The sequence below is a fragment of the Kitasatospora sp. NPDC051705 genome, from assembly GCF_044453265.1.
GTDB lineage: Bacteria > Actinomycetota > Actinomycetes > Streptomycetales > Streptomycetaceae > Kitasatospora.
Map to the genome: position 1 here is coordinate 171203 of NZ_JBITCO010000011.1, position 56411 is coordinate 227613.

Sequence of the window (56411 nt, forward strand, 5' to 3'; positions counted from 1 at the left end):
CTGGACCGGCCGCTGCTGTTCATCGCCGGGGGCGTCCCCGTGCGCCGCGACGGCCGGCTGATCGGCGCCCTCGGTGTCGGCGGCGGCGCCCCCGAGCAGGACCACGCCTTCGCCACCGCCGCCCTGGACGCGCTCACCCGGTGACCGCTCCCGCGGCCGCCCCGCCTCCGCGGGAGCCGCCCCCGCACCGCCGGCCCCGGGCATAGCGCCGGTCAAGGAAAGGTCTGCCGTCTCCAATGCCGGCGCCCTCGCCGGCCGACTCGGATTCGGCGCCGCCCCCGGCGCCGCCGGGATCCACCGGGACGACCCGGGGGTTCCGCACCGCATCCCGGCGGGTTGACGGCCCGGCGGTTCCGCACCGCATCCCGGCGGACCGACCGCCCGCGGCTCGTGAGCCCTACGGCGTGTCAGCGCCCTCGCCCGTGCCCGCCGCCCGACCCGGTCGGGTGGCGGGCACGGGTGCGTCCCCGGCGGCCGGCGCGGCGGCCGCGACGCCGTCGAGCAGGACGGCGAGGCCGGTGCGGAAGGTCTCCTGCTCGCGGTCCTGCGGGGGGCCGTCGGCACCGCTCTGCAGGGCGGTGAGCAGCGGGAAGCGGCTCGGGAAGTCCGGTGCCAGTTCGGCCAGTCGGGCGGATCTGGCGGTCCACCAGTCCTCGTCCGTGACGCCGGTCTCGGCGGCGGCCGCGCGGGACTCGGCAGTCGCGGCGGCGGTGCCGCGGACGAACTGCCAGAGCGCGGAGACCGCTCCGCGCAGCGGCCCGGGCGCCAGGCCGGCCGGCCCGAGGGCGCCCAACAGGGCTTCCATGGCGGTGAGTTCGGCCGGGCCGAGGACCGGCCGGGCCTGCGAGACCTGGAGCATCCAGGGGTGGCGCAGGTAGCGGTCGTACAGCGCGCCGGCCCAGGCGGTGACGGCGGCGCGCCAGTCGTCCGAGGGCGGGGGAGCCGCGGGGAGTCCGGCCAGGGCGCGGTCGTGCATCAGGTCGAGCAGTTCGGCCTTGCCCGGCACGTAGGTGTAGAGGGCCATCGCGGTGCGGCCGAGCCGTTCGCCGACGGCGCGCATGGAGAGCGCGGCCATCCCCTCGTCGTCGGCCACCGCGATTCCGGCGGACACGATCGCGTCCACACTGAGCCCCGGTTTGGGGCCGCTGCGCCCGGTGCGCGGTTCCGGTGCGGCGCCCCAGAGCAGGGCGAGGGACCGGTGGGCGTCGCCCTGTCCGGCGTAGACGACCATGCACAACTCCTTATGACGTAAAGTATCCTCGACCACGGCAACTCTTTATGTCGTAAGGTTATCAATCGGAGGGGTTCGCGATGACACTGCCCGTCACCTTCCTCGAGGTCGTCGAGGTCCGCCGGATCACGCCGCGCACCGCCCGGGTCGTCTTCGAGGCCGAGGCCCTGGACGACTCCGTGGGCGCGGCGCCCGACCAGCAGGTCAAGCTCTGCTTCCCGCGCCCCGGGCAGCGGGTGCCCGAGCTGCCGCCGCAGAGCGCCGACCCGATGGGCTGGTACCAGGCGTACCTGGCGATCCCCGAGGCCGCGCGCCCGCTGCTGCGCAGCTTCACCCTCCGGCGTCGGCGGCCCGGCACCCGGCAGGTCGAGATCGACTTCGTGCTGCACGGCGACGCCGGCCCGGCCGCCGCCTGGGCCGCGCGGGCCGCCGCCGGGCAGCGGCTCGGCATGGTCGGGCCCTCCGCGCTGTACGCCCCGGCCGTCCCGTTCCCCGACGCTGCCGCCGCGGCCGACTGGGTGCTGCTGGCCGGGGACGAGACGGCCCTCCCGGCCGTCGCGACCCTGGTCGGGGCGCTGCCCGCCGCGGTGCCGGCGGTGGTGTTCGTCGAGATCGCGGACGAGGCCGAGCGGCAGCCGCTGGAGAGCGGTGCCGAGCCGGTGGTGCACTGGCTGCCGCGGGGCGGGGCGTCCCCGGGCGCCGTGCTGACGGAGGCGGTGCGGGCCGCCGAACTGCCCGCCGGCCGTCCGTTCGTCTGGCTGGCGGGGGAGGCCGGCGCGGTCCGGGCGCTGCGCCGGCACCTGGTGGACGGGCGCGGCGTGCCGAAGGCGTCGATCGACTTCACCGGGTACTGGCGCCACCGGCTCACCCAGGACGACGCGCCCACCGCCGAGGACCTGGCGGACGCTCAGGAGCGGCTGGCCGGCACCTGATTCCGGCGGCGGTCCCCCGGACTCGCCGGTGCCCCGGGCCGCAGTCGGCCCGGGGCACCGGTTCTGTCATGTCCGGTTTCGGGGCCGGAGGGAGGGGAAGAGAGTCGGACGGCGCGTGCGGTGCGCCGCAGGTGGCGGTGTTTCGCCAGTGTCCAGAGTTCGCCACCGTTTTCCGGCCGCATCGGGCGGGTCCGGAGGGGGCCGGTCGGCGAATAGGGGCGGGATTGGCCCGATTTCCGCCGTGCATTTTACTTTCTGATGGTCATCTTTACTTGCTGATGGGGATTTCCCCCCTTGTCGTGGTCGTGTCGGATGCGCTGGAATTCGACCGCTGTCGGGACGCGCGGTCCGGAGCAACCACGCGACCGATCCGGATCCGCGTACGCTGGGCCGTGCAACCTGACGTCTCATCAGACGAAAGGATGTCCATTGATCGGCTGGCGGAAATCCCAGCTAGCAGCTGCCGTCACGGTCACCGCCGCGTCCATGGTCCTGACCTTCGGGTCCAGCGCCGACGCAGCCCCGATCCCGGAGCCGCAGACCGCCCCCGTGGCGTCCGCGGACGGGAGCCCGGTGCCGGTGATCGTGATCCTCAAGGACCAGATAACGGACGCCCCGGCCGACCACGGCCACCTGGGCACCCGTCAGCAGAAGGCCGCGCAGACGCAGGCCCCGCTGCTGGACAAGGTCAAGGCCGGCGGCGGGACCAACATCAAGACCTTCGTGGTCGGCAACGCCTTCTCGGCCACCGTCAGCCCGGCGCTGCGCGCCGCACTGGAGACCGACCCGGCCGTCGCCTCCGTGGTGGCGGACACCCAGATCGCCGTCGCCCCGCCGGCCGCCGGCAAGGCGAAGCAGGACACCGCGGCCACCACGGCCGCCGGAGCCAAGGCCCCCAAGGCCGCCGCCCCGCAGGCCGCTCCGGGCAGCAACGGCGCGCAGGGCACCGAGGAGAACGCGACCAACACGGTCTGCCCCTCCGACCCGGCCAAGCCCCTGCTGGAGCCCGAGGGCCTCTACTCCACCAAGGCGGTCGGCGGCAACGGCCAGCCCGGCGCCGACACCCTGGCCACCGGCAAGGGCGTCAAGGTCGCCTACATCGCCGACGGCCTGGACCCGAACAACCCGGACTTCATCCGGGCCGACGGCTCGCACGCCGTCGTCGACTACCAGGACTTCGCCGGCGACGGCTGGGACGCCCCGACCGGCGGCGCGGAGGCCTTCGGCGACGCCTCGGCGGTCATCGCCCAGGGCCGCCAGGTCTACGACGTCTCCAAGTTCGTCAACGCCTCGCACCCGCTCCCGGCCGGCTGCAACATCCGCGTCCGCGGCCTCGCACCGGACGCCTCGCTGGTGGCGCTGAAGGCCGGCGGCGAGGTGATGTCCAACTCCTCGATCCTGCAGGCGATCGACTACGCGGTGCGGGTCTCGCACGTCGACGTGCTCAACGAGTCCTTCGGCGGCAACGTCACCCCGGACAGCGGCGCGCACGACACCATCTCGCTCTTCAACGACCAGGCCGTCAAGGCCGGCGTCACCGTCGCCGTCTCCTCCGGCGACGCGGGCATCACCGGGACGATCGGCACCCCCGCCACCGACCCGAACGTGATCGCCGTCGGTGCCTCCACCGACAACCAGAACTACCAGCAGACCGGTTACGCGGGCGCCCAGTTCTCCAACCGGACCTGGAGCAACAACCGCATCTCCGCGCTCTCCTCGGGCGGCTTCACCCAGGCCGGCCGCACCGTCGACCTGGTCGCGCCGGGCGAGTCGGACTGGGCGCTCTGCTCGCCGGACACCGCCAAGTACACCGACTGCAAGGGCTTCAGCGGCAACGGCACGCCGATCCAGTCCTTCGGCGGCACCAGTCAGGCGGCCCCGTTCGTCACCGGCGCCGCGGCCCTGGTCATCCAGGCCTACCGCGACACCCACGGCGGCGACTCGCCCTCCCCGGCCCTGGTCAAGAAGCTCCTCACCGGCACCGCCAGCGACCTCGGCGTCCCGGCCGAGGAGCAGGGCGCCGGCCTGCTGAACGTCCGCGCCGCCGTCGAGGCCGCCCGCGGCATCCAGGACGGCGACGGCACGCCCGGCAACCGCACCGTCGTGGTGAACACCGGTCAGCTCGACATCGCGGGCAACCCCGGCTCGACCCACACCGCCGACGTGAGCGTCACCAACACCAGTGACGAGCCGCAGACGGTCAGCGCGGCGACCCGCGCCTTCGTGCCGCAGGGCAGCGACCAGCAGACCGTCCAGCTGGACTCCGCCTCCACCGACACCTTCAAGTACGCCACCAACGGCGTCACCTGGGTGAAGAAGGAGGTCAAGTTCACCGTCCCGGCCGGTGCCGACCGCCTCGCGGCGTCGATCGCCTGGCAGGGCGCGCCCAACCCGGTCAGCAACGGCCCGGTGGTCCGCATGACGCTGCTCGACCCGTCGGGCCGCTTCGAGACCAACACCCGCCCGCAGGGCGGCGCGACCCCGGCCGACTTCGGCCTGGTGGACGTCCCCCGCCCGGTCGCCGGCCAGTGGACCGCGATCCTCTACACCCCGGCGGGCCAGGCCGGCTACACCGGCGCCGTCCAGCTCGGCACCACGACCCAGCGGGCCGTCCCGGCCGGCGGCGTCAGCCCCTCCACCACCGAGCTGAAGCCGGGCCAGACCAAGACCCTCAAGGTCCAGGTCACCACCCCGGCGACCAGCGGCGACTCCAGCGAGGCGGTCACCGTCTCCGCCTCCAACGGCAACACCACCAGCGTGCCGGTCGTGCTGCGCAGCCTCGTCCCGGTCAAGAACGGCACCGGCACCTTCACCGGCACCATCACCGGCGGCAACGGCCGCGGCTCCTCCCCGACGCAGAGCTTCTCCTACGGCTTCGACGTCCCGAAGGGCCAGAAGGACCTGCGGGTCGGCCTCGCCGTCAAGGACCCGAAGCTGCTCATGCAGGGCGCGCTGATCAGCCCCAACGGCACCCCGATGGACATCGAGGGCAACGGCCTCTTCGACGCGCAGGGCAACCTGACCGGCACCACCGGCGGCGTCTCGGCCACCACCGTCAACCCGGCCGCCGGCCGCTGGCGGTTCGTCCTCAACGTGGTCGGCCCGGTCAGCGGGCAGCAGCTCGGTCAGGACTTCACCGGCACCGTCGCGTTCAACCAGAACAGCGCCACCGCCGCGGGCCTGCCCAACGACGGCCGGACCAAGCTCGCCGCCGGCAAGCCGGTCACCGTCCAGGTGAACTACACCAACAACACCGTCGCCACCCAGAAGATCTCGGCCGACGGCCGCCTGGACCGCCGGGTCGACCTGCCGCTGGTGCCGCAGGGCACCTCGGCCACGGTCAAGCTCCCGCTGAACCTGGAGTCCGCCGTCCCGTCCTTCCTGGTGCCGCCGGGCACCGACCAGCTGAAGGGCGTCGCGGCCTCCTCGACCCCGGCCCAGCTGGAGCTCAGCGCCACCACCGGCTCGCCGGACCTCTTCGGTGACCTGAAGAAGGCCCAGGACGGCTCGACCGTCTCGGTCGTCACCGACAAGGGCAGCGCCGAGCAGCCCGTCGTCCCCGGCAACTGGGGCGTCTTCGTCCAGCAGATCGGCCCGTTCGGCAACGGCGGCGCGCCGGCCGGCACCTCCACCATCACGGCCACCGCGCACACCCAGGCGTTCGACCCGGCGCTGACCTCCAGCACCGGTGACCCGTACGCCGCGGCGGTCGACGCCTCGGCCGCGGCCGCGAACCCGGTGACCGTCCAGCCGGGCGCCACCGGCTCGCTGCAGGTGACCCTCACCCCGACCGGGGCGAAGGGTAGCACCGTCAAGGGTGTCCTGTACCTGGTCTCCGCCCCGACCGGGGTGGCGACCGCCAACAACGTCCTGAACACCACCGGTGCGGTGCTCGCGGCGATCCCGTACAGCTACACGGTGAACTGACGAAGCATCAACTCGCCGAGGCCGTCCCGGAGTTACGGGGCGGCCTCGGTCGTGTTCGGTCCCCCGGAAGGGGATTCCCGGGGCGCGGCACTGGGCAGGGTCGAGAACGAACGGACGCCGCCGAGGCGTCCGACCGGACCCGGGGAGCGGGAGTTGAACGAGGCGATCAAGCACAGCCACATCGAGGTGAACGGCGTGCGGCTGCACCTCGCGGAACAGGGCGAGGGCCCGCTGGTCCTGCTGCTGCACGGCTTCCCGGAGAGCTGGTACTCCTGGCGCCACCAGTTCGCCCCGCTGGCCGCGGCCGGCTACCGGGTCGTCGCCCCCGACCAGCGCGGCTACGCCCGCAGCGAGCAGCCGTCCAGCGTCGACGCGTACACCCTGCTGCACCTGGTCGGCGACGTCACCGCGCTGATCGGCGCGCTCGGCGAGCAGCGGGCGGTCGTCGTCGGCCACGACTGGGGAGCGCCGGTCGCCTGGGCCGTCGCCGCCCTGCGGCCGGACCTCGTGCGCGGCGTCGCCGGGCTGAGCGTGCCGCCGCTGCCGGTCAGCGGGCCGCCGCCGCTGCACGCCGCCCGGGAGCACTTCGGCGAGGGCTTCTACCAGCTGTACTTCCAGGAGCCCGGCCGGGCCGACGCCGAGCTGGCGGCCGACGTGCGGTCCAGCCTGCGCCGCATCCTCTCCGGCACCCAGCCGGAGGGCGGCCCGCGGCCCTGGGTCGTCCCCGAGGGCCGGACCCTGCTGGACACCGTCCCCGAGCCGGAGCGCCTCCCGCACTGGCTCACCGAGGCGGACCTCGACGCCTTCGCCGCCGACTACGCCGAACACGGCGAGCGGGCCTTCACCGGCGGGCTCAACTGGTACCGCAACATCGACCGCAACGCCGAACTGCTCGCCGCCTTCGACGGGGTGACGATCGACGTGCCCGCCCTCTACGTGGCCGGCGAGCAGGACCTGGTGAACGCGCTGATCACCCCCGAGGTGCGCGCCCACCTGCTCGGCCGGGTCCCCCGGCTGCACCGCCACGTCCGCCTCCCGAAGACGGGCCACTGGACGCAGCAGGAACGCCCGGACGAGGTCAACGAGGCCCTGCTGGACTTCCTGAAGGCACTGGACTAGAGCTGGGCATGGGCCCGTCCGGTGGTCCCGTGCCCACGAGGATCCACGGGGCCGGCAGGCCTTAGCAGCCGCCACTGACACCAGGCGGATCCCGCCGTCCTGATCCAGCCGGATCCGGGCCCCGTAGTCTCCTGCCCCGCCCGCGCCGCGGGCGGGTTGCAGGCCGGTCGACGCCGTCGCCGCCGAGATTCCGGCCACCGCGCAGGTGACCGGATCCGGCCGGTGCCGGCCCGGACCTCCCGGTGGCATCCGGATGCTGGTCCCCCAGAGACCGTGCGGGGGAGAGGAGATCCGGGTGGGCAAGGATGGGGAAGGCGAGCTGGCCGCGGCCGTGGAGGCCCTGCTGGCGGACGCGGGGGCCGAGCCGGGCGTGGAGGCGCGGACGGAGGAGGAGGCGGCCTGGGCAGTCCGGCTCTTCGACGACCGGCTGCACGAAGGGCCTGAGCTCCTCCGGCAGGTGGCGGAGCGCGCGCAGCAGGGCGCCGAGACCATCTCCTCGGACCGGCTCCAGGTCCTGTCCGAGATGGTGCAGAACGCCGATGACGCCGGAGCACGCGAGGTCCGAATCCGCTGGCGTCCGACCGAGCTCCTCGTCGCGCACAACGGTGGGCGTCTGCGCCTGGCGGACCTCCCACGGCTCGGGCTGCCGTGGCTCAGCGGTAAGAGCCTGGACGCCGAGAGCACCGGCCGCTTCGGCATCGGCCTGGCGACGATCCGGCTGCTCTCGACCACCTGGGAGGTGCACGGACCCCCGTACCGCGTCCGGTTCGCGGACGTCACGATGACGCCGGCCGAGGCTCCTCACCTGCCGCAGGACATCGCGGGCCCGGAATGGACGGTCTTCCGCATCCCGCTCGAAACGGACGTCCTCTCCGCCGACGAGGTCCTGGAATGGTTCGAGGACTGGCAGGACGCCTCCCTGCTCTTCCTGCGGCACCTCGACCGGGTCACGGTGGACACCGACGACTCCGCCGGCGTGGTCCGGACCAGGGTGCTGCGGCTGACCTGGCAGGAAGTCACCACGTTGACCTTGCCGGTCGGCGGAGAGCGGCACGAGGTCCGGGTCCGGGAGGCCCGGACCACCGAGGACAAGTGCTGGCGCGTATACGACGTGCTGATCCCGTCCCGGCCGGGCTGGCACCGGATGCACAAACGGCTCGGCCCGACGGTACCGGTGGCCGTGGCGTTGCCGCTCTGCGAGGGCGAGCGGGGGAACATCCACGCGGGCCTTCCGGTCGCACCGCTGGCCGTCCCGGCCCGGGTGCACTCGCAGTTCGACCCGGTCGTCAGTCGGGAGGGCTTCGCGGCCAGCACGCTGAACGCGGCTCTGGTCCCGGTCGTCGCCGACCTGTGGCAGGCCGCGGTGCTCGACCTCCTCGGGCGAGTGGAGCCGTCGGCCTGGCACCTGCTGCCGCTGCCCGGGACGTCCGCCCCCGCCAGGGCCGGGCTGCCCGACCGCCTGTTCGGTGCGTTCCTCGAACGAGCCCGGAACCAGGTGGCCGCCGTACTCGCGCTGCCCGTCCCGGAAGGCCCGGCCGTGCCGCTCGCCGATCTCGCCGTCGAGGTCGAGGAACTGACCGGGGTGATCTCGCCACGGGACACCGCCCGTCTGGCAAGCCTGGAACACGACTTCCCCGATACCGCTCGGGACGTCGGCGGCCGATGGCGGGAGGTGCTCTCGGACTGGCGGACCGCCGGCACCGCAGGCCTCCCGGGAGAGGTCAGGGTCGTGGACGCGCTCGGACTGCTCCAGCAGCCCGCCTACGACATCGACCGGACGGTCCGGCTCACCGCCGTCGCTCTCAAGGCCGGGCTGGACTACCGACTGATCCACTTTCCCTGCCTCGCCACGGCCGACGGCCGGCGGCTCGCTCCGGCCGGCGCCGGGCACGCTTTCGCGCACCACCGGGGCACCGGACCGCTCGACCCGCTGGGCGTCCTGCTCGACCTGCATCCCGGCTACTGGAGCGGTGAGGACGCGGCCCGGCGGGTCACCACCTGGTTGGCGAAGCACAACTGTCTGATCCACCGTGACGACACGGCGGCGGTGCTCCGACACATCGCACGGCTCGGTGAGACGGGCAGCCGACTCCCAGCCACCGACCTCCCCGGAGCCGAACGGCTCGTCCTGCTCCAGCAGGCCGTCGGCGCGCTCACGAAGCCCGAGCGCGACCGGCTGGGGCGGGGAATCGGCCGTACCCTCCTGCTCGACGCCTTCGAGTACGGCGCGGACGGTGCGGAGACGGCACGTCAGGCCCGGCCGGAGGAGATCTACCTCCCCCAGGCGCTGGAGAGCACCGACGGCGATCGTTTCGCCGCCGCCGCGCGAAGGACCGCCGGTCTGCTCTGGGCCCACCGCGGCTATGCCAAGACCCTCCTGCCCGCCTCGCAGAGCGGTGGCCTCAGCCGGACGGCCTTCCTGCGGTTGCTGGGCGTGGCGGACACACCCCGGTTGAACCCGATCCTGGAGGGCCGGGCGGTCAAGCGGTACGAGGTGCGGGACAGCCGGGTGGGGCTCAGTCGCGATGCCGGGTACGCGCCCTCCGGCCGGCGGCGGGCCATGGTCCAGCTCGGTGCCAAGTACACCCTGGACGACCGGTCGGCGAGGGACCTCGACCGGGTCGTCAAGAACATCGGCGCAGAACGGGACGGAGTCGAACGGCGCCGACGCACGGTCGCCCTGCTCCAGACCCTCGGCAAACCGGGCATGGTCACCAGCCCGGAGCAGGCGACGGTCCGGGCGGCCACCGACATGCGCGGATGGATCGAGAAGGGATCGGTCCCGGCCCTGTGGGTCTGGCGCCTGCGTGACAGCGCATGGCTGGAGGATGCGAGCGGTGTCCTGCGCCGCCCCGACCAGCTCCAGTTGCGCACGCCCGACGCCGAGGCCCTCTACGGCCAGGACGAGCCGAACTACCTTCACCCCGAGATCCAGCGCGCCCTGGCCGGCCGCATCGACGTACTCACCGCCATCGGAGTGGCCGGCGACCCCGATGTTCCACAACTGGTCGAACGCGTCCGCCAGTTGCGAAAGCGCCCGGTCCCGGTGGGGGCCGCGCTGGAGGAACTCCGGGCCGAGGCGTACCTGGTCTACCGGGCGCTCGCCCGGCGCCTGGCGGAGCGACCGGCTGACATTCCCCGGGCGGACCTCGAACGAGGTATCAGGGCCGCGTTCCAGGGGGCCGACTCCCTGATCCTCACCGACACGGGTTGGCGACGTCCCGACGAATGCCTCCGGGGCACCACGATCCTGCGCGGCATGCGGGCCTTCGTGCCGCCCGGGCCGGAACTGCTCCCGCTCTGGCAGGTGCTGGACATCAAGGAGCCGCGCTCCGAGGACCTGGTGGACGTCCTCAAGGAACTCGCCGCTGCCGGGGAGCCGACGGAGGAGAACCAGCAGCGGCTGATGCTCGAGGCGTTGAGGTCGCTGAACAACCTTGTCGGCGGTGCGGGAACGACCGTCACACCGGGCCTGCGGGCCAAGCTGCGCTGGCTGCCATTGTGGACGACCAGCGGGTGGATCAAACCCGGACGGCTCAAGGACCAGCCGGTCTACGCCGTTTCCGCCCACCTGACGGTCGAGCGGGCTCTCTCCGGTCGCGTCCCGCTCTGGCAGCCGGGCGGGGACGCCGAGCAGTTCACCGACCTGGTAGGCCTCCTGGGCGTGCACGTGCTGGACACGGCGGCGGCCCAGGTGGTCGAGCCCGACGGGGCGCTACCGGACCCGGGCCTCACCGCGGACCTCGCCCGGGCCGTCATCGCCCTGCAGGACCGCCTGGTCCGGGACGAGCCGGCCGTCGCCGACTCCTTCACGGACTGGGACGGTCTCACCCGCCTGGAGGTGCGCATCCTGCCGGGACTGCGTGTCCGGCTGGACGTGGGGCACGACCGTGAGCCGCTGGAGGTTCCCGTCGGCGCCCACGTCGACCACGCGGCCAAGGCGCTGTTCCTGGCCGCCCCGGACGAGCTGCGGACCCGTCTGGGCACCGGCGCCGCCCTGGCTTGCCTCTTCACGGGTTCACGCGCCCAGGTGGCCCGCCACTGGCGGGACTTCTGGGAGGAGGACGACGTCACGACCGGCCATGCCGTGCCGATCACCTCGGCGGGTCAGCGCGACGTCGAGGAGCAGAGGCGACGGGACGAACTGCTGCGCGAACGATCCCTCCGGGCGGCGAACGCGGCGACCCGGGTGGACGCGGCACCGGCGACGACTCCTCGGCCCGCACGGGGCGCCCGGCGTCGGGCGCCCCAGACGGCTGCGCCGCTGCCGGTCGTGCTCGCGCCCGTCGTGCCCTCGCCCAGGCCGGCCGGTGGGGGCTCGGCAACACCACCAGGGGCGGCACCGAACCCGGTTCCCGCCTCGACCTCCCCCGTCCAGCGACGGCTGGTCGGTCTTGACCGGCTCGGCCGGCCTACCTCCAGGCAGACGGCGTCATCGGCGGGCCCGGCGAGGCGATCGGCCGGGATGCAGCCGCCACGCTCGGCCGGTGGGCAGGGCAGCGGCCTCTCGGCACCCCGGCCGGGCGGCGCGGTGCCCCGTCGGCAGGCCGCTCCGCTCGGCTACCGGGACGACTCCAAGGAGGAGCTGGTCATCGGCCTCCTCGCGGCCGTCCTCGGCGAGGAAGCGGACAGCATCGACCAGCGCGGCGGGCACAACATCGGAGCGGACGCGGTCGACAGCACGGGTCGCTACTACGAGATCAAGGCGCACGGGGGCAGCCGCCCGAACGAGGTGACCCTCACCACGGCCGAGTTCCTCCGTGCCCGGGAGCAGGGTGAGAACTACGTCCTGCTTCTCGCCGAACATCTTGAGGAGGGCAGCGGTGGCGACCCGACCCTGATCATGATCAGTGACCCGCTCAGCTGGCTCGACGTGCAGCCCGTCTCCGACATCCGCCTCAAGGGCACGCGGGCAACCGATGTGGAGGCCACCGTGTGGACGTGGCCCACCCTCTGACCGGAACGGTCGCGCCGGGCACGGGTGGGATCGAGCGCCCGGGCGACTGCCGGGTTCCCGTCCATGGTCCGGGGCTCTCTTGACCGGCCGCCGGTCCCGGGGGCGGGGCGTCCCGGAGCGGGGTCAGACCGGGATCAGGCGGGTGATCAGTTCGGCGAGGCGGCGGGCGTTGCGGCAGGAGTGCATCTCCACGACGCCCGCGTAGGCGAGGGCCGCGGAGTCGCCGGTCGGCCAGAGGGCGGGTTGCTCGGGGTTGAGCCAGTACACCCGCCGGGCCCGGCCGGCGATGCGGCGCAGCGCGTCGAGGTTCGGGTCGCGGTGGTTGGTGCGGGCGTCGCCGAGGATCAGCACGCTGGTGCGCGGGCCGACGGCGTCCGGGTGCCGTTCGGCGAACTCGCCCAGGGCGGAGCCGTAGTCGCTGTTGCCGTGGTAGCCCGTCACCTTCGCCTCGGTGAGGATGCGGGCGGCGAGGCGGGCCGGGTCCGCGTCGCGGCCGGCCAGCAGACCGGTCACCTCGGCGGTGCGGTTGACGAAGGCGAACACCCGGACCTTGCTGAACTGCTCGCTCATCGCCTGCACCAGCAGCATGGTGAAGTCGGCGAAGCCGGCCACCGAGCCGGAGACGTCGCAGAGCAGCACGATCTCCGGCCGGGCCGGGCGGCGCAGCCGGTAGGCCGGGCGCAGCGGCACCCCGCCGGTGGACAGCGAGCGGCGCAGGGTGCGGCGCAGGTCGATCCGTCCGCGGGCGGCGCGGCGGCGCCGGGCGGCCAGCCGGGTGGCCAGCTTGCGGGCCAACGGGTGCACGGTGCGGCGCAGTTCGGCGAGCTGGCCGCGGCCGGCGGTGAGGAAGTCGATCCGGTCGACGGTCGGGGCCACGGCGCGTTCGGCGATCCGCTCGGCACCGCGCAGCTCGGCGACCCGGCGGCGGGCCTCGGTGGCGACGAGCGCCCGGAAGTCCCGGATGCGGCGGCGGATCTCGTCGGCCAGGACGAGGTCGGACAGGTCCGGGTCGCCGGCCCCTGCGCGCAGCCCGGCGAGGACCCGGGCGAGCAGGGTCTCGGGGGCGAGCCGGCCGAGCGCCTGGTGGGCGGACCAGCCGTCCGAGCCCGGTGCGGACCCGACCGCCGGGCCGGAGCCGTAGCGGCCGAAGGCCTCCACCACCTCGCCGGCCAGCCGGGCCTGCGCGGCGCGGTCGTCGGCCGCCAGGGCGGCGGCGAGGCGGTCGCGCAGCTCGTCGCGGAGCGGGTCGGGCCGGCCCGGTCGGGGCGGCGCCAGGCCCTCCGGCGGGGCGGAGGGGTCGCCCTGGCCGTCGCGGCCGGCCCGGACGGCCTCGGGGGTGCCGACGCCGAGCGGGAAGAACAGGTCGAAGGCTGCGTCGAAGACCGTCCGCTGACCGTCCGAGCGCAGCAGTGCGGCGGCCAGCCCGGCCCGCATCTGCTCGCGGTCGGCGAAGCCGAGCACGTCGAGAACGGCCGCCGCGTCCACCGTCTCGGCGGGGCCGATCCGCAGGCCGTGCCCGCGCAGCGCCCGGACCAGGCCGGTCAGCCGGGCCGCCGGGTCGGTCGGCGGCGGGGCGGCCGTCATGCGGGGGTGAGCTTCTGGGCGGCCTTCCGGATGTCGTCCTGGTGCTTGAGGACGACGCCGAGGGTGTCCCGGACGGCGGCCTCGTCCAGGGTGTCGGCGCCGAGCGCGAGCAGGGTGCGGGCCCAGTCGACGGTCTCGGCGACGGACGGCGCCTTGCGCAGGTCCATCGCCCGCAGCGCGCCGACCACCCGGACCAGCGAGGCGGCCAGCGTGTCGTCCAGGCCGGGCACCTTGAGCCGGACGATCCGGCGCTCCAGCTCGGCGTCCGGGTAGTCGAGGTGGAGGAAGAGGCAGCGGCGGCGCAGGGCCTCGGAGAGTTCCCGGGTGGCGTTGGAGGTGAGCAGGACGAAGGGGCGGCGGCTCGCGGTGATGGTGCCGAGCTCGGGCACGGTGACCTGGAAGTCGCTCAGCACCTCCAGCAGCAGCGCCTCGACCTCGACGTCGGCCTTGTCCATCTCGTCGATCAGCAGGACGGTCGGCTCGTCGCCGCGGATGGCGGTGAGCAGCGGGCGGGTGAGCAGGAACTCCTCGCCGAAGATGTCGGTGCGGGCCTGGTCCCAGCCCTCCTCGCGGCCGGCGGTGATCCGCAGCAGCTGCTTGGCGTGGTTCCACTCGTAGAGCGCGCGGGCCTCGTCGATGCCCTCGTAGCACTGGAGCCGGACCAGCCGGGCCCGGCCGATCGCGGCGACGGCCTTGGCGAGCTCGGTCTTGCCGACGCCGGCGGGGCCCTCGACGAGCAGCGGCTTGCCGAGCCGGTCGGCGAGGAAGACGGTGGTGGCCACCGCGGTGGAGGCCAGGTAGCCGGTCGCGGCGAGCTGTTCGGCGGTGTCCGCCACCGAGGTGAAGAAGCCGGTGCCCTCGATGCCGCCGCTGCTCATGCCCCGCCCCGTTCGTGTCGGCCGTGTCCGTGCGCAAGCACCCTACCGGCCGGTCACTTCGCTGTCGCGGGGTCGGCGCGCCGGGGAGGGAGGTGGGCCGGGGGAGGGGAGGGGGGTAGGCCGGGAAGGGGTAGGGAGTCGGGGTGTGGGCAGACGGGGCCGGGGCGTACGACGACCGGGGTCGCCGTACGCCGTCGTGCCCGTGCCTGCCGTCCGGTCGTCAGTTGACGAAGACGAGCGGGCTGCCCGCCGCCGAGGTGTCGGTGACCGGGCCGTAGGTGGCGCTGAAGTAGCCCGTCGAGAAGCACAGGCCGGAGCCGGAGAGCAGGCTGAACGGCTGGGCCGAGAAGCCGATGGTGTTGCCGGTGTTCGAGGTGGTGCCGGCGATGCCGGTGGTGTTCTGGTAGACGCAGTTGACGCTGCCGAGGACGGTGTTGAGCACCACCGTGGTCTTCATCGCGCCGGCCGCGCCGGGGGTGAGGGCCACCGGGTTGCCGGGCCCGTCGCCGACGGTGTTGGTGAACGGCAGGTTGTTGACCGTGATGCTCTTGACCCCCGTGACGCCGAGGACGTTGGAGGTGCAGGAGCCGAAGGTCTGGGCGTTGAGCTGTTCGACCGCACTGCCGGGGGCGGTCGGGTTGGCCGTCACGGTGGCGGAGAAGCCGGAGCTGGCACACTTGATGCCGCTCGTGCCGGTGGCGCTGTTGTAGAAGGTGGCGTAGGTGCCGGAGACCAGGCTCGCGGTGAGGGTGTCGCCGACGGCGACGGCGGGGCCGCCGAGGCTGCCGGTGGTCAGGACCGCGGAGCCGGCCGCCTGGGCGGGTGCGACGGCGGCGCCGGCGAGGGCGATCGCGGCGAGGGCCGCGGTTCCGAGGGTGCGGCGGAAGCGCATGAGGGTGACCTCTCTCCGTGCGGAGACGGGTGGGGGTGGCCCGCGGTGCGGGTGTGGTGGCGTGCACGGCGGGGGAGGTGCGTGGCATGGCGAGTGCGGCATGGCGTACCGGGGGCCGCGCGGGGCCGTGGCCGGGCGGGCCCGGCGCCACGGGCCCGCTGGTGCGGCACGGCGGTGTGAAGGTGCGGACGTGCGTGCGTGCAGTGGGGTGCGCGTCGACGGCTGCCACCGCCGCGGGCCTGCGTCCGCAGTGGTCCCGTGGCCCGGGCGGGTCGCCCGGGGCCGTCGGAGCCCCTGGAGGTCGGCCGGTGGTGAAGTGGTTCGCCCACCGGTTGGAAACCTGTCAGTGTTGTAAACCCTGCGTTGCGTCAATGTCAATACAGGCCACAGGAGTTGGGGATGGAACACAAACACCTGCGGAGTGCCGACGTGGTCCTGCTGCCGGGCGCGCGGACCGGACGTGACCCGGCCCGGTCGATCAAGCGCGGACCGAGCCGGCTGCCCCCGGCGGTGGTCGCCGCCACCCAGCGCGAGCGGCTGCTGGACGGACTGGTCCAGACGGTGGCCGAGCGCGGCTACCAGCACGCCACGGTCAGCGACATCTGCCGCGCGGCGGGCGTGACCAGGCCGGTCTTCTACGAGCTGTTCAGCGGCAAGGAGGACGCCTTCCTGGCCGCGCACCGGTACGGGACGGGCGTGGTGATCCGCCGGATGGCGGCGGCGTTCGCGGCGGAGAGCGACTGGTGTGCCGGGATCCGGCAGGGGCTCGGTGCGATGCTCCAACTCCTGGCCGGAACACCCGCCTTCGCCACCATGGCGGTGATCGAGATCGAGGCCGTCGGTCCGGCCGGGCGTCGTGAGCGGGACCAACTCCTCAAGAAGTTCCGGGTGTTCTTTACCGAGGTGCCCCAACTCCCCTGCGGTGTGGCGGTCGAGGAACTGGTGGACGCCGTGGTGGGTGGGGTGTATAGCGCGCTCCACCGGCGGGTCGACTCCGGGCGCACGGATCAACTACCGGATCTGTTGCCGGTCTTGAGCCTGTTCTGCCTGGCCCCCTTCCTCGGCCCGGCGGAGGCCGCCAGGCGTCTCGGGTTGCCGAATGGTGAAGATCCTTCGTGCACCCGTATTGACCCGGCCAATACCGAGCAGTAGCTTCCCAGTTACTCACCGCACGGCCGACCGGGGCCGCCCCGCTGCCGAGGGGCGGACGGCCCGGTCCGGCCGTGGAACGCTGTCCGCGCCAGGGCAACGTGTGCCCGCACACCCATCCACCACAGGGAGCACACATGGCCATGTCCGAGGACGCCGCCGCGGCGGCCGAGACGGCGGAGACCCCGGCCACCGCCAGAAGAGGGCGGGTACGGCTGAAGCGCACCGCCCTGATGGCCGTCCCGGCCGTCGCGGCGGGCGCCGTCCTGATGGCGCTCACCGCCCAGGGCGTGCTGGCCGCCCAGTTCAACATCAGCGGCATGCCGTTCACGATCACCGCGGACAAGCTCGACGGCAAGGGCTTCGCCCAGTTCGGCGGCCTGGACTCGATGATCCCCGACAGCCCCAACCAGGGCGACACCGGCGGTCAGGTGCTGGTCGCGGTCTCGGCGATCAAGAACGCCGAGATCACCAACCTGTGCCAGAGCGTCGACCTGGGCGGCATCAACCTCGTCATCCATGCCGGCGACGGCGGCACCCCCGTCACCGCCAGCGATCTCACCACCGACTCCGACATGCTCTCCGGCGACGCGGACTTCACCAACATCGAGATCGGCGGCGACGCCAGCACCTACACCAAGGCCGGACCGAAGGGCGTGGGCGGCGCCGGGGTCTTCGGGCAGCAGGCCGACCGCGTCATCCTGACGAACCTGAAGCAGCACAACTACGCGAGCACCGCGGTCGGGTTCAAACTGCCCAACCTGCGGCTGAGCTTCAGCTCCAAGGGCTGCTGACCGTGACGGAGTCCGTACCGGAACCGGCCGGGGCGGCGGCCGCCGGGCCGGTGACGTCCGCGACGGCACCGGTCGGTGAGGCCGCCCGGGCCACGGCCACGGCGCAGGCCGGGGAATCCGGCGGGGCGGGGCCCGAGGGGGCGGCCGAGGGGACGGCCGCCGCCCAGGCGCCCCCCGTCCCGGCGCCCGCCGGCCGCCCGCCCAGGCGCGACTGGCGGGGCAAGCGGCCCTTCTGGGGCGGACTGCTCGTCCTGCTCGGCGGCGCCGAGATCCTGTTCACCCTGCGCTCCCCGCTGCCCGTCGTGCTGCACATCGGCATGGAGGGGATCGCCGGGTACCTGGTGCCGGCGGTGATGGTGCTGTGCGGCCTGCTGATCCTCTTCAACCCGGCCCAGCGGCTGTTCTACTCCGTCCTCGCCGTGCTCGCCTCCCTGGGCAGCTGGATCACCTCCAACCTGGGCGGCTTCCTGGTCGGGATGCTGCTCGGGCTGGTGGGGTCCTCGCTGACCTTCGGCTGGCTGCCCGACCAGCCGCTGCGTCGTGGACGCCAGCGGCGGGAGGACCGGCGTGAGCAGCGCCGGGCAGCCGGGCCGTCGGGGCCGGGTCGGCGGGCGCGGAGCGCATAGCGCATAGCGCGTGGCGCGTGGCGCGTGGCGCGTGTCCGTCGTGGAGAACGGACGCGGCGCCCTGCCCCCACGGTGACGGGAGAGGTCACCGTGGGGGCAGGGCGCCGCGGGGGTGGGCCGACAGGATGCCGGGTCGGCGGGGCGCCGCGTGTGTGGTCCGGCGGATCAGATGGTCGCGGCGTCGATCACGAACCGGAACCGGACGTCACCGGACAGCACCCGCCGGTACGCCTCGTTGATCTGGTCCGCGCGGATCAGCTCGATCTCCGCGGTGATGCCGTGCTCGCCGCAGAAGTCCAGCATCTCCTGGGTCGCCGGGAGCCCGCCGATCATCGAACCGGCCAGCGAGCGGCGGCCGTTGAGCAGCGCATGGGCGTTCACCGTCACCGGCTTCTCCGGCGCGCCGACCTGCACCATGACGCCGTCGGTGCGCAGCAGGCCGAGGTAGGCGCTCAGGTCGAGGTCGGCGGAGACGGTGTTGACGATCAGGTCGAAGCTGCCCGCCAGCTCGGTGAAGGTCGCCGGGTCGGAGGTCGCCCGGTAGTGGTCGGCGCCGAGCTTCAGCCCGTCCTCCCGCTTGCGCAGCGACTGGCTCAGCACGGTGACCTCCGCGCCCATGGCGTGGGCGATCTTCACCCCCATGTGCCCGAGCCCGCCGAGGCCGACGACGGCCACCTTGCGGCCGGGGCCCGCGCCCCAGTGCGCGAGCGGCGAGTACAGCGTGACGCCCGCGCAGAGCAGCGGCGCGGCGGCGTCCAGCGGCAGGTTGTCGGGGATGCGCAGCGCGTACGCCTCGTCGACGACCAGCTCCGAGGAGTAGCCGCCGTACGTCGGCAGGCCGTCCTTGCCCGTGCTGTTGTAGGTGAAGACGGTGCCGCCGAGGCCGGTGCAGTACTGCTGGAGGCCGGCCCGGCAGTTGTCGCACTCCCGGCAGGAGTCGACGAAGCAGCCGACGCCGACCCGGTCGCCGACCCGCCAGCGGGTCACCCCGGGGCCGACCTCGCTGACCACACCGGCGATCTCGTGCCCCGGGACCATCGGGAAGATCCCGGTGCCCCAGTCCTCGCCGACCTGGTGGATGTCGGAGTGGCAGATGCCGGAGAAGCGGATGTCGATCACGATGTCATGCTCGCCGACCGCCCGGCGGGTCACGGTGGTCCGCTCCAGCGGGGCGTCGGGCTCGGCCGCCGCGTAGGCGGCGACGGTGCGGGTGGTGAGGTGGGGCTCCGAGCCGTTCGTGGCGGTGTCCGCCGTCGTGCCCGTCGTGTTCGTCGTGTTCGTCGCGTTCGTCGTGGTCGCGTCGGTCGTCGTGTTCGTCATGCCCCCAGAGTGCGGCGGCGCGAGGGGGGGCAACCAGACCAAGGATCATCGTAGGAACCCCGCACCTAGGAACCCCGCACCTAGGACCCCCGAACGTACGACCCCGGAACGTACGCACGGCAGTGTCACCCTCGCCCGCCCCCGGGCACGCCCCCCGGCCCGCATACTGCACACATGGACCAGCGCACCGAACTCAGCGAGTTCCTCCGATCCCGCCGCGCCCGGCTGCGGCCCGAGGACGTGGGCCTGCCGGACACCACCACCCGGCGCCGGGTGCCCGGACTGCGCCGCGAGGAGCTGGCCCAGCTGGCCGGAGTCAGCACCGCCTACTACACTCGGCTCGAACAGGGCCACGGCGAGAACGTCTCCGCCGCCGTCCTCGACGCCATCGCCCGCGTCCTGCGGCTCGGCCCCGCCGAACGCGAGCACCTCGGCCGGCTCACCAAGCCCGCCCGTCGCCGCGCCGGCCGGGCCGCCGCCCGCCGGCAGCGGGTCCGCCCCGCCCTCCAGCAGCTGATGGACGCGATGGACGGCGTGCCCGCGTACGTCCTCGGGCGGCGGCTCGACATCATCGGCTGGAACCGGCTCGGCACCGCCCTGCTCGGCGACTTCGCCGCCATGCCGCCCGAGCAGCGCAACATGGCCTGGCACGTCTTCCTCGACCCGGCGGCCGCCGAGCTGTACCAGGACTGGGAGGGCAAGGCGAGCGACGTGGTCGGGATGCTGCGCCTCGACGCCGGACGCGACCCGGACGACCCCCAGCTCGCCGCACTGATCGGCGAACTCTCTCTCAAGAGCGCCGACTTCCGCCGTCTGTGGGCCGCCCACGGCATCCAGGACAAGGGGCACGGCACCAAGCAGCTGCACCACCCGGTGGTCGGCGGGCTCAGCCTCCAGTACGAGGCGCTGCGCCCGGCCGGCGACGCCGACCAGGTGCTGATCACCTACCACGCCGAGCCCGGCACCACCTCGGCCGAGTCCCTGCGGCTGCTGGCCAGTTGGGCCGCCACCGAGTTCCTCCCCGAGCCGGGGGAGACCTCCCGCACCGAGCCGACCAGGTAGCGGCTCCCCGGCCCGCCTCGGCCCGCGTCGGTGGCGCCATCCCGGGCTCCGGCCCCCTGGCCCTGTCCCCGGCCCCCTGGCCGGAACGGGCGGAACGGGCCGATGGTCCCGGGGCCGCCCGGGGCCATCGGCCCTTCTGCCGCCCAACCGACCGCAGTTGACTGGGCGGGTCATGGACATCACCAACAGCACCGCCGCCGCCACCACCGCCACCGCCGAGTACGACCGGCTGATCGCCCGCCACCACGCCATGCGGCTGCGGCGCCAACTCCTCACCCCGGCCGCTCCGTCGGGGCCCGACACCGGGGGCGGAGGGTACGACGGCGCGGCCGACCAGCTGCTGATCCGGCGGGGCCTCGGCCTGGTCGCGCCGCTCGCCGACCTGATCGACCACCTCTACGGCGTCATGTTCCGCCGCCGCCCGTTCCTGCGCCCGCTCTTCCCCGCCTCGATGGAGTTCCAGCAGGCCCACCTGGAGCGGATCTTCCGCCACCTGATCGACCACCTCGACCGGCCCGCCGAACTCGACCGGATGCTCAGTCAACTCGGCCGCGACCACCGGAAACTGGGTGTCCGGCCGGTCCACTACGAGGCCTTCGAGGAGGCCCTGTGCGCAGCGATCCGGCACCGGGCCGGCGCGGGCCGGACGGAGGAGCTCGAGGCGGCGTGGACCAGGATGCTGCGCTTCGCCGTCGGCGCGATGACCGCCGGAGCCGAGTCCGCGCTCACCGAACCCCCGTACTGGCACGCCGTGGTGACGGGCCACGAGCGCCGCCGGCCCGACCTCGCCGTGCTGCGGGTGCGCACCGGAGAGCCCTACCCGTACCGGGCCGGGCAGTACGGCACCGTCGAGCACCCGCTGCTCCCGCACACCTGGCGCCAGTACTCGATGGGCTGCGCGCCCCGGGCCGACAACGAGCTGGAGTTCCACGTCCGCCGCACCGGCCCCGGCGGGGTCAGCGCCGCCCTGGTCGAGCGCACCGCCGTCGGCGACCGGCTGCGGCTCGGCCCGCCGCGCGGCACCCTGCTCCCCGAGGACGACACCCGGGACCTCCTGCTCGTCGCGGGCGGCAGCGGACTCGCGCCGATGAAGGCCATCATCGAGCAGCAGGCCGTCCACCGCCCGCCCGGCCGCCGCGTCCACCTCTTCGTCGGCGCCCGCGACCGCGGCGACCTCTACGACTGGTCGGCACTGGCCGAACTCGGCCTGCACAAGACCTGGTTGGCCCTCACCCCGATCACCGCCGGCCGCCTCGCCGAGGCCGTCGCCACGGCCGGTGACTGGCGCGACCACCTCGCCTGCCTCAGCGGCCCGACCGGCATGGTCGGCTCCGTCCGCTCCGAACTGCTCGCCGCCGGCCTGCCCCCGGCCCGGGTGCGCCACGACCAGGTGTTGGTGGGGGCCCGCCCGGCCGGCTGGTGAGGTTCAGCCGAAGGCGGCCCCGCCGCCGGGGCGGCAGGGGGTCGCGGCCGGCCGCCGTGGTCTACCGGTGGCAGTAGGAGTCCGAGGAGGCGTCGCCGCCCGCGAGGTGGGTCTGGTGGACGCGCAGGCCGCGGAAGTCCGCGCCGTGCGGGAAGAACCGCTCGTCGACGGAGAGCCCGCCGGTCTCGGGGTCGGCGTCCAGCTTGACCATCCAGGGCTCGATGCCGTCCGGGTAGAACTGGTCGTCCCAGGCGCCGTACAGGGAGTTGGTCAGGTAGAGGCGCCGGCCGTCGCGGCTGATCTCGACCATCTGCGGGGCGCCGCTCAGCGGGCGGCCCGGCTCGGCCGGGTGCGGGGTGCGCGCGGTGATGCCGCCGAGGCGCACCGAGGCGGCGAGCCGGGGGTGGAACGGGTCCGAGACGTCGTACTGGAACAACTCGCCGGTGCCCCAGGCGGAGACGTACAGCCAGCGGTCGTCCACCGACAGGTTGATGTCGGTGACCAGCGGCGGCACCGCGCCGAACGGCTGCAACGCGGGCGGCAGGTCCTCGGCCTTGGCCGGCTCGGCCGGGATCTCGATCACCTTGCGGGCGGTGAACGCCGGGCCCTGGCGGTACCAGAGCCATACCGAGGCGGAGAGGTCCTCGACGTTGGTCACCACCCCGGCGAAGCCCCACTCGGCCTGCGGATCGTGTGCCGGGCGCAGCTCCAGCACCATCTGGTACTGGTCGCCGAGGTCGACCCGCTGCAGGTGGCGGCCGGAGTCCAGCTCCCAGAAGTGCAGCGCGTGCCCGTACTTGCGGCCCAGCAGCAGCTCCGGCACCACGCCGTCCTCGACCATCCACGGCGTGCCCCACTCGCTGGTCACGCCCACGTTCGTCCCCAGGTGCCACCAGACGTCGTAGGCGAGGTGCTGCGGCCCGCGCTCCGTCTCCCACGCCCGCAGCACGTCGAAGGTGGTGTGGTCGAGCAGCGCCACCCCGCCGGGCCCGTCGGTGCCCTCCGCCCCGCCCAGGCAGGACAGGAACACGCCGTCGGGCCCGCAGTGCAGCGTGTGCGGGCGCGAGTACCCGGCTCTGGACGCCAGCTCCGCCGCCTCGACGGTCTTCACCAGGCGCGGCCGCACCGGGTCGGGCCGGGTGTCCATCACGTGCAGCCGCGAGGAGCGCAGGCCCGGCAGCAGCAGGTAGCGCCGCTCCGGGTTCCGGTGGCAGGCGTGCGCCAGCGCACTCGAGCAGGCGTTCCAGCCGAAGTGGTGCAACTCGTCGCCCAGCGTCGGCAGTTCGGCGAAGTTCAGGACCGTCCCGTAGCCCGCCGAGGCCGGGTCGGTGTCGACGGTGAGCAGCGCGTCCGGCCGCCGCCCCGACCGGTCGAACCCGGCGACGTACGCCAGCGTCTCCGGCGGCGCGGCGATCGCCTCCGCCGCGGAACGGTACAGCGACGGATCGGTGTGCCCGCCCTGCGGGCCCTGACCGTGCGGCATCCCGGACTCCTCAACTCGCCCTGCTGGTACACGGACTGTGTCCTGCGTCCGGGAAGCGTTCCACAGGTCCACCGGCGCACAGCAGGCGCACGGGGAGCGGGCGGGAGGTGCGGGAGCGGGCGGCGGATCAGCGGAGCATCTTGATGTCCGCGAGCTCCAGTTGGACGTCGAACTCGGGCCCGTCGACCTGGGCGTGGAAGGAGAGTTCGCCGAGGAGGGTGACGGAGACCTCCACCATGTGCTCGTTCACCTCGTTCACCTCGTCCAGGATCGTGAGGCCGTCCTCGAGGAACACGTCCGCCTTGTGGAGGAACGCTTCCAGGGTGAGCTCGGCGGTCACCTTGACCTCGCCCACGACGGTGCCACCGTCGTAGGTCTCCACGGGATACCAGTCGATCGTCGAATCCTTGGGTTCCAGGAAGGAGATCGTGGCCTCGGTGGCGCCCGGAAGTTCCGGGACGGACGGACCGCCCTCGTCGTTGAACTCGATCGATCCGCCCGCGAGGTCCTCGCAGGCCCGCGTCACGGCTCGTCGCAGCGCCTCCTCCAGAGAGGCCGGATCCGATTCCTCGACCGGTACCCGAAGGACCAGATCGACATGGGGCTGGGAGCCCCCACCGGCCAAGCCGACGCGGGGAGAGATGTTGAAGAGCGACCGGTCCCTCGCGCCTCCGGACTGGTCGAGAACGATCGTGACGGTCAAGGGGGAGGAGAACCTCCTGGTCATGATGATGTCCACGGGGGAGAGCCCGCGATGACGGCGCACGGTCCTCACGTCGATCGGGATGTGGAAGGCCCCACCGACCTCCGAGCACGCGAGGTCCGATTCGTCGTCGCCGTTCCGGATCAGCGCGACGTTCTGAGCCAGCGCGGCGCCGAGGTCGGCTTCCAGCGCCTCCTGCAAGGCAGGGGCGTGCCCGTCCGGCCCTTGCGCGACGTAGTCGTGGGCGAAGCCGATCAGGGTCCGGAGGATCCGGCGGACGTCGTCGTGGGAGTGTGCCGGGTATGCGATTTCCAGGAAGGTCTGCAGAGTGGAGCAGACCTGGTCGAAGACCGTACGGACGTGCGGTTCGAGGTAGTCGGGCGCCTGCCGGTTGTGCAGGATGGCGAGGGGCGGTGCTTCACGGGAAGTTCCGGACAACCACCACGTCGCATTGATGGGGAGCATTCCACGTCGGATGTGGGCCAGTTCGAGCGTTTCGGGAGCATCCGGTAGGCCCGTCGCCCCGACCGTCATGAGAGCCGAGGCGATCAAGCCCCGTGCCGGCTCCGCAGGGCGGGCCTGAGTGACCAGCAGCTCGACTATCGGGTTGTTCGGCATTCGGTCCGGATCGAGCGCCGGGCGGGAGGCCTTGACGTCGTCGAACAGATCCACGAGAAGAACCACCCGCTCGGCCCCCGGACTTCCGACGTCGTTCGCGAACCGGTGGAGCGGAAGGCTCGAGCCGTCACCGAGAACCAGATGGGTCTCACCGTCGATCAGCGAGTTGTGCCCGGCGAAGTACACCAGCAGTGCGTCGGTCGCCTGACGGGTGGCCGCCCGGATCGCCTCGAGCGCCTCGGTCCGTGAGCCCGGGTCGAGGAGGACATGGCACCGATCCGGGCTGAGGCCCCAGCTGTTCGACGAGGACAGCAGCGCCGCCAGGTCGGTCACCGTGCGCGGGACGTGTGGCAGTTCGGGCATCGAGGGGTAGCGCGACACGCCGATGAGGAGCGCGGCGCTCCGGCGGGGATCCGGGAACTCCGGATCCTCCCTCTCGTCCATCGGGTCCGAGTCGGTGGGGTCCATCGGCAGCACGTCCGCCTCCGGCGCGTGCCGCGGCCGGCTCCCGTCCAGCAGTGCCAGCAGTTCCGCCGAGGCGGTCGCGAAGGGCCGGAGCTCCGGGGGCAGCGACGCCGTGTCGGCCACGGCGACGGCGGCCAGCCCGTTCCCCGCCCGGGGCCGGCGGGCGGCGACGTGCCGGGTGAGGGCGGCGTGGACGGTCCAGGCGTCGTGGCGGGTGAGGAGCGGGGCTAGGGCGGCGCGGGCGGCTGCACGGAAGGTGAGCACGGTCGGTCCGTCCGCGACGGTCCGGGTGTCGACGAGTCCGCTGGTCAGGAGTTCGGCGAGGTCGCCGACGGTGGCGTCGGGTACGGCCTCCTGGCGGATGAGCTGGAGCAGCGGGAGGCTGAGGCTGCTGAACGGGCTGCTGAGGCAGGCGAGCCGTTTGGCGGCCGGCGAGGCCGTGTGCAGGAAGGCGGCCACGTTCGGGGTGTCGTCGGGGCGTCGTGGGGCGTGCGCGGCGAACGGGGAGCGGAGGACCCCGGAGGCGGGGACGAGGACGGCGTCGTGGCCTGCGGGTGCGCCGCGCATGACGGCGTCGGCCCAGCGGCGCAGCGAGTGGGGGGTGAGCGCGAGGGTCGGCAGCGGGGTCCAGCCGGGGTCCGTGCCGGAGGGAGCTGCGCCGGAGGGAGCTGCGCCGAGGGGGCCCGGGCCGAAGAGGGCGCTGGTCATCAGGGGCAGTTCGTAGCGCAGGTCGGTGTTGCGGGCGGCGGGTCCGTCCTGCCGCACGCGGACCGCCGGCAGGTCGAGGGCCGTGCGGCTCCAGAGACGGCCGGGCAGCGGGTTGAGCAGGACGACCGGGGTGGTGGAGCCCCAGGTGCGCAGCAGCTGCCACACGGCGGGTTCGCGCCAGCCCGGCGCGGTGCAGTCGGAGAGGACGACGAGCAGCCGTCGGCCGCCCGGCGCCGTGACGCGTCCGCGGCCGACGGCGCGGCCCCGGCCGTCCGTGATCGTCGGCTCGCCGTCGACGGAGAGCCGCAGGCGGCGGACGCCCCGGAACGCGCCGATTCCGGCGAGCAGGGTGTCCAGCTCGTCGACGGTGTCGCGCCAGACGTCCATCGTCGGGTGGGTGTCGACCAGGATGACGACGTCGAACCACGCCTCCGGGACGGGCCCGAAGACGGGTGCGAGTTCGCCGCCCCTGGTGTACTCGCGCAGCGTCGCGTCGATGTCCAGGGCGCGGCGGGCGCCCCGTGGGTAGCGGCGCTTGAACGGCCTCAGGGCGCGGGCGAGTTCGAGGGAGCGGGGCAGCGCCCGCCCGGCTGCCACCTGGATGCTCCGACCGGGTGCCGGTCCGGCGGGCAGGTCCTCGTACAGCGGGACACCGGTGTCGTCAGCGACGTCGTCGGGCCGGCCCTGCGGTGCCGGGAGGCCCGGACCCGTGCCCGGGTCGTGACCGGGTGACACCTGGGCGGCGTCGCGCGGTGACGGCCCGGACGCGGGCTCCCCGGCCCGGTCGTCCGCCCCGCGCCCCTCGGCGGCGGCGAGCCAGAGCAGGTCGGCCACCGTCGTCGCGTCCGTGTCCGGGGGCAGCGCCCGGCTGAGGGCCGCGACGAGCCGGGCGACGTCCTCACGCACTGGAGAGGTCCCTCAGCATCAGGTCCAGGAGGTGCCGCAGCTGCTCCCCGGACGGTGCCTGCCGGTCGGTGACGAGGCGGACGGCGTTGAGCAGCTGGTCCACCGCGAGGCTGTCCCCGCGGGCGAGGCGTTCGGCGAACGCCGTGATGAGGTCGGCCGCGGGGCCGGGGGCCGACACGGCGAGCCCGAGGTGGGACTCGACGGCCCGGCGCAGCGTGTCGGCTGTCGGGGTCGGCATGTCGTAGCGGATGCAGCGGCGCAGGAAGGGCGCGGGGAGGTCGCGGTCCCCGTTGCTGGTCATGACGATGAACGGGAAGACGGTGCACTGCACCTTTCCGCGTTCGATCAGGTGCGTGGTCGGTCCGTCCCACTCCCGTACCCGCACCTCGCGCTGCGGGTGCCGGACGAGCTCGGGGATCTCGAACCGCCCGCTCTCCAGGACGTCGAGCAGGTCGGCCGGCAGGTCGAGGTCGCTCTTGTCGATCTCGTCGATCAGCAGGGCCCGGGGCCGGTCACCGGGGAGGAGAGCGGTGCCGAGCGGGCCGAGCTGGAGGAACGGGGCGATGTCGGCCTGTCCGGAGTGCCGGGCGAGGCGGGCGACCCGGCTGCGCCGTCCGCCGTTGCCGCCGGAGTGGGCCTGCTGCAGCCGGAGGGCGTGGATGTGGCCGAGCGCGTCGTAGCGGCAGAGGGCGTCGGGCAGGGTGCTGCGGGAGGTGATGTGCCACCGGAGGACGGGGCCCAGCCGCAGCTCGGCCGCGACCTGTTCGATGACGGTCGACTTGCCGGTGCCGGTGTTCCCGGTGATGAGCAGCGGCCGGTGAAGGTACAGGGCGGCGTTGACGGCGTCGGTGAGGCCCTCGGGCGGCAGGAAGGCCCGGGGCCGGTCGCCGGGAGTGAAGCTGCGCCAGGGCGGTGGGGGCGCGAGCGTGACGTCCCGTGGCTCGCCGTCGCCGCGGTAGTAGGTGTTCCAGGACATCAGGTGCTCCTCGGGGCGGCGGGCGGGGCGGGCGGGGCGAGCGGGCGGGGTGGGGCGGCCGTGACGGTGTGTTGTGGGTAGCGACCGCAGAAGTCGAGCCAGTCGGTGTCGTGCCAGGCGGTGCGGAGGTCGGCCAGGCGGTCGAGGTGCGGGTCGGTCTCCTCGCCCGTGTCGCCGTCGTCCAGCCAGCGGCGCCGGTAGGCCTCGCCGAAGCCGTCGGGCAGGGTCTCCCAGAGGCGGTGGAGGCAGGCCCGCCCGGGGTCGGCGTGCTTGCCGTCCGTGTCGGGCCAGATCAGGATCGGGGTGTAGGGGAGGAACAGGGCGAGCAGCTCCCGGAGTCGGGGTGCAGCCGGGCGTCCGGCGATCCCGACGGCCCGCTGGTACCGGCCGGCCGCCAGGTGTCTCCCCAGCCGGTCGGGGGTGACGTCGGCAGGGTCCACCCAGTCGACCGGAGCGTCCTGGTCGAGTTCCTCCCGGCCGAGCTTCTCCAGCTGCTCACGGGCGAACTCGTTGATCCCGTCGAGGTGGTGCGGGACGACGAGCCGCCCCGCCCAGCGGAGCGTCACGGTGCGGGTGACCCCGAGGAGGCGGAGTCCGACCGCGGCCTGCTCGGGGCGCCAGTCCAGCAGGACCGGGGCGGGTGCGACGAGGTCGATGTCCCGGACGCGCTCGCCGGGCGGCAGCAGCCGTTCGGCCCAGGAGATGACGGCGGGCAGGGCCTGCTCGACGCCCGCGCGGTCGGGCTCGCACGGGAAGGTCTCGTGGTGCGTGCAGTCCGGGCCGCTCCGGAGGCAGACGGACAGCGAGTCCGGCCAGTCGACCCGGGCCGCGTGCAGACTGATGACCAGGCGCCGCGCCCGTTCGCCCGCGCCGCGTTCGGCGTGCGTCGAGCGGGCGTCGTTCAGGGCGATCTCGGCGCCCAGCCGGCCGGACCAGCGCGCCACTCGGTCGTCCCCGGTGTCGAAGCCGCACTCTTCGGCCGCGGCGACGACGTACCAGGCCAGTGCCCGGTGGGTGGTGTCGGCGTCGGTGGTCGGTGTCCGCAGGGCCGCGTGTTCGAGGAGGTGCTGGAGCAGCGGCCGGCCGGTGAGCGATGCGGGCGGCCGGACGGGCTCGGCGAGCCGGTGGCCCCACTGGCGGTTGAACGCGGCGGCCAGGCCGCGCAGCAGCGGGGTGGTGAGGGCGGAGCCGGCCAGCTCGACGATGAGGCTGCCGGTGTCCATCGCCGCCAGCACGCCCTCGGCCACCTCGGCGGCCCAGCGGCCGGCCGGGTCGTCGGTCTCCGTGGCGCGGCGGACGAGGTCGAGGAGGGCCGGGCGGGTCCAGACGGACGGCGTCGCGGGGGCGCCGGGCCACGTGGCCAGTGCCCGGGCGAGGTCCGTGACACCGGTCGGTCCGACGCCGCCGGCGGAGGAGGCGGCGGGCGCCTGGGGCGACGCCCCGCGCCCGGTGTTGAGCGCGAGCCACAGCGGACCGGCGGCGTCGGACTCGCCGTCGTACTCGAACGACCTGACGTCCTGCTTTCTGAGCTCCGGGGCGATCGCGAGTTTGACGTCCGCGGGCCGGAGGAACGCGCCGCTGCCGGACAGTCCCTGGGCCAGGGTCGAGCCCAGCGATCGGCTGAAGTCGAGGTCGTAGGCCCTCTGCTGCGCGCCGCAGGCCATCAGGACGGCGAGGCGTTTCCTCCCCGCGCCGAATCCCCCCGCCAGGGCCGCGGTGTCGGGCAGGGCGGCTCCCGCGTGGCAGGTGTCGAGGAGGGCGATGACCCCCGCGACCCCGTCGTGGTCGGAGGCCAGGGAGAGGAGGGCCGCCACGTCCACCGACCGGTCGGCGCGGCCGTCCTCGCTGTCGGAGGCCATGTACAGGAGCCTGCCTCCGGACTGCGGCGACTGGCCGTGCCCGAGCATGGCGATGACGAGCGTGGCCCGGGCGTCCCCCGCCGCGCGGACGGCGGCCTTCACAGCGTCCTCGATCTCGTCCGAGCGCACCGACCCCGACCGCAGGTGGGCGTGGTCGGCGGCGGGGCTGGGCGTGCAGGCTCCGATCGCGGGGTCGGTGAGCACCCGGAACAGGTCCTCGGCGGCCGTCTCCAGGCGCGTCAGCTTCTGTTCCGCCGCGTCCGACTGGGTCGCTATCAGCAGGAGGTGACGGTCCGGGGCAGGCGGCGGGCTCACGGCCGGTCCGGGGTCGCGAGCGCCTCCATCACCGGCCGCGCGACCTCCGGGCGCCGGAGGTACGTGGTGGCGCCGTGCGACCAGAGCGTGGCGGAGTCGAGGAGGTGCGGGACGGGGAGCACCCCGGCCGTGTTCGGCTTGACCAGCTTCGCCAGCGTGCGGCGCGGGACGACGACGTCGTCGCCGTCCCAGAAGTCGGCCCAGGCGCCCACCGACTCCGGGGTCGCCGGCGGCTGCGGGACCAGCCGCGGCCAGACGAGCCCGCGCGTGCCGATGGGCGAGCCGATGGTGACGAAGAGCCGGACCGGTCCGTCGTACTCGGCGAGTGCCTCCAGCGCGACCACGGTGCCGAGGGAGTGCGCGACGACGATCGCGGGCCGGGTGGGGTCGAGCTGCCGGTGCACGCGGTCGCGGATCCGCTGGTCCAGCGTCCGTCCGGTGGCGTCCGGCTCCGCCCGTCGCAGGTAGCGGCCGGGCTGGGACAGCACCTGCAGCAGCCGCGCGGCGCTGAGCCGCTGGGTGCCCCGGCGGAGACCGGGGACGGCGGCGACGGCTGCGAGAACGCTGCCGAGGTGGCGGCCCGCGGCACCGACGCCCTGGCCCTGGCCGTCCGGGCGGACCTGTGCGCGCACCCGGGCGAGGCGCGGGTCTCCCCGGTGTTCGGGCCGTTCGGCCAGCTCGTCCAGGAAGTCGCCGAGCAGGTCCAGGAGCAGCTCCGCCTGCTCCTCGTCGAAGGTGTCCGGGGCGCCGGTGCCCTGCGCCTCGCCGGTGTCGAAGAGGTCCCCGTAGGAGGCGAAGGCGCTGTCGGCGGACCAGTCCATGGTGAGTGCCGAGATCTCCGGGGCGAATCCGGCCTGCCGCGCGCCGTCGGCCAACGCGCGCTTCCACTCGGCGAGTTCCTGCTGAGGGTCGCGGGGGCCTCCGATGCCGTGCACGAACACCAGCCGGGGCTTCCCCTGGTCCGCGTTCACCGTCGCCCGTCCCCCCGTGCCGTCCGTACCCCGTGCCCGTACCGGCACGCCCGGCCGGCGGTGACCCGCCCTCGGCCCGCCGGCGGAACGGGGCTCAACCGTACCAACTCCGCCGGAGCCGGAGAGCGCCCGTCGGCCAGGAGGCCGGGGTGCCCGCGCGCGAACGTTCCGCTCCGCCGCCGCACTGCTCCCCGCGGGGCGGGGATCAGTTCGGCGGGCCGGGCTACCGGCCGGTATCGTCGGGCGCGGAACGGTGGAGACCCGCCGGAGCGGCGGGCCGAGCGGAGGACGGGTGCGGCGGCAGATGGAGTTTCGGGAAGACGTCCTGGGTGCCCCCTACGAGGCGGCCGAGCTGACCCTGCGGCCCGACGACGAGGGGCCGGTCTGCGCCACCCTGGTGCGGCGTCGGGTGCCCGGCTCGGAGCGGGCCGTGCTGTACATCCACGGCTACAACGACTACTTCTTCCAGACCAATCTGGCCGACCACTTCGCCGAGCTCGGGTTCTCGTTCTACGCCCTGGACCTGCGCAAGTACGGCCGCTCGCTGCGCCCCCACCAGTCGCCGAACTTCGTGCGCGACCTCGCCGAGTACGACGAGGAGATCGACGAGGCGGTGCGGATCATCCGGGAGGTGGACGGGCACCGGCAGCTGCTGCTGAACGGGCACTCCACCGGCGGGCTGGTCGGCGCGCTGTGGGCGTCCCGGCGCGCCGGGCGCGGGCTGGTGGACGGGCTCTTCCTGAACAGCCCGTTCCTGTCGATGCCGACCGCGCCCGCGGTGCGCACCGTCGGCGGCCCGGCCGTCACGGCGCTCGGACGGCTGGCGCCCACCCGGGTGCTGCCCTCCGCCCTGAACCCGCACTACACCCACAGCCTGCACAAGGACCACCGGGGCGAGTGGGACTTCGACCTCACCCTGAAGTCCCCCGAGGGCTTCCCGCTGTACGCGGGCTGGCTGGCGGCGATCCACCAGGGCCACCGCCGGCTGCGGCACGGCCTGGGCATCGACGTGCCGGTGCTGCTGGCGGCGTCCACCGCCTCGATCTCCACCACCAAGTGGCACAACGCGCTGCACCACGCGGACGGCGTGCTGCGCGCGGACGACATCGCCGCCGAGGGCCCGCGGCTGGGCCGGCACGTCACCGTCGTCCGGATCGAGGGCGGCATGCACGACCTGGTGCTGTCCGGCGAGGCCGCCCGCGCGCAGGTCTTCGCCGAGCTGGACCGCTGGCTCGCCGCCTACCTGGACGTCGTGCCGGCGGCCGGGGCCGCAGCGGCCGCGCCGTCCCGGGCCGGGGCACCGGTGGGGGAGTCGGCGTGACGGACGAGCCCGTCCCGGTCGGCCGGCAGACCGACCTCGGCTTCGCCAAGCTGATGCCGGACATCGACCGGGCGGGCGCCTGGCTGCTCACCCTGGACGGCACCCCGCAGTCCTACGTGGACCTGGCCGACCCCACCCACCTGGAGTTCGAGTACACCCGCCGGCTCGGCCACCTCGCGGACGCGCTGGCCCCGGCCGGCCGCCCGCTGGACGTGCTGCACCTGGGCGGCGGCGCGCTCACCCTGCCCCGCTACCTGGCGGCCACCCGACCCGGCTCCCGGCAGCGGGTGGTGGAGGTGGACGGGCCGCTGCTCGCGCTGGTCGAGGAGCACCTGCCCTGGCAGGCGCCCGGCGCGGACGTCACCGCGACGGTCGGCGACGCCCGGGCCGCCCTCGCCGGGGCCCCGGCCGGCTCGCAGGACCTGGTGATCGCGGACGTCTTCCACGGCTCGCGCACCCCGGCGCACCTGACCTCGGTGGAGTTCGTCCGGCTGGCGGCGGCCGCGCTGCGCCCCGGCGGCTGCTACGCGGCGAACCTCGCGGACGGCCCGCCGCTGGCCTTCGCCCGGGCGCAGGCGGCGACGGTCGCGGCGGTGTTCCCGTACACCTGCCTGGTCGCGGAGGCGCCGGTGCTGCGCGGCCGCCGTTACGGCAACATCCTGCTGGCCGGTTCGACGGCGCCGCTGCCGGTGGCGGAGCTGAGCCGGCTGCTGGCGGGCGACGTCTTCCCGGCCCGGCTCACCGAGGGCGCCGACCTGGCCGCCCTGGTCGGCCGGACGGCGCCGGTGACGGACGCCGAGGCCACCGACTCCCCGCCCCCGCCGGACGGGGCCTTCAGCGTCGGCTGAGCCCGGTCCCGCCGCTACCGGGCCCCGGTTTCGCCGCCGACCCGCGGCCCCACCCGGGCGGCGCGTCGTCCGGCGGCGGTGCGTTCTCCGGCGGCGATGCGCGGGCCGGGTGGCGCGATCGCCGGGCCCGCGGAGCCGGACACTCTGCCGCGCCCTCCGGTACCGCGTGCGGCCGTTCGGTAGTCTGCGGGTGATCCAGTTCCAGCGGCTCCGGCCGGGGATGCCGCCCCGGCGAGTCCACCGCGCCGCGCACCGGTGCCCGACCGAGGGCCGGCCCCCGTGATCCTCGCCGCCCTCGCCGTTCCGGTCCGGTCGCGGCGCCCCGCTGGTCCTGCCGCCGTTGATTCCGCCGCTCCTGAGGAGACCCGCGTGGCCACTGACGAACCGCCCGCGCCGCCGTCGACCGGACTGCTGTCGGTCGACCTGGGCGCCGTGCCCGAGACCGCGCTCTGGACGCTGTACCAGCGTGCCGTCGAGGCCGGCCGCCCGGACGCGGTGCTGCGCGACCCCAAGGCCGTCGAGCTGGTCGGACGGATCGACTACCCCTTCGCCGAGCGGTTCGGCACGAGCGGCAGCCAGGCGCAGCTCCAGGCGCTGCGGGTGGCCTGCTTCGACCGCGAGGTGGCGGACTTCCTGGCGCGGGAGCCGCGCGGCACCGTCGTCTGTCTGGGCGAGGGCCTGGAGACGCAGTACTGGCGGGTCGACAACGGGCGGGCCCGGTGGCTCACCGTGGACCTGCCCGAGTCGGTGGCGCTGCGGGAGGAGCTGCTGCCGCCCGGGCCGCGGCAGCGCTATCTGGCCGCTGACGCCACCGACCTGGGGTGGGCCGACGAGGTGGACCGGGAGCACGGGGTCCTGATCACCGCGCAGGGCCTGCTGATGTACCTCCCGCCCGAGCGGGTGAGGACCCTGATCGCGGGCTGTGCCGAGCGGTTCCCGGGCGGCTCGCTGGTGCTGGACGCGGTGCCGCGCTGGTTCGGCCGGGCCACCCGCAGCGGCCGGATGCGCATGCGCGGCTACCAGGTGCCCCCGATGCCGTGGGCGATGGACGCGGGCGAGCAGGTGAAGCTCGGCACTGCGAGTCCTGCGGTGGCCTCGGTGCGGGAGGTGCGGCCGGTCGGCGGCCGGGGGCTGCTCGGCGCCCTGCTGCCCGTCGCGCTGAGCGTTCCGCCGGTGGCCGCCCGTCGTCCCTCGATCACGGTCCTGGACTTCGCCGAGCGGGCCGGGCGGGCCGGGCGCCCTGAGCGCCCTGAGCTGCCCGAGTGACCTGCGCGCCCGGGGGGCCCTGTGCGCCCTGAGCGACCCCGGGCGTGACCGCTGAGGGGGCCGGCCGCTCCGGCTCGGACGGCCCCCGAACGGTGCCGGTGCCGGTCCCGCGGATCCTTCCCGTCCTTCCGGGTCCCGCGGCGTGCGGATCGGACGGCGGATGGATCGGACGGCGTGCGGATCGGACGGCGTGCGGATCGGACGGCGGATGGACCGGACGGCGAGCGGATCGGACGGCGGGGCGGGATTCAGGCGGGCAGTGCGGCGAGCCAGCCGGTCAGGAGCCGGTTGACCTCGGTGGGCCGCTCCTGCTGGATCCAGTGACCGCAGCCGTCGAGCAGGTGCGAGGAGACCAGGCCGGGCAGAGTGGTGGGGAACGCGTCGATCGCGTCCGCCAGCCACCGGGTGGAGGCGTCCAGGGCGCCGCCGGCGAAGAGGGAGGGCTGGGTGATCGGGGCGCCGTCGAGGTCGGCGAGGTCCGCCCAGTCGCGGTCCATGTTCCGGTAGCGGTTGAGTGCGCCGCTGAGGCCGGTGCGCTCGAACTCCCCGGCGTAGACGTCGAGATCGTCCTCGCCGAGCCAGGAGGGCAGCCGGCCGGCCGGGAACCGGTCGCGCAGCGTGCCGCCCCGGGAGACGAAGTGCGGGTCCGCCTCGTGGGGTGCGGGCATGGTGTCGGCGGACAGCGCCGCGTAGAAGCCGGCGAGCCAGCCGCGCACATCGGGCTCGATCTCGGCCTCGGCCCGCCCGGGCTCCTGGAAGTAGGAGACGTAGAACTCCTGGTCGCCGCCCATTCCGGCGAACACCTCGCTGGGCCGCGGCCCGCCGCGCGGGGTGTACGGCACGCTGAGCATCCCCACCGCCCGGAAGACGTCCGGTCGCTTCAGCGCCGAGTCGGCGGCGATCGTGGCTCCCCAGTCGTGTCCGACGATCACTGCCGACCGCTCGCCCAGGGCCCGCACCACGGCGACGTTGTCCTCCACCAGGTCCAGCATCCGGTACGCGTCCACGGCCTCGGGCCTGGAGGAGCGGCCGTACCCCCGCACGTCGATCGCCACCGCCCGGTACCCGGCACCGGCCACCGCCGGAAGCTGGTGCCGCCAGGAGTACCAGGACTCGGGGAAGCCGTGGACGAGCAGCACCAGCGGGCCCGTGCCCTGTTCCACCAGGTGGATCCGGCCCGCCGGGGTGGGGACCGATCGGTGTACGGGGCCTGCGGTGACGTGCTGAGGCATGGGCCCTCCAAGGGGTGTCGACCGTCCCGCGCCGGGTCGGAGCAGGAGCAGCAGTCGGAGAAGGAGAGGGAGCAGGAGCAGGAGCAGGAGCAGGAGTCGGTCCGTCGTGGTCCGGTCCGGCGGGCTCCGATCCTGTCCCGCCCGCCGCGACCGCAGCCAGCGTTGTTGCCGTTTCGGCAAAGCGGGAGCCGGTCACACCCGTCCGCGCGGGGGCGGCCGTCCGTGGTCGCACCGCGCTTTGCCTATTCTTGGGATTCGCGGCACCGTACCGGAACCACGGCCACCCGCCGTACGTCGTAAGACCAGGTGCGGACCAGGCGATCGGCGGGGGGAACGGGCCCCTCCGGCGCGTTACCCTGCCCTGAGGGGGAGCGGCCTGGGGCCGCGACGGACGACTACCGGGACGGGCGCGCCCCTGAGGGCCGCGCCCGTCCCGGCCTGCCACGGAGGTACTGGCCTTGCACATCGACGCCTGGATCGAGAGCGTCCCACCGGGCGCGGTGTACGCCCTCGTCGGCCTGATCATCGGGCTCGAGTCGCTGGGCATCCCGCTGCCCGGCGAGATCGCGCTGGTGACGGCGGCCCTGATGTCGGTCAAGGGTGTGGTGAGCCCGTGGGGCGTCGCGGGCGTCGCGATCGCGGGCGCGATCATCGGCGACTCGATCGGCTACTCGATCGGACGCAAGGGCGGCAAGCCGCTGTTCGAGAAGCTCGGGAGAAAGTTCCCGAAGCACTTCGGGCCCTCGCACCTGGCCACCGCCGAGCGCTCGTTCCAGAAGTGGGGCATGTGGGCGGTCTTCTTCGGCCGGTTCATCGCCCTGCTGCGCATCTTCGCGGGGCCGCTCGCGGGCGCTCTGAAGATGCCGTACTGGAAGTTCCTGATCGCCAACGTGCTGGGCGGCGTGGTCTGGGCCGGCGGTACGACGCTGCTCGTCTACAAGGTCGGCAAGAGCATCGAGCCGTGGCTGGCCCGGTTCTCCTGGGCGGGCCTGGCCGCGGCCCTGGTGATCGGAGCGCTCTCGGCGTGGATCATGAAGCGCCGGGCCGCGAAGACCCACGCGAAGATCGAGGCCGAGGAGGCCGCCGCGGCAGCCGGTGCCGCGAAGGCGCCGGTCGCGGACTGACGCACTGACGGGCCGTCCGCGGCGGCCACGGAGGGGTGTCGGGCCCCCGGAGTAGCATCGGCGGGGTACCTGTCGATCATGCACACCCAGGAGGGCCCGATGACCCAGCCGACGTGGGACGCCGTGGACGCGTACTTCTCCGAGCAGCTGGTCGGCCACGACCCGGCGCTCGAGGCCGCGGAGGCCGCCGCCGACGCCGCCGGGCTGCCGCACATCGCGGTGGCCCCCAACCAGGGCAAGCTGCTGCACCTGCTGGCGCTGACGCAGGGCGCGCGCCGGATCCTGGAGGTCGGCACCCTCGGCGGCTACAGCGCGATCTGGCTGGCCCGGGCACTGCCCGCCGACGGCACCCTGATCACCCTGGAGATCGACCCTAAGCACGCCGAGGTCGCCCGCGGCAACCTCGCGCACGCCGGGCTGGACAAGGTCGCCGAGGTGCGGCTCGGCCGGGCCGCCGACTCGCTCGCCGCGCTGGTTCAGGACGGCACCGAGCCCTTCGACCTGGTGTTCATCGACGCCGACAAGCCCAGCAACCCCGAGTACTTCCGCCGGGCCCTGGAGCTCACCCGCCCCGGCTCGCTGATCATCGTCGACAACGTGGTGCGCGGCGGGGCGATCGCCGACGCCGACAGCACCGACCCCGCCGTGGTCGGCACCCGGGCGCTGCACGACCTGATCGCCGCCGAGCCGCGGGTGACGGCGACGTCCGTGCAGACCGTCGGCAGCAAGGGCTACGACGGCTTCACGCTGGCCCGCGTACAGGGCTGAGCCCCGGCGCGCCCGGGGGCCCGGGCGCCCCCGCCCGACCCCTTCGCGCCACCTCGCCTCACCTCGAACCACCCCGCATCAGCTCGCATCACCCTGAACCACCCCGAACCACCTCGCACCATCGCACCACGCAGGAACGGAGACACCGTGCGGATCGGACTGCTGGGCGCAGGCCCCTGGGCGGAGCGGGTCCACGCACCCGTCCTCGCCGAACACCCCGGCTTCGAGTTCACCGGCGTCTGGGCCCGCCGGCCCGAGGCGGCCACGGCCCTCGGCGGGGCGTACGCCGTCCGCGGGTACACGGACCTCGACGAGCTGCTGGCCGAGGTGGACGCGGTCTCCATCGCGCTGCCCCCGGCCGTCCAGCCCGGCCTCGCCGTGCGGGCCGCCGAAGCCGGCTGCCACCTGCTGCTCGACAAGCCCGTCGCACTGACCGTGCCGGACGCCCGCGCCGTCGCCGAGGCGGTGCGGGCCCACGGGGTCGCCTCGGTGGTCTTCTTCACCGTCCGCTTCGGCGGCGAGCAGATGCCCTGGATCGAACGGCAGGCGGAGCTCGGCGGCTGGTTCACCGGCCGCTCCGACTGGCTCGGCTCGGTGTTCGCCCCCGGCAGCTCCAGCCCGTACGCCTCCTCGCCGTGGCGCCGGGAGAAGGGCGCGCTGTGGGACGTCGGCCCGCACGCGCTGTCCGTGCTGCTCCCGGTGCTCGGCGACGCGACGCGGGTGACGGCCGCCGCCGGGCCGCTGGACACCGTCCACCTGGTCGTCCGGCACGCCGCCGGCGCGTCCAGCACCCTCGCCCTCAGCCTCACCGCGCCGGTCGCGGCCGGCGGCACCGGCATGGAACTGCGCGGCGAGCACGGTGTCGCCCAGCTCCCCGAACGCGGCGAGGGGCCGGTCGCGGCGCTCCACCGCGCCCTGGACGCCCTGCACACCTCGGCGGCCACCGCCCGGCCGCACCCCTGCGACGCCGACTTCGGTCTGCGCGTCGTCGAGATCCTCGCCGCCGCCGAGCAGTCGCTGGCGACCGGCGCCCCGGTCGAGATCTAGGTTCTGTCCGGGGGCCGGGCGGGCGGGCCGGGCGCGGCCTACGGACGGGCGCGCCGAAAACCGGTGGCGGCGGCGTGCGGCCCGTTGTTAGCGTGAGGCCGCTCCACCGTCGTCCCGTTCGTCCTCGTCAGGGCCGTGAGCCCACCGGAAAGGGTGTCTTGATGTCCCGGATCGCGCCGAGCGCGCCTCGCCGCACCGCGTAGCCGGTCCGCACGGACCGGTCGGGGCCGCTCGGCCTGCTCTTGCTGCCATCGCACATCTCCAGCAAGGAGCACCCCGGGTGTCCAGCACCACCAATGCCCTCAAGGCCTTCAAGACCGACACGTTCACCTGCACCTGGTGCGGGCTGACGGTCTCCACCCACGCCGCCGACGGCACGCGGCGCAACCACTGCCCGTCCTGCCTGCATTCCCGGCACGTCCTGGACCAGGTCGAGGGCGGCCCGAGCGAGTGCCACGGCCGGATGTCGCCGATCGCCATCGCGGTGCTGCGCACCGGCGACTGGATGGTCGTGCACCGCTGCGTGCGCTGCGACGAGCTGACGTCCAATCCGGTCTGCCCGGACGACAACCAGCTCGTCCTGATGCGGATGGCCGTCCGGCCGCTCGCCCAACCGCCCTTCCCGCTCGAAGCGTTCGGGACCCTCTGAACGGCCGCGCGAGGATGGAGGAAGCGCCGAGCATGCCACGACGAAAGAACGAGCACGACGGCGGGCAGCGCCGTTCACGCCGCCGTCCGCAGCGGCACAAGGACGTCCTGCACGCCAGGGACGTGCTGCGCGCGAGGGGCGGGCACCGGGCGAACGACTTCCGGTGCGTCGGCTGCCGGCTGGACGTCCCGCTGGACGCCCCCGGCACCGCGCACCGCAACCACTGCCCGAACTGCCTGGTCAGCCTGCACGTCGACCGGAGGGTCCCGGGTGACCGGGCCGCCGACTGCCGGGGCCGGATGGCGGCGCTGAGCATGTCCGCCCGGCCGGACGGCGAATGGCTGATCATCCACCAGTGCCTGTCCTGCGGCGAGTTGAGCGCCAACCGGATCGCCGGCGACGACAACCCGCTGGCCCTGGTCCGGCTGGTGCTCAGACCGCTGCGGGACAACCGGATGGCCGGCCGGGCCCTGCTCCGCCTCTAGCCCGGCGGACCGCCCCGGTGCCCGGACCCGCCCCCGTGCGGCTCCGGGCCCCGGGCGCGGTGTCCGATCGCCCCTCGACCTCGGTATGGCGGCCGGATCAGGCTTCGCCTGGTGCCCCGGGCAGGGGGAGAGGCCGGTACCCGCGCCGTGCGGGTGCCGGCCTCGGCGGGGCGGTCAGCAACCGGTCCAGATCTAACGGAAGTCACGGGACACATCTGTCCGCTCCGGAGAGGATCTCGTCGGCGCGGCGGAGTACGACGGCGCGGCAGCACCGCTGTGGGCCCGCCGCGCCGGGGAGTGGTCGGTCAGTGGTGGGTCACGGTGGCGGCACCATCTGAGCCGTGGCATCCAGGTTGTGTACGGGGCCGCTCTCCTCGTACGACACCGGTACGGCGCCGGCAAGTTCCGCCACGGCCTTCCTGAGGGCCGGCGACGTCGCACCCTCCCTGGTCGTGGTGACCGTGATCCCGGAAGCGTCCGGGAGCAGGGCCGCGGTATGGACCGGGAAGGGCAGCGAGCCGGCCTGTGCCGCGTTGCCGATCTTCTGGAGGACGGGGTCGACGGTCGACCGGGAGAAGGCGGCGTGCCGGATCTCCGTGCGTTGCGTCTCGATGCCCGGGTGTGCCTTGCTCGCGGCCGCGACGAGTTCCTTCGCCCGTGGTTCGTCCGTCGCGAACAGCACGACCCGGCCGGCCGCCGGATCCAGCTTGAGCGCGCCGAAGGTGTCCTTGAACCCGGCGCGGCCCTGCTCCCCGAGCGCGGACGCCAGATCCTGCAGCGCCGTGAGCGCGAGCGCGTCCACGTGCTCCGAAGGTGAGGAGAGCGCGGGTCCTTGGGTGCCTCCGACGTTCCTTCCGTTCGCGGGAGGTGGCGAACCGCTCTCCTGCGACGTCGAGTTCGGCCTGCGTGTCGTCGAGACCTTCGCCGTCGCCGAACAGCCCACCGCCGGCGGAGCCCCAGTCGATGCCTCGGAACGGTATGACGGCGCGGGGGGGGGGCCCCGGGGGGGGGCCCCCCCCCGCCGGGGGGGGGGGCGGGGGGGGGGGGCGGGGGCGGGGGCGGGCCGCGGGGGGGCGGGGGCGGGGCCCCCCCGGCCCCCGGCCCCCCCCCCCCCCGCGCGGGGGGCCCCCGGGGGGGCCCCCCGGGGGGGTTGGGGGGGGGGGGGGGGCCCCGGGGGGGCCCCCCCCCCCCCCCCCCGTCGGGGGTGGTCGGGGTCAGTCGCGGCGGTGGAGGACGGCCGTCTCGAAGTCGGTGAAGGCGCACTCCTCCTGCCACTGGGCCTGGGCCTTGGGGCTGGCGGCGAGCAGGGCGTCGCAGGCCGGGCCCGGGTGGGCGGCGCCGATGGTCTCGCCGGCGCACTCGGGTGCCGGGAGGAAGCCGTCGCGGTCCTGCCAGAGGCTGCGGCCGGGCAGGAAGGCGTACTCGAGGGAGGTGCGGGCCAGGTCCTTCAGGTCGCGGTAGCCCAGCTGGTAGCGGGTGGTCGCCTTCCGGTACTCCTCGGTGATGTCGCCGCGCGAGACGCCCGGGTCGTCGGTGGCCAGCGCGGTCGGGACGCCGTTGCGCCGGTACAGCGGGAACGGGTGGTCCGGCCCGGAGACCTGCAGGATCTGCTCGTTGCTGGTCAGCGGCACCTCGATCAGGGTGTGGCGCTGCGCCAGCGTCCTCAGGAGGTCGGCCGAGTCGTCCTCGTGGACGACGTCGACGCCGTGTCCGACGCGCTCGGCGTGGCCCGTCAGCACGGCCTCGCGGATGTGGAAGCGGAGGTCCTCCGGCTTGACCAGGCCGGGGACCAACTCGCCGGCGTGGAGGGTGATGTGGGCCTTCGGGTAGAGCGGGTGCAGGTAGTCCAGCATCTGCATCTGCAGGGTGTAGTTCTCCAGCGAGGCCGGGTAGTCCTCCGGCTGGACGAGGTTGACGGCGACGAACCGGTCGTCCTGGCTGGCGAGTTCCATGCCCAGCAGCAGTTGGGTGAAGACCCGGGCGGGAGTGGAGGCCCGGGAGGCCTGGGAGATGATCCGGACGGTCACGGCGCAGCCGGGCGCCGGGTGGCCGCCGCCGCAGCCGGCCGTCGCCTGGTACTCGGCGAACATCGCGTCGGCGTCCGCGCGGGCCTGGGTGACGAGTCGGGCGATGCCGTCGTCGGCGAGGAGCTTGGCGCGCAGCGCGGCGAGGTCCGGGTCGAAGCCGACCTTGGCGGCGAGCGCGGCCGCCCCGCCGGAGGCCGGGGTGATCATCGTCTCCAGGTACTCCTGGTGCTGGTCGGCCATGGTGTCGGTGACCTCGGCGAGCATCCGGCCCGGGTGGCGCCAGCTGGCCTCGCCGAACTTGCCGAAGGTGGCGAAGAAGTGGTCGTGCCCGGACTCGGCGCCGGGTACGAAGTCCTGCATGGACCAGGCGCGGATGACGTCCTGGCGGAACGCGGGGTCGGAGAGGGCGTCGGAGGCCGGACGGGCACCGGGGGCGCAGGGCGCCTCCTGGGCCGTGAGGGTGGCGTCGATGCACAGGCCGTCGTCGGCGGCCAGCTGGATCAGCAGCTCGGTGGAGACCGCGCCGGAGAGGTGGTTGTGCAGGTCGCCGCCCTTGGGCAGCTCGTGCAGGAAGGCCCGCAGGGCCTCGGGCCGGTCGCGGATCCGGTCGAGGAGGGCGGAGACCCGGGCTTCCGAGCCGTGGGCGGCGGTGGCGGGGGACTGCGGCAGCGCGTGGGCCTGGGCGGGGAGCAGGGGCAGCAGGAGGGCGGCGCAGGCGGCGACGGCGGCGGCGCTGGTTCGGCGCAGAGAGAGGGACATGGCCGTATGGTCGTCGCGGCCGCTCCCGGGGGCGGGCTGCCGACGCCGTGTCAGGCGGCGTTCACCCGGACAGGCGGCCGGGCGGGGTCCGGTCGGCTGCGAACGGTTGAGCGGCCGGACGGCCTCCGGCGTCCGTCGGCGGTCGGACGCCGGAGGCCGGGAGGCCGTCCGGCGAGGGGAGGCGTGGCCGGCGGCTCAGGCGGGCGGGAGCGTGGGGCTGGACGGGCCCGGGCGGCGGTCGGTCGGGCGGGCCGGGGGGATGACCGGGGCGTGGAAGTCCCGCGGGCCGGTCCACAGCGCGGGCACGGCGTCGCTGCGGCGGGCCAGCTCGTAGGCGAGGGCCTCGTAGTTGACCCGCCAGCCGTGGAAGTGCCGCCAGGCGTCCTCGACGGGCCGCTCGTTGCGGAAGCCCGCGGCGGCGATCATCGCGACGGCGCCGATGTACTCGGTGTGGGTGAGGCGGATCGGCACGTCCGGGTCCGGGTCCGGGTCGAAGTCGACCCGCAGGGAGCGCCCGATGTCGCGCAGCGCCGTGAAACCGGCCCGCAGGACCAGCCGGGCCTCGGCCGGTGCGGTGCGGGGGCAGAGGGCGAGGTGGAGCGCGGCGGCGTCCATCACCGCGATCAGGCCGACCACCCAGCTGCGGTTCGGCTGCGGGGAGCGGAAGGAGAGCAGCACCGGGTAGTTGGAGTGGCTCTCGCCGATGTCGGCGGCCAGGCGCTCCCAGTCCCGGTACAGCTGGGGCAGCGCCGTCTCGGTGTCGACCAGGGTCTGCCGGGCGAGCAGCTCCGGCCCCCAGGCGGGCTCCCCGGCCCGGGACTGCAGCAGCGTCACCTCGGTCTCGCGCCGCTGGTAGGCGGCGTAGATGGTCGGCAGGTAGGAGATCTGCAGGGCGATCACCAGCGGCCCGCTGGCGGCCGCCATGAAGTCGATGACGGACAGGTGCAGGCGTTCGCCGCTCGCGAAGCCCAGCGTGAAGAGGCTCGACCCGGCCTCCCGGAACGCCACCGACCAGTCGAGTTCGGAGGTGCCGTGCAGCAGGAGTGTGTACGCGATGAGCATGCCGCCCAGCCACACCGCCAGCATGCCGAGCAGGACGAGCGGGGCCAGCCAGGTCAGGGCCCGGTCCTGGGCGTGGTAGGTGCGGAACGGTGTCGCGTAGAGCCGCAGCACCGCCCGCAGGACCCGCCAGAGCCGGTGCACCAGGGCCGAGTAGAGCCCGCGCGGGACGACCAGGGTGCGCAGGATGCTGCCGATGACCAGCAGGAGCAGCAGGGCGCCGAGCGCGGTGTGGATCAACCTCATGCGGTCATTCTGTCGGTCGGGCGGGGTGGTGGCGTGCGCAGGTGGGCCTGCGCCGCGGTCGGAGTGTAGAAGCGCCTGATCCGGCCCGAGGAGCCCGGCACGCGCAGGTAGGCGTGCCGGGCCGGGTCCCAGAGGCCCCAGCACTCCAGGAGGAGGAAGTGCGGGCTGCTCGGCGGGATCAGGCGGACCTCGTAGCGGGACTCCGCGGTCACGCGGGTTCCGGGGCGGGGGCGTTCCGGAGGACCCAGGCCTGCGCGAGGGCGTACGAGTAGAAGCGCAGGGGGGCGTCGGACGGCGGGAGGGCCCTGACGGGCTCGCCGGTCGTGCGGTCGCGGACGATCCAGACCGGGTAGGAGGAGCCGTCGCAGGCGTCGTCGGCGGGGATGATCGCGTAGCGGCCGGTCGTCATCGGCGGGTCGCCACCTGGATGAAGCCGGAGGCCTTCTCCACACGCTCGGCGAACTCGTTGAACTCGCCGTCGATGGGGGAGATGGTGGCCTTGGTCGGGACGAGGATGGCGCCCGCCTCGCGGTCGAGGAGCCGCTGGAGCGCGGCCCGCAGCATCGGCCGGTGCTCCGGGCCCCTCACGTCCACCTCGTCGTCCACGACGATGAGGGAGACCCCCCAGTCGAAGGCGGCGGCGTACCGCTCGCAGACGCGGAGCTCGCGCTCCGGGAAGCCGGCATCGGTCTTGGCCAGGTACATCACGACCTGGAGGCGGTCCACGGCCCCGACTCGGGGCGCGTGCGGGGTCGTGGGGGGCTTGGGGCTGCTCACAGTCCGATCCTCTCCGTAGTTGTGCGACTACCAGGGGTGCCCAATGTCCTCTAAGCTTGGCAACCGTTCAACTTGTCTGTGTCTCAGGTGGAATTGGGGGCGGGCTTTGAATCGCAAGGAGCTTGATCCGGCGTCATCTCCCCGTGAGTCCTTCGGCGCACTGCTTCGCAGCTCGCGCGAGGCGCTGGGCTGGACCCAGCAGGACCTGGCAGCGGCCATGGGCTACTCGGACAGCTACATCTCGGCGGTCGAAACGGGTCGCAAATCCACCAGCCGAGACTTCGTCAGGGCGGCGGACAAGGCCCTCGGGACGGGCCAGACGCTGGAGCTGATGTGGGTCGGGATGAGGCGGAAGGGCTTCCTGGAGGGTTTCCCCGAGCACGCTGCGCAGGAGGCTCGCGCGTCGGAGATCAGGATCTTTGAGCCGAACCTGATTCCAGGGTTGTTCCAGACCAAGGCCTACGCCTCCGCGCGAGAGGCGGCGGCAGTCCTGCGAGGAAGCAGCACGCAGGATCAGGCGGAGGAGCGAGTGAGGTTCCTCGCCGCCCGGCAGCGGCTTCTCAGGCGTGCCGAACCACCGGTCATCCACGCGGTGATAGATGAGAGTGGCATTCGTCGTCCGGTGGGGGGTGCCGTGACCATGCGTGCGCAGCTCGATCACCTGGTGGAGATGGCGGCCAGGCCCGATGTGATCTTTCAGATCGCGCCGTTCAGCTTGGCCGAACACGCCCCGCTTCGATCGGTCGTCACCCTGCTGACGTTCGCGGATCGTTCGGTGGTCGGCTACACCGAATCTGCCGACCAGGGCTACGTGGTGCGGGATGACCGGACTGTCAGGGCGTGGGAAAAGGCCTACGATCGGTTGCGGGCGGAAGCGCTGACCAGAGCCGCGACCCTCGACCTGATTCACAAGGCCCGAAAGGAGCTCTGACCATGACTCGACCAGACCTGTCCCGCGCCTCATGGTTCAAGTCGTCGTACTCCGACAACGGCGGTACCTGCGTGGAGGTTTCGCCGGACTTCCCGGGTGTCGTTCCCGTCCGCGACTCGAAGGACCCGGAGGGGCCTGCCCTCGTTGTCCCGGCCGAGGCCTGGCGGGCCTTCGTCGCCGCGACCGCCGCGGGAGAATTCGGCGACGTCTGATCTGAGACGCTCGCTCTGGTCCACTGCTACGGAAGGAGCTCGATGATGTTCCTCGACCCGACTGGTGCTCGATGGGTGAAGTCGAGCTTCAGCCAACAAGGCGGCAACTGCGTCGAGATCGCCCCCGCGTTTCCCGGTGTGATGCCCGTCCGGGACTCCAAGGACCCGGAGGGACCCGTCCTGCTCTTCCCGGCCGACGCCTGGCGGGCCTTCGTGGCCGCCGCCGCTGCCGGCGAGTTCGGCGACGCCTGACGCAAGGCCATGCCATGGTCCGCGTGATCGAAGGAGCTTCTATGGCGAACATCGACCTTGAAGGCGCCCGATGGGTGAAGAGTCGTCGCAGTGGCAATGGTGGGAATTGCGTCGAGGTCGCGCAGGGCCTCACCGGCGTTATGCCTGTTCGCGACTCGAAGGACCCGGCCGGGCCCGTCCTGCTCTTCCCGGCCGACGCCTGGCGGGCCTTCGTCGTCGCGGCCGCTGCAGGAGAATTCGGCGACGTCTGACCGGGGCGCTCGCTCTGGTCCACTGCTTCGGAAGGAGTTCGCTGATGGTCGCCGACCTGACGCCTGCCCGATGGGTGAAGTCGAGCTACAGCCAGAACGGTGGGAACTGCGTCGAAGTCGCCTCCCACCTTCCCGGTGTGATGCCCGTTCGGGACTCCAAGGACCCGGAGGGGCCCGTCCTGCTCTTCCCGGCCGACGCCTGGCGGGCCTTCGTGGCCGCTGCCGCCGCCGGAGAGTTCGGCGACGCCTGACGGACCACCGCCCTACCCCTGCGAGCCCCTGGACCCTGCGGTCCGGGGGCTCGTTCCGTTCCGTCCGCCATTGACAGGTGCGCCCTCCGGCTGAATGCTAAGCAAGCGCTTAGTCAACGCCACGCCCACCCCCGAGGAGCCGCCCGATGTCCGAGACACCCGCCGATCCGCCCGGGCTGGACCTGGGCCGCCTGCGGAACCACCTCGACCGGGAGCTGCCCGGCCTCGTCCAGGGCCCCCTCACCGCCTCCCTCATCGAGGGCGGCCGCTCCAACCTCACCTACGTCCTCTCGGACGGCACCACCCGCTGGGTCCTGCGCCGCCCCCCGCTCGGCCACGTCCTCGCCACCGCGCACGACATGGGCCGCGAGCACCGCGTGATGACCGCCCTGCGCGACACCGACGTCCCCGTCCCGCGCACGCTCCTCCTCGACCCGGGCACGGACGTCCTCGGCGCCCCCTGGTACCTCATGGAGCACGTCCCCGGCACCGCCCACCGCGACGTCGCCCCGTTCGCCGCCCTCGGCGCGCCGCGCGTCCACGCCCTCGGCCGCCGCCTCGTCGACACCCTCGCCGCCCTGCACCGGATCGACCCGGCCGCCGTCGGCCTCGCCGACTTCGGCCGCCCCGACGGCTACCTGGAGCGCCAGCTGCGCCGCTGGTCCACCCAGCTGTCGAACTCCCGCAGCCGCGACCTGCCCGCCGTGGACCGGCTGCACGGGCTGCTCGCCGAGCGCCTCCCCGTCTCGCCCGCACCCGCGCTCGTCCACGGCGACTACCGCCTCGACAACGTCCTCGTCGACGACTCCGGCGACACGGACGGCACCGCCGGCACCGACGTCATCACCGCCGTCCTCGACTGGGAGATGTCCACCCTCGGCGACCCGCTCACCGACATCGGCCTGCTGGTGATGTACACCGAACTCGCCGGAGTCGGCGGCGGCATCATCCCCTCCGCCGCGACCGCGCCCGGCTTCCCGAAACCCGACGAACTCGTCGCCCGGTACGCCGAGTCGACCGGCCGGCAGGCCGCGGACCTGGACTGGTACGTGGCCTTCGCCTCCTTCAAGCTCGCCGTCGTCGCCGAAGGCATCCACTACCGCTTCCAGCAGGGCCGCACCCTCGGCGCCGGGTTCGAACGGGCCGGAGAGATGGCCCCGATCCTCGCCCGGCACGGCCTGAGCACCCTCAAGGAGAACTGACCGATGGACTTCGCCTACGACGCCCGGACGAACGAACTCCGTGCGCAGCTGCTGGCCTTCATGGACGCCCACGTGTACCCCGCGGAGGCCGTCCTCGCCGAGCAGCTGGCCGACCCGGACCGCGCCCCCTGGGCCGTCCCGCCGGTCGTGGCCGAGCTCCAGGCCGAGGCCCGCAAGCAGGGCCTGTGGAACCTCTTCATCCCCGGCGAGCACGGCGCCGGGCTCACCAACCTGCAGTACGCGCCGCTCGCCGAGATCACCGGCCGCAGCCCGCAACTGGCCCCGCCCGCGCTGAACTGCGCGGCCCCCGACACCGGGAACATGGAGCTGCTCGCCCAGTTCGGCTCGGCCGAGCAGCGCGAGCGCTGGCTGCGCCCGCTGCTGGACGCCGAGATCCGCTCCGCCTTCGCGATGACCGAGCCGGAGGTGGCCTCCTCGGACGCCACCAACATCGCCACCCGGATCGAGCGGGACGGCGACGACTACGTGGTCAACGGCCGCAAGTGGTACATCACCGGGGCGATGAACCCGCAGTGCCGGATCCTCATCGTCATGGGCAAGACCGACCCGGGCGCCGAGCCGCACCGCCAGCAGAGCATGGTGCTCGTCCCGCGCGACACGCCCGGCGTCACCGTGAAGCGCGGCATGACGGTCTTCGGCTACGACGACGCCGACCACGGCGGCCACGCCGAGGTGCTCTTCGAGGACGTCCGCGTCCCGGCGGGGAACCTGATCGGGGCGGAGGGCGCCGGCTTCGCCATCGCCCAGGCCCGGCTCGGCCCGGGCCGGATCCACCACTGCATGCGGGCGATCGGCATCGCCGAGCGGGCCCTGGAGCTGATGTGCCGCCGGGTGGGCGAGCGCGTCGCCTTCGGCCGCCCGCTGGCCGAGCAGGGCGTGGTCCAGGACTGGATCGCCGAATCCCGGGTGCGGATCGAGCAGTTGCGGTTGCTGGTGCTGAAGACGGCCTGGCTGATGGACACCGTCGGCAACCGGGGCGCGCACACCGAGATCCAAGCGATCAAGATCGCGACGCCGCGCACCGTGGAGTGGATCCTGGACAAGGCCGTCCAGGCGTTCGGCGCCGCCGGAGTCAGCCAGGACACCCCGCTCGCCCAGCTCTGGGCCGGCAACCGCACCCTGCGCCTCGCCGACGGCCCGGACGAGGTCCACAAGCGCTCCCTGGCCCGCCGCGAGCTCCGCCGCCACGCGGGCGACTCCTGACCGACTGCCGCGCGGGGTGCGGACGCACCGGCCCCTCCGGCCGGGCCGGTGCACGTCGGACGGCGTCACGGGCCGGGGGCGGCCGCGGGCTCGGCCGGTCCGGGCCTCCCGGCGGTGCGGCGGCGGGGGGACCCGGCGGACTCCGGCGTCACCCGGAGGTGCAGGGCGGCGAGCAGCAGGCAGAACACGGCCATGACGGACCACAGCACGGTCGTCCCCGCGCGGGCGAGCAGCTGGGTGCCGAGGACGGGCGCGAGCGTCGCGGCGATGCCCCAGCTGGTCCCGAAGACGGCCAGGTAGCGGCCGCCGGCACCGGGTGGCGCGAGCTCGGTGACGAGCGCGTAGATGCGGCCGATCACCAGGAGGTCGCCGAGGCTCAGCACCGCGGCGGCGGCGAGCATCCCCGGCAGGGTCCCGGCGAGGGCGTAGCCCGTCAGCCCCGCGGCCAGGAGGAGGTGGGCGAGGGCGAGCGCGACGGGCGTGCCGAGCCGGGTCGTCCAGGGCATCCGGACCAGCGGCTGCGCGAGCACGGTGGTGGCCGCGGCGGCGGTGAACAGCAGCCCGGCGTCGGCGGCGGGCAGGCCGTGCCGGGTGAGGGCGAGCGGCAGGGTGACCACGGCCTGCTGGTTGATCAGGGCGTAGGCGGTGCCGGTGGCCAGGACGCTCAGCAGGGCCCGGTCGCGCAGCGGGCGTACGGCGGCGCGGCCCCGGTCGGCGCCGGGTGGTTCGGGACGGTCGTGGGGCAGGGCGAGCCGGATCAGCAGGGCGCAGGCCAGGCAGGTGACGGCGTCGGTGACGAAGAGCCAGCGCAGGTCCCAACGGCCGAGCAGGGCGGCCAGCAGCCCGGCGCCCATGCCGCCCGCCGCGAGCGCGGCGCTGAACAGGCTGAACGCGCGCACCCGGTGCTGCTCGGGGACGGACTCGCCGATGATCGCCTGGCTCGGGGGCTCGTAGAGCTCGAAGGCCAGCCCGAGCAGCACCGCCCCGGCGACCGCCCAGGTCAGTGACACGGACGCGGCGATCGCCAGCTGCGCGACGGCGCATCCGCAGAGCCCGAGCACGATGGTGGTGCGCCGGCCGATCCGGTCGGCCAGGTGCCCCCCGGCCAGCCGGGAGGGGATCGTCGCGAGCCCGAAGGCGGCGCTGACCAGCCCGGCGGAGGTGAGGCTCGCGCCGTGGTCGGCGCTGATCAGCGCGGTGAGGAAGGGCAGTGAGAAGGCCCCGAGCCGGTTGACGACCCGGGCGAGCAACAGCAGGCGGACGGTGCGGGGCAGCGGTTCGGGGCGCGGCACGGCGGCTCCTGTTCTCGTGCGTCGTCGAGGCCGGTGATCAGCGGGCGGCGGGTGGCGGTGATCCGGGCGGAGACTACCGGCTTCCTGGACGACGCCGCCCGGGCCGCTCCGGCGGCCGGCGCCCTGCTCCCGTCGGTGCCCCGCGCCCCGAGCCCGAGCCCCGCCCCCCGTCGGCCCCGCGGCCTGACGGCCTGACGGCCCCTAAGGGAGTCATACCCTGGTACTCAGGGGTGAGTTGGCTCCCCGGTATGACGGTTTCGCCCCGCCCCCACCCGTACCGTCCTGCTCAACGGACCGCGCGAACCGGGCGGGCCGACCGATCGAGGGCGAGGAGCACGGGATGCACAGGCGGGGACGGGGCGTGGCGGCGGCACTGCTGGCGGCGACGGCGGTGCTGGGAGTGGTCGGCGCGCCCGGGGCGGTGGCGGCGGCCCCGGACGGCGGGGGCGCGGCCCGGCAGGCGCAGGCGTGGCTGCCGCAGCCGACCGGACCGTACCCCGTCGGGACCACGACGCTGCACCTGACCGACCCGAGCCGGGAGTTCCGGTGGAAGCCGGGGAAGCCTCGCGAGCTGATGATCAGCTTCTGGTACCCGACCGCCCGGCCCGCCACCGGCCGGGAGCGCGCCCCGTACATGGAGCGCTCCGCCGCCGACCACTTCGGCAGCGCCGGCAGCGTCGGCCAGTCGGACTACGGGTTCGAACCCGGCCGCACCGACTGGGCCGGCGTCCGCACCCACGCCCGCACCGACGCGCCCGCCCTGCCCGGCGGCAAGCGCCCGGTCGTGCTCTACTCGGCCGGGTTCGGCGACCCGCGCACCTGGGGCACCGGCCTGGTCGAGGACCTCGCCTCGCGCGGCTACGTCGTCGTCACCGTCGACCACACCTACGACGCCTCCGAGGTCGCCTTCCCGAACGGGGACCTCGCCACCTCCGTCTTCCCCGAGCTGCTGGGCAAGCCCGACCTCGACCTCGCCGACGTGCTGCGCACCTCCCTGCAGACCAGGGTGGACGACACCCGCTTCGTGCTGGACCAGCTGCCCGGCCTGTGCCGCGACCCGAAGCTGCCGGCGGGCCTCGCCGCCTCGCTCGACCTCGACCGGATCGGCATGGTCGGCCACTCGGCGGGCGGCTCCACCGCCCTCCAGGCCATGCACGACGACCCGCGGATCGCGGCCGCCGTCGACATGGACGGTCAGCTGCACTTCCCCGGGCCGGACGGTCACACCGGGGTGGTCCTGACCGACGTCGCCGCGAAGGGGCTGACCCGCCCGTTCCTGCTGATGGGCACGCGGGAGGAGGACTCCGGGGACTACCACCACCAGCCCGGCTGGGACGCCCTCTGGCAGCACAGCACGGGCTGGCACGCCGACGTCACCCTCGACGGCTCCCGGCACGCCTCCTACACCGACGCGCAGTCCCTGCTGCCCCAGCTCGCCCGGCAGGGCGCGATCACCCCCGAGCAGCTCGGCAAGGACCTGGGCGAGGTCCGCCCGGAGCGCGCGGTGCTGGCGACCCGGACGTACGTGGCCTCCTTCTTCGACCGCTGGCTGCGCGGCCACGACGACCACCTGCTGGACGGTCCCTCGCCGCGCTTCCCGGAGATGGAGTACGCCGAGTAGCGGTGCCCGGCAGCCGAGGCGTCGTCAGGCCGGCCCGGAGGCGCGGCGGTCAGCGGACCTCCGAGTCGGGGTTGGCGGCGTCCCACCGGCGGCGGGAGTCCACGATCGCGTCGTGGTGGTCGTAGGACCAGTCCGCCACCGCCCGGACGAGGTGGGTCAGGCTGTGCCCGAGGGGCGTCAGCTCGTACTCCACCTGCGGCGGGACGGTCGGGTGGACCGTCCGGGAGACCAGGCCGTCCCGCTCCAGCCGGCGCACCGTCAGCGTCAGCATCCGCTGCGAGATGCCCGGCAGGGCGCGCTGCAGCTCGCGGAACCGCCGTACGCCCTGGGCGAGTTCGACGACGGTCAGGACGGACCACTTCTCGCCGAGCCGGCTCAGCAGGTCCTGGATCCCGCAGTCCACGCCGTCCTCGCACCAGACCACCGGGCGAGGGGTGGTTATCGCGGTGTGCCCTGCTGACATGGAAGTGCCTCCTTACGCCGGGCGCCCCGGCGGCCGACGATGGTCAGGAATCCGCCCCCCGATCATCCCCGGAGGAACCATGCTGCTCGTCACCGGTGTCAACGGCGCGCTCGGAACGCTCGTCCTGGAACGGCTCGTCGGGCGCCCCGACGTGGCCGCCGGCAGCCGCACGCCCGGGACGGTGCCCGCGGAGGTGCCGTCCCGGCTGGTGGACTTCGACCGGCCCGAGACGCTCGCGGAGGCGTTCCGCGGCGTGCGGACCCTGCTGCTGATCTCGGCCGGAGTCGCCGAGGACGACGTGGTGATCGCCCGGCACGGCGCGGCGATCACGGCCGCGGAACGGGCCGGCGTCGAGCACGTCGTCTACACCAGCCTCTCCGGCGACGGAGACCACCTGCCGTACGCCCTCGCCCACCGCTGGACCGAGCGGCGGCTCCGCGCGTCGTCCTCCCTGCGCTGGACGGTGCTGCGCAACGGCCTGTACGCCGAGTTCCTCGGCGCGATCGCCGCGCCGGGCCCGGACGGGGTGGTCCGCGCCCCGCTCGGGGACGGGAAGCTCGCGGCGGTGGCCCGGGCGGACCTCGCCGAGGTGGCGGCCGCCGTCGCACTCGCCCCGGAGGCCCACGCGGGGCGCACGTACGAGCTGGTGGGGGAACGGGCGCTGGGCGGCGCGGAGGTGGCCGGGGCGCTCGGCGCCGAGTACCGGCCCGGCCGGCTGACGCAGGCGCGGGCAGCGGTGGCGGCCTCGGACGCGCAGGACTTCCAGGTACCGATGGTGGTCGGCACCTACTCGGCGATCGCCCACGGCTTCCTGGCCGGGCCGGGCGGGGCGGGCGACCTCGCGGAACTGCTCGGCCGCCCGCCCCGCCCGGCCCTGGACGTCATCGCCGGCGCCCGCTGAGCCCCCACCTGCTGAGCCCCGGGCGGCCCGACTGCGCCGGGGGTCGGCCGCGTGGGCGCGGTGGTGGCGGGCGGGCGCTCCGGTCAGTCACCGAGGACGGCGATCCGGCCGGTGCTGCGCCCGTCGGCGACCAGCTGGACGGCCCCGGCCGCGTCGGCCAGCGGCACCCGGGCGCTCACCAGCGGGCGGACCGCGCCCTGCTCGGCGAGCCCGGTCAGCGCCTCGTGCGCGGCGGCGACGGCCCGCGGGTCGTGGGTGTTGTAGAGCCCCCAGTGCAGGCCGAGGATGGCGTAGTTCTTCACCAGGGCGTGGTTGAGCGCGGGCGCCGGGATCCGCCCGGCGGCGAAGCCGACCACCACGATCCGGCCCTCGAAGGCCACGCACTTGGTGGAGCCGGTGTAGGCGTCGCCGCCGACCGGGTCGAACACCACGTCGGCGCCGCGCCCGCCGGTGAACTCCTTGACGGCGCCGACGAAGTCAGCTGCCGTCCGGTCGACGACCAGGTCGGCGCCGAGCGCCCGGGCCGCCTCCGCCTTCTCAGGGCCGCCGACCACGGCGACCACCCGGGCCCCGGCGGCGCGGCCGAGCTGCACCGCCGCGCTGCCCACCCCGCCCGCCGCGGCGTGCACCAGCAGGGTCTCGCCGGCCCGCAGCCGGGCCCGGCGGTGCAGGGCGAACCAGGCGGTCTGGTAGCCGATGTGCAGCGCGGCCGCCTCGGCGTCGTCCAGTGCCGCGGGCGCCGGGTGCGCGGCCGCCGCGTCCAGCAGCGCGTACTCGGCGAAGGCTCCGTGCGGCAGCACCGGGTTGCCGATCAGCCGTTCGCCCCGCCGCGGCCCGTCCGCGACCTCGCCGCACAGCTCCACGCCGGGCGTGAACGGCAGCGGCGGGCGCACCTGGTACTCGCCGCGCACCATCAGCGCGTCCGGGAAGTTGACCGCCGCGGCCCGTACCCGGACCAGCAGCTGGCCCGGGCCGGGCACCGGCCGGGGCAGCCCGTCGACCAGCCGCATCACCGCGCCCGGCTCGCCGAGCTCGGGCACCTGCCAGGCCCTCACAGCGCCTCGCTCTCTTCCAGCCCCTGCTGGAGCCGGTTCATCGCGGTGATCCAGCGGTCCGGGTCGGTGGCCCGGGCCCGGTAGTAGTCCGCGACCTCGGGGTGCGGCAGGACCAGGAAGCGGTCCTCGGCCAGCGCCGCCAGGGTGGCCGCGGCGACCTCCTCGGCCTCCAGCGCGGTGGGCGCGAGCAGGGCCTCGCCGACCGCGCCGGTGGAGGCGAGCATGTCGGTGCGCACGCCCTGGGGGCAGAGCGCGTGCACCCGGACGCCGCGGTGGCGGTACGTCGCGGAGAGCCACTCGGCGAAGGCGAGCGCGCCGTGCTTGCTCACCGCGTACGGGGCCGAGCCGAGCATGGTGAGCAGTCCGGCGGCGGAGACGGTGGCGAGGAAGCGGCCCTCGCCGCGTTCCAGCCAGCGGGGGAGGAGCAGGTCGGCGGCCCGGACGTGGGCGAGGACGTTGACCTCCCACGCGCCGGCCCAGGCGGCGGCGGGCGCGTCGGCCCCGCCGACCGGGGCGACGCCCGCGTTGGCGCACCACACGTCGATCTCGCCGAGCTCGGCCCGGGCCCGGCCGACCAGCTCGGTCAGCCCCTCGACGGAGGCGGCGTCGCCGGGGGCGGCGGTCCCGCCGCAGTCGCGCGCCACCTCGTGGGCCGCCCCGGCGTCCAGGTCGTTGACCACGACCCTGGCGCCGGCCGCGGCGAAGGCCCGGGCCAGCGCGGCGCCGATGCCGCGCCCGCCACCGGTCACCACGACGCCCTGCCCGGCGAGGTCACCGCCCGCGCCGGTCCGCGCGGCCGCGCCGCCGCCGTCCGGGGAAACCGTGCCGCGGGAGCCCTGGCCGTCGCCCGCCGCGCTCACAGCCCACCGCCGAGGGTGACCCCGCCGTCGACGACCAGGGTCTGGCCGGTGATCCAGGCGGAGTCCGGGGAGAGCAGGAAGGCGACCGCGCCCGCGACGTCCTCCGGGACGCCGAGCCGGCCCAGCGGGTAGGCGGCGGCGACCTGCTCCTCGCGGCCCTCGTACAGGGCCTCGGCGAACCTGGTCTTGACGACGGCGGGTGCGACGGCGTTGACCCGGATGCCCTGGCCGCCCAGCTCGGCGCCGAGTTCGGTGGTGAGCCGGATCAGCGCGGCCTTGCTGATGCCGTACATGCCGATCCCGAGCGAGGCGCGGATGCCCGCGATGGAGGCCACGTTGACCACCGAGCCGCCGTGCTCGCCCATCCAGGCGGCGTGGGCGCGGCGGGTCCAGGCGAGCGGGGCCAGCACGTTGACGGCGAAGATCTTGGCCGCCGCGGCCTCGTCGGTGTCGAGGACCGGCCCGTAGACCGGGTTGATGCCGGTGTTGTTGACGAGGTGGTCGAGCCGTCCGAAGGCCTCCAGGGTGCGGGTGACGGCCTCCTCCTGGTGGGCCGGGTCGTCGGACTTGCCGGCGACGGCGATGGCGTTGTCCGGCCCGCCCAGGTCGCGGACGGCCTCGGCGAGCGGCTCGGGGTTGCGGGCGGTCAGGCAGACCTTCGCCCCGCGGTCGACCAGCTCGCGCGCGATGCCGAGGCCGATGCCCCGGCTCGATCCGGTGACGACGGCCACCCGGCCCTTGAAGGAGTGCGCCACGGAGGGGTCCTGCCTTTCGCGCGGTTCGACGGACTTGCTTCGACGGATCTGCTTCGACGGACTTCGACGGGTGCCACGGGTGTCGCAAACCCTCGTGGGGGCCGGCGGAGTCCGGGTGGGCCCGGCCACGACCGGTGACTAAGCGCTTGCTCAGCATGGTGGTGGTGCGGGAGCCTGTCAACAGCCGCCGACCGCCCGGCGGGGAATGCGTGTACGAGTTCTCTGGGAGGATGGCGCCATGACCAGCACGCCCATCGCCGACCTCTGGCCCGTCCTGCCCGGCGGCGCCGACAGCCGCCCCGAGGCGGCGCACCGGCTGCTCCGGGCGGCCGTCGAGTCCTTCGCGGAGCGCGGCTTCCACGCCACCACCACCCGGGACATCGCCACCGCGGCCGGGATGAGCCCGGCGGCGCTGTACATCCACTACCAGTCCAAGGCCGCGCTGCTGGCCGAGATCAGCCAGGCCGGCCACGCGGCCACGCTGGCGCTGGTGCGCGACGCGGTGGCGGGCGGCGGGGACCCGGTGGTGCGGATGCGGCGGCTGGTCGAGCAGTTCACCGCCTGGCACGCCCGGGCCCGCACCGTCGGCCGGGTGGTCAACTACGAGCTGCACGCGCTGCCCGAGGACGCCTACG

49 protein-coding genes and 1 pseudogene (2 of these 50 running past the window's edge) are annotated in these 56411 nt (G+C 74.3%); 28 read left to right on the forward strand and 22 right to left on the reverse strand.

Features of this window, described 5'->3' with window-relative positions; translation table 11 throughout:
- A protein-coding gene (locus ACIA8Q_RS16915; protein ID WP_360220851.1) for a heme-binding protein crosses the window boundary here: on the forward strand, positions 1–144 show its 3' end. Its footprint begins 294 nt before the window's first position; only the last 144 of its 438 coding nucleotides appear in the window; its start codon lies beyond the left edge, outside the window; it ends in the stop codon at positions 142–144.
- A 253-nt stretch (positions 145–397) separates the two neighbouring features.
- Here ACIA8Q_RS16915 and ACIA8Q_RS16920 read toward each other — a convergent pair whose 3' ends face one another.
- Positions 398–1231, reverse strand: coding sequence for a TetR/AcrR family transcriptional regulator (locus tag ACIA8Q_RS16920; protein ID WP_360220848.1), 834 nt, complete (start codon positions 1229–1231; stop codon positions 398–400).
- A gap of 80 nt (positions 1232–1311) precedes the next feature.
- Here ACIA8Q_RS16920 and ACIA8Q_RS16925 point away from each other — a divergent pair, with 80 nt between their 5' ends.
- The 4 genes from ACIA8Q_RS16925 to ACIA8Q_RS16940 all read left to right on the forward strand — a co-directional run bounded on the left by ACIA8Q_RS16925 (position 1312) and on the right by ACIA8Q_RS16940 (position 12166).
- Positions 1312–2163 carry a siderophore-interacting protein gene (locus ACIA8Q_RS16925; RefSeq protein WP_360220845.1) on the forward strand — a complete coding sequence of 284 codons (852 nt, stop codon included), beginning with the start codon at positions 1312–1314 and terminating at the stop codon, positions 2161–2163.
- 486 nt (positions 2164–2649) lie between these two features.
- Positions 2650–6090, forward strand: a complete 3441-nt coding sequence (locus tag ACIA8Q_RS16930) for a S8 family serine peptidase (protein ID WP_396317366.1) — start codon at positions 2650–2652, stop codon at positions 6088–6090.
- A 153-nt stretch (positions 6091–6243) separates the two neighbouring features.
- Positions 6244–7209 (forward strand): alpha/beta hydrolase, encoded by a 966-nt coding sequence (locus ACIA8Q_RS16935; RefSeq protein ID WP_360220840.1) that lies wholly within the window; start codon positions 6244–6246, stop codon positions 7207–7209.
- 295 nt (positions 7210–7504) lie between these two features.
- Complete coding sequence (locus ACIA8Q_RS16940) at positions 7505–12166, forward strand: sacsin N-terminal ATP-binding-like domain-containing protein (protein ID WP_396317367.1); 4662 nt, start codon at positions 7505–7507, stop codon at positions 12164–12166.
- Positions 12167–12289: 123 nt separating this feature from the next.
- Here ACIA8Q_RS16940 and ACIA8Q_RS16945 read toward each other — a convergent pair whose 3' ends face one another.
- The 3 genes from ACIA8Q_RS16945 to ACIA8Q_RS16955 all read right to left on the reverse strand — a co-directional run bounded on the left by ACIA8Q_RS16945 (position 12290) and on the right by ACIA8Q_RS16955 (position 15520).
- The gene (locus tag ACIA8Q_RS16945) at positions 12290–13750 is read right to left on the reverse strand and encodes a VWA domain-containing protein (protein ID WP_396317368.1); all 1461 of its coding nucleotides are present in this window, start codon (positions 13748–13750) and stop codon (positions 12290–12292) included.
- Positions 13747–14628 (reverse strand): AAA family ATPase, encoded by an 882-nt coding sequence (locus tag ACIA8Q_RS16950; protein ID WP_387905274.1) that lies wholly within the window; start codon positions 14626–14628, stop codon positions 13747–13749. Before ACIA8Q_RS16950 ends, ACIA8Q_RS16945 begins: the two co-directional genes overlap by 4 nt.
- 220 nt (positions 14629–14848) lie before the next feature.
- Complete coding sequence (locus ACIA8Q_RS16955) at positions 14849–15520, reverse strand: Tat pathway signal sequence domain protein (RefSeq protein ID WP_360220829.1); 672 nt, start codon at positions 15518–15520, stop codon at positions 14849–14851.
- Positions 15521–15919: 399 nt separating this feature from the next.
- On the opposite strand from ACIA8Q_RS16955, the gene ACIA8Q_RS16960 reads away from it, so the two are divergent.
- The 3 genes and pseudogenes from ACIA8Q_RS16960 to ACIA8Q_RS16970 form a co-directional block, all read left to right on the forward strand.
- Complete coding sequence (locus tag ACIA8Q_RS16960) at positions 15920–16672, forward strand: TetR/AcrR family transcriptional regulator (protein WP_360220826.1); 753 nt, start codon at positions 15920–15922, stop codon at positions 16670–16672.
- Between the two features lie 134 nt (positions 16673–16806).
- On the forward strand, positions 16807–17463 hold the full coding sequence (locus ACIA8Q_RS16965) for a DUF6230 family protein (RefSeq protein WP_360220823.1): 657 nt from the start codon (positions 16807–16809) through the stop codon (positions 17461–17463).
- 194 nt (positions 17464–17657) lie between these two features.
- Positions 17658–18089 (forward strand): annotated as a pseudogene (locus tag ACIA8Q_RS16970) (DUF6114 domain-containing protein); the annotation flags it as partial.
- Positions 18090–18254: 165 nt separating this feature from the next.
- On the opposite strand, the gene ACIA8Q_RS16975 reads toward ACIA8Q_RS16970, so the two are convergent.
- On the reverse strand, positions 18255–19409 hold the full coding sequence (locus tag ACIA8Q_RS16975; protein ID WP_396317369.1) for an NAD(P)-dependent alcohol dehydrogenase: 1155 nt from the start codon (positions 19407–19409) through the stop codon (positions 18255–18257).
- A gap of 174 nt (positions 19410–19583) precedes the next feature.
- Between ACIA8Q_RS16975 and ACIA8Q_RS16980 the strand changes: the two genes are divergently transcribed.
- A complete protein-coding gene (locus tag ACIA8Q_RS16980; RefSeq protein ID WP_387905269.1) occupies positions 19584–20471 on the forward strand; it encodes a helix-turn-helix transcriptional regulator in 888 nt (295 codons plus the stop codon).
- A gap of 172 nt (positions 20472–20643) precedes the next feature.
- Positions 20644–21894, forward strand: a complete 1251-nt coding sequence (locus tag ACIA8Q_RS16985; protein WP_396317370.1) for a globin domain-containing protein — start codon at positions 20644–20646, stop codon at positions 21892–21894.
- 61 nt (positions 21895–21955) lie between these two features.
- Here the strand turns inward: ACIA8Q_RS16985 and ACIA8Q_RS16990 are convergent, their stop codons facing one another.
- From ACIA8Q_RS16990 to ACIA8Q_RS17010, 5 genes are all read right to left on the reverse strand, one after another.
- Complete coding sequence (locus ACIA8Q_RS16990; protein ID WP_396317371.1) at positions 21956–23377, reverse strand: selenium-binding protein SBP56-related protein; 1422 nt, start codon at positions 23375–23377, stop codon at positions 21956–21958.
- A 127-nt stretch (positions 23378–23504) separates the two neighbouring features.
- Complete coding sequence (locus ACIA8Q_RS16995; protein WP_396317372.1) at positions 23505–26777, reverse strand: SAV_2336 N-terminal domain-related protein; 3273 nt, start codon at positions 26775–26777, stop codon at positions 23505–23507.
- Complete coding sequence (locus tag ACIA8Q_RS17000; protein ID WP_396317373.1) at positions 26770–27753, reverse strand: AAA family ATPase; 984 nt, start codon at positions 27751–27753, stop codon at positions 26770–26772. Before ACIA8Q_RS17000 ends, ACIA8Q_RS16995 begins: the two co-directional genes overlap by 8 nt.
- The gene (locus tag ACIA8Q_RS17005; protein WP_396317374.1) at positions 27753–29927 is read right to left on the reverse strand and encodes a hypothetical protein; all 2175 of its coding nucleotides are present in this window, start codon (positions 29925–29927) and stop codon (positions 27753–27755) included. The genes ACIA8Q_RS17000 and ACIA8Q_RS17005 overlap by 1 nt, the downstream gene beginning before the upstream one ends.
- Positions 29924–30898 (reverse strand): hypothetical protein, encoded by a 975-nt coding sequence (locus ACIA8Q_RS17010; RefSeq protein ID WP_396317375.1) that lies wholly within the window; start codon positions 30896–30898, stop codon positions 29924–29926. The genes ACIA8Q_RS17005 and ACIA8Q_RS17010 overlap by 4 nt, the downstream gene beginning before the upstream one ends.
- Before the next feature lie 304 nt (positions 30899–31202).
- Here ACIA8Q_RS17010 and ACIA8Q_RS17015 point away from each other — a divergent pair, with 304 nt between their 5' ends.
- The 3 genes from ACIA8Q_RS17015 to ACIA8Q_RS17025 all read left to right on the forward strand — a co-directional run bounded on the left by ACIA8Q_RS17015 (position 31203) and on the right by ACIA8Q_RS17025 (position 34333).
- On the forward strand, positions 31203–32219 hold the full coding sequence (locus tag ACIA8Q_RS17015; RefSeq protein WP_387905255.1) for an alpha/beta hydrolase: 1017 nt from the start codon (positions 31203–31205) through the stop codon (positions 32217–32219).
- A 53-nt stretch (positions 32220–32272) separates the two neighbouring features.
- Positions 32273–33067, forward strand: coding sequence for a fused MFS/spermidine synthase (locus ACIA8Q_RS17020; RefSeq protein ID WP_360220374.1), 795 nt, complete (start codon positions 32273–32275; stop codon positions 33065–33067).
- A 369-nt stretch (positions 33068–33436) separates the two neighbouring features.
- The gene (locus tag ACIA8Q_RS17025) at positions 33437–34333 is read left to right on the forward strand and encodes a class I SAM-dependent methyltransferase (RefSeq protein ID WP_396317376.1); all 897 of its coding nucleotides are present in this window, start codon (positions 33437–33439) and stop codon (positions 34331–34333) included.
- A 248-nt stretch (positions 34334–34581) separates the two neighbouring features.
- Here the strand turns inward: ACIA8Q_RS17025 and ACIA8Q_RS17030 are convergent, their stop codons facing one another.
- Complete coding sequence (locus ACIA8Q_RS17030) at positions 34582–35565, reverse strand: alpha/beta fold hydrolase (protein ID WP_396317377.1); 984 nt, start codon at positions 35563–35565, stop codon at positions 34582–34584.
- 458 nt (positions 35566–36023) lie between these two features.
- Here ACIA8Q_RS17030 and ACIA8Q_RS17035 point away from each other — a divergent pair, with 458 nt between their 5' ends.
- The 5 genes from ACIA8Q_RS17035 to ACIA8Q_RS17055 all read left to right on the forward strand — a co-directional run bounded on the left by ACIA8Q_RS17035 (position 36024) and on the right by ACIA8Q_RS17055 (position 39638).
- Positions 36024–36689: a DedA family protein gene (locus ACIA8Q_RS17035; protein WP_396317378.1), complete on the forward strand. Its 666-nt coding sequence runs from the start codon at positions 36024–36026 to the stop codon at positions 36687–36689.
- 99 nt (positions 36690–36788) lie between these two features.
- Positions 36789–37457 carry an O-methyltransferase gene (locus tag ACIA8Q_RS17040; protein WP_387905245.1) on the forward strand — a complete coding sequence of 223 codons (669 nt, stop codon included), beginning with the start codon at positions 36789–36791 and terminating at the stop codon, positions 37455–37457.
- A gap of 147 nt (positions 37458–37604) precedes the next feature.
- Positions 37605–38504: a Gfo/Idh/MocA family protein gene (locus tag ACIA8Q_RS17045; protein WP_396317379.1), complete on the forward strand. Its 900-nt coding sequence runs from the start codon at positions 37605–37607 to the stop codon at positions 38502–38504.
- A 280-nt stretch (positions 38505–38784) separates the two neighbouring features.
- Positions 38785–39153, forward strand: coding sequence for an RNHCP domain-containing protein (locus ACIA8Q_RS17050; protein ID WP_360220319.1), 369 nt, complete (start codon positions 38785–38787; stop codon positions 39151–39153).
- Between the two features lie 32 nt (positions 39154–39185).
- Positions 39186–39638 (forward strand): RNHCP domain-containing protein, encoded by a 453-nt coding sequence (locus ACIA8Q_RS17055; protein WP_387905242.1) that lies wholly within the window; start codon positions 39186–39188, stop codon positions 39636–39638.
- 316 nt (positions 39639–39954) lie between these two features.
- On the opposite strand, the gene ACIA8Q_RS17060 is transcribed toward ACIA8Q_RS17055, so the two are convergent.
- From ACIA8Q_RS17060 to ACIA8Q_RS17085, 6 genes are all read right to left on the reverse strand, one after another.
- Positions 39955–40440: a hypothetical protein gene (locus ACIA8Q_RS17060; RefSeq protein ID WP_396317380.1), complete on the reverse strand. Its 486-nt coding sequence runs from the start codon at positions 40438–40440 to the stop codon at positions 39955–39957.
- 412 nt (positions 40441–40852) lie between these two features.
- Entirely contained in the window at positions 40853–42424 is a 1572-nt protein-coding gene (locus tag ACIA8Q_RS17065) for an adenosine deaminase (protein ID WP_396317381.1), read from the reverse strand.
- Between the two features lie 195 nt (positions 42425–42619).
- Positions 42620–43729: a hypothetical protein gene (locus ACIA8Q_RS17070; protein WP_396317382.1), complete on the reverse strand. Its 1110-nt coding sequence runs from the start codon at positions 43727–43729 to the stop codon at positions 42620–42622.
- Positions 43726–43941, reverse strand: a complete 216-nt coding sequence (locus ACIA8Q_RS17075; RefSeq protein WP_360220332.1) for a hypothetical protein — start codon at positions 43939–43941, stop codon at positions 43726–43728. Before ACIA8Q_RS17075 ends, ACIA8Q_RS17070 begins: the two co-directional genes overlap by 4 nt.
- Positions 43938–44138, reverse strand: coding sequence for a hypothetical protein (locus ACIA8Q_RS17080; RefSeq protein ID WP_360220335.1), 201 nt, complete (start codon positions 44136–44138; stop codon positions 43938–43940). Before ACIA8Q_RS17080 ends, ACIA8Q_RS17075 begins: the two co-directional genes overlap by 4 nt.
- Positions 44135–44455, reverse strand: a complete 321-nt coding sequence (locus ACIA8Q_RS17085) for a hypothetical protein (RefSeq protein WP_360220338.1) — start codon at positions 44453–44455, stop codon at positions 44135–44137. Before ACIA8Q_RS17085 ends, ACIA8Q_RS17080 begins: the two co-directional genes overlap by 4 nt.
- A 157-nt stretch (positions 44456–44612) precedes the next feature.
- On the opposite strand from ACIA8Q_RS17085, the gene ACIA8Q_RS17090 reads away from it, so the two are divergent.
- From ACIA8Q_RS17090 to ACIA8Q_RS17120, 7 genes are all read left to right on the forward strand, one after another.
- Positions 44613–45437 (forward strand): helix-turn-helix transcriptional regulator, encoded by an 825-nt coding sequence (locus ACIA8Q_RS17090; protein WP_360220341.1) that lies wholly within the window; start codon positions 44613–44615, stop codon positions 45435–45437.
- 2 nt (positions 45438–45439) lie between these two features.
- Positions 45440–45649 (forward strand): DUF397 domain-containing protein, encoded by a 210-nt coding sequence (locus tag ACIA8Q_RS17095; protein ID WP_360220344.1) that lies wholly within the window; start codon positions 45440–45442, stop codon positions 45647–45649.
- A gap of 42 nt (positions 45650–45691) precedes the next feature.
- Positions 45692–45901, forward strand: a complete 210-nt coding sequence (locus ACIA8Q_RS17100; protein ID WP_360220347.1) for a DUF397 domain-containing protein — start codon at positions 45692–45694, stop codon at positions 45899–45901.
- A gap of 41 nt (positions 45902–45942) precedes the next feature.
- Positions 45943–46152 (forward strand): DUF397 domain-containing protein, encoded by a 210-nt coding sequence (locus ACIA8Q_RS17105; RefSeq protein ID WP_360220350.1) that lies wholly within the window; start codon positions 45943–45945, stop codon positions 46150–46152.
- 44 nt (positions 46153–46196) lie between these two features.
- Positions 46197–46403 carry a DUF397 domain-containing protein gene (locus ACIA8Q_RS17110; RefSeq protein ID WP_360220353.1) on the forward strand — a complete coding sequence of 69 codons (207 nt, stop codon included), beginning with the start codon at positions 46197–46199 and terminating at the stop codon, positions 46401–46403.
- 146 nt (positions 46404–46549) lie between these two features.
- Positions 46550–47605 carry a phosphotransferase family protein gene (locus ACIA8Q_RS17115; protein WP_360220356.1) on the forward strand — a complete coding sequence of 352 codons (1056 nt, stop codon included), beginning with the start codon at positions 46550–46552 and terminating at the stop codon, positions 47603–47605.
- A 3-nt stretch (positions 47606–47608) separates the two neighbouring features.
- Positions 47609–48829 carry an acyl-CoA dehydrogenase family protein gene (locus tag ACIA8Q_RS17120; protein ID WP_360220359.1) on the forward strand — a complete coding sequence of 407 codons (1221 nt, stop codon included), beginning with the start codon at positions 47609–47611 and terminating at the stop codon, positions 48827–48829.
- 65 nt (positions 48830–48894) lie between these two features.
- Here the strand turns inward: ACIA8Q_RS17120 and ACIA8Q_RS17125 are convergent, their stop codons facing one another.
- Positions 48895–50121, reverse strand: coding sequence for an MFS transporter (locus ACIA8Q_RS17125; RefSeq protein WP_396317383.1), 1227 nt, complete (start codon positions 50119–50121; stop codon positions 48895–48897).
- A gap of 340 nt (positions 50122–50461) precedes the next feature.
- On the opposite strand from ACIA8Q_RS17125, the gene ACIA8Q_RS17130 reads away from it, so the two are divergent.
- Complete coding sequence (locus ACIA8Q_RS17130) at positions 50462–51742, forward strand: alpha/beta hydrolase family protein (RefSeq protein WP_396317384.1); 1281 nt, start codon at positions 50462–50464, stop codon at positions 51740–51742.
- 49 nt (positions 51743–51791) lie between these two features.
- On the opposite strand, the gene ACIA8Q_RS17135 is transcribed toward ACIA8Q_RS17130, so the two are convergent.
- Positions 51792–52205 carry a helix-turn-helix domain-containing protein gene (locus tag ACIA8Q_RS17135; protein ID WP_360220368.1) on the reverse strand — a complete coding sequence of 138 codons (414 nt, stop codon included), beginning with the start codon at positions 52203–52205 and terminating at the stop codon, positions 51792–51794.
- Positions 52206–52284: 79 nt separating this feature from the next.
- Here ACIA8Q_RS17135 and ACIA8Q_RS17140 point away from each other — a divergent pair, with 79 nt between their 5' ends.
- On the forward strand, positions 52285–53106 hold the full coding sequence (locus ACIA8Q_RS17140) for an NAD(P)H-binding protein (protein ID WP_396317385.1): 822 nt from the start codon (positions 52285–52287) through the stop codon (positions 53104–53106).
- Between the two features lie 83 nt (positions 53107–53189).
- Here ACIA8Q_RS17140 and ACIA8Q_RS17145 read toward each other — a convergent pair whose 3' ends face one another.
- From ACIA8Q_RS17145 to ACIA8Q_RS17155, 3 genes are all read right to left on the reverse strand, one after another.
- Complete coding sequence (locus ACIA8Q_RS17145; RefSeq protein ID WP_396317386.1) at positions 53190–54161, reverse strand: NADPH:quinone oxidoreductase family protein; 972 nt, start codon at positions 54159–54161, stop codon at positions 53190–53192.
- Positions 54158–54913 (reverse strand): SDR family oxidoreductase, encoded by a 756-nt coding sequence (locus ACIA8Q_RS17150; RefSeq protein WP_396317393.1) that lies wholly within the window; start codon positions 54911–54913, stop codon positions 54158–54160. The genes ACIA8Q_RS17145 and ACIA8Q_RS17150 overlap by 4 nt, the downstream gene beginning before the upstream one ends.
- A gap of 104 nt (positions 54914–55017) precedes the next feature.
- Positions 55018–55776: an SDR family oxidoreductase gene (locus ACIA8Q_RS17155; RefSeq protein WP_387905219.1), complete on the reverse strand. Its 759-nt coding sequence runs from the start codon at positions 55774–55776 to the stop codon at positions 55018–55020.
- Between the two features lie 238 nt (positions 55777–56014).
- On the opposite strand from ACIA8Q_RS17155, the gene ACIA8Q_RS17160 reads away from it, so the two are divergent.
- Positions 56015–56411 carry the 5' portion of a TetR/AcrR family transcriptional regulator gene (locus ACIA8Q_RS17160; RefSeq protein ID WP_360222892.1) on the forward strand. 233 nt of this gene lie beyond the right edge of the window, so only the first 397 of its 630 coding nucleotides appear in the window; its start codon is at positions 56015–56017; the stop codon falls past the right edge of the window.

Bases quoted from the DNA above. Each gene is read 5' to 3' on its own strand.
- ACIA8Q_RS16920 (WP_360220848.1), bottom strand. From the start codon at position 1,231: ATGGTCGTCTACGCCGGACAGGGCGACGCCCACCGGTCCCTCGCCCTG.
- ACIA8Q_RS16925 (WP_360220845.1), top strand. From the start codon at position 1,312: ATGACACTGCCCGTCACCTTCCTCGAGGTCGTCGAGGTCCGCCGGATC.
- ACIA8Q_RS16930 (WP_396317366.1), top strand. From the start codon at position 2,650: ATGGTCCTGACCTTCGGGTCCAGCGCCGACGCAGCCCCGATCCCGGAG.
- ACIA8Q_RS16945 (WP_396317368.1), bottom strand. From the start codon at position 13,750: ATGACGGCCGCCCCGCCGCCGACCGACCCGGCGGCCCGGCTGACCGGC.
- ACIA8Q_RS16950 (WP_387905274.1), bottom strand. From the start codon at position 14,628: ATGAGCAGCGGCGGCATCGAGGGCACCGGCTTCTTCACCTCGGTGGCG.
- ACIA8Q_RS16955 (WP_360220829.1), bottom strand. From the start codon at position 15,520: ATGCGCTTCCGCCGCACCCTCGGAACCGCGGCCCTCGCCGCGATCGCC.
- ACIA8Q_RS16960 (WP_360220826.1), top strand. From the start codon at position 15,920: ATGGAACACAAACACCTGCGGAGTGCCGACGTGGTCCTGCTGCCGGGC.
- ACIA8Q_RS16965 (WP_360220823.1), top strand. From the start codon at position 16,807: ATGGCCATGTCCGAGGACGCCGCCGCGGCGGCCGAGACGGCGGAGACC.
- ACIA8Q_RS16975 (WP_396317369.1), bottom strand. From the start codon at position 19,409: ATGACGAACACGACGACCGACGCGACCACGACGAACGCGACGAACACG.
- ACIA8Q_RS16980 (WP_387905269.1), top strand. From the start codon at position 19,584: ATGGACCAGCGCACCGAACTCAGCGAGTTCCTCCGATCCCGCCGCGCC.
- ACIA8Q_RS16985 (WP_396317370.1), top strand. From the start codon at position 20,644: ATGGACATCACCAACAGCACCGCCGCCGCCACCACCGCCACCGCCGAG.
- ACIA8Q_RS16990 (WP_396317371.1), bottom strand. From the start codon at position 23,377: ATGCCGCACGGTCAGGGCCCGCAGGGCGGGCACACCGATCCGTCGCTG.
- ACIA8Q_RS17000 (WP_396317373.1), bottom strand. From the start codon at position 27,753: ATGTCCTGGAACACCTACTACCGCGGCGACGGCGAGCCACGGGACGTC.
- ACIA8Q_RS17015 (WP_387905255.1), top strand. From the start codon at position 31,203: ATGGAGTTTCGGGAAGACGTCCTGGGTGCCCCCTACGAGGCGGCCGAG.
- ACIA8Q_RS17020 (WP_360220374.1), top strand. From the start codon at position 32,273: ATGCCGGACATCGACCGGGCGGGCGCCTGGCTGCTCACCCTGGACGGC.
- ACIA8Q_RS17030 (WP_396317377.1), bottom strand. From the start codon at position 35,565: ATGCCTCAGCACGTCACCGCAGGCCCCGTACACCGATCGGTCCCCACC.
- ACIA8Q_RS17040 (WP_387905245.1), top strand. From the start codon at position 36,789: ATGACCCAGCCGACGTGGGACGCCGTGGACGCGTACTTCTCCGAGCAG.
- ACIA8Q_RS17055 (WP_387905242.1), top strand. From the start codon at position 39,186: ATGCCACGACGAAAGAACGAGCACGACGGCGGGCAGCGCCGTTCACGC.
- ACIA8Q_RS17065 (WP_396317381.1), bottom strand. From the start codon at position 42,424: ATGTCCCTCTCTCTGCGCCGAACCAGCGCCGCCGCCGTCGCCGCCTGC.
- ACIA8Q_RS17070 (WP_396317382.1), bottom strand. From the start codon at position 43,729: ATGAGGTTGATCCACACCGCGCTCGGCGCCCTGCTGCTCCTGCTGGTC.
- ACIA8Q_RS17080 (WP_360220335.1), bottom strand. From the start codon at position 44,138: ATGACGACCGGCCGCTACGCGATCATCCCCGCCGACGACGCCTGCGAC.
- ACIA8Q_RS17095 (WP_360220344.1), top strand. From the start codon at position 45,440: ATGACTCGACCAGACCTGTCCCGCGCCTCATGGTTCAAGTCGTCGTAC.
- ACIA8Q_RS17100 (WP_360220347.1), top strand. From the start codon at position 45,692: ATGATGTTCCTCGACCCGACTGGTGCTCGATGGGTGAAGTCGAGCTTC.
- ACIA8Q_RS17105 (WP_360220350.1), top strand. From the start codon at position 45,943: ATGGCGAACATCGACCTTGAAGGCGCCCGATGGGTGAAGAGTCGTCGC.
- ACIA8Q_RS17110 (WP_360220353.1), top strand. From the start codon at position 46,197: ATGGTCGCCGACCTGACGCCTGCCCGATGGGTGAAGTCGAGCTACAGC.
- ACIA8Q_RS17115 (WP_360220356.1), top strand. From the start codon at position 46,550: ATGTCCGAGACACCCGCCGATCCGCCCGGGCTGGACCTGGGCCGCCTG.
- ACIA8Q_RS17120 (WP_360220359.1), top strand. From the start codon at position 47,609: ATGGACTTCGCCTACGACGCCCGGACGAACGAACTCCGTGCGCAGCTG.
- ACIA8Q_RS17130 (WP_396317384.1), top strand. From the start codon at position 50,462: ATGCACAGGCGGGGACGGGGCGTGGCGGCGGCACTGCTGGCGGCGACG.
- ACIA8Q_RS17135 (WP_360220368.1), bottom strand. From the start codon at position 52,205: ATGTCAGCAGGGCACACCGCGATAACCACCCCTCGCCCGGTGGTCTGG.
- ACIA8Q_RS17140 (WP_396317385.1), top strand. From the start codon at position 52,285: ATGCTGCTCGTCACCGGTGTCAACGGCGCGCTCGGAACGCTCGTCCTG.